Origin of the sequence: Streptomyces sp. SID5469 (assembly GCF_009862865.1) — a bacterium.
GTDB lineage: Bacteria > Actinomycetota > Actinomycetes > Streptomycetales > Streptomycetaceae > Streptomyces > Streptomyces avermitilis.
Map to the genome: position 1 here is coordinate 3,723,385 of NZ_WWIN01000001.1, position 56,665 is coordinate 3,780,049.

Annotated in this window: 53 protein-coding genes (1 of these 53 cut by a window edge); 32 read left to right on the forward strand and 21 right to left on the reverse strand. The window is 69.9% G+C overall.

Features of this window, described 5'->3' with window-relative positions:
- A protein-coding gene (locus tag GTY58_RS15615) for a HAMP domain-containing sensor histidine kinase (protein WP_010984403.1) crosses the window boundary here: on the forward strand, positions 1-345 show its final stretch. Its footprint begins 762 nt before the window's first position; 345 of the gene's 1,107 nt are visible here — the last part of the coding sequence; its start codon lies beyond the left edge, outside the window; its stop codon occupies positions 343-345.
- Between the two features lie 281 nt (positions 346-626).
- A complete protein-coding gene (locus GTY58_RS15620; RefSeq protein ID WP_010984404.1) occupies positions 627-4,457 on the forward strand; it encodes a multifunctional oxoglutarate decarboxylase/oxoglutarate dehydrogenase thiamine pyrophosphate-binding subunit/dihydrolipoyllysine-residue succinyltransferase subunit in 3,831 nt (1,276 codons plus the stop codon).
- A gap of 75 nt (positions 4,458-4,532) precedes the next feature.
- On the opposite strand, the gene fxsT is transcribed toward GTY58_RS15620, so the two are convergent.
- The gene (gene fxsT / locus GTY58_RS15625; RefSeq protein ID WP_159029024.1) at positions 4,533-7,484 is read right to left on the reverse strand and encodes an FxSxx-COOH system tetratricopeptide repeat protein; all 2,952 of its coding nucleotides are present in this window, start codon (positions 7,482-7,484) and stop codon (positions 4,533-4,535) included.
- A gap of 1,474 nt (positions 7,485-8,958) precedes the next feature.
- Here fxsT and GTY58_RS15630 point away from each other — a divergent pair.
- From GTY58_RS15630 to GTY58_RS15640, 3 genes are all read left to right on the forward strand, one after another.
- Complete coding sequence (locus GTY58_RS15630) at positions 8,959-9,141, forward strand: DUF6104 family protein (protein ID WP_005312030.1); 183 nt, start codon at positions 8,959-8,961, stop codon at positions 9,139-9,141.
- 444 nt (positions 9,142-9,585) lie between these two features.
- Entirely contained in the window at positions 9,586-10,608 is a 1,023-nt protein-coding gene (locus tag GTY58_RS15635; RefSeq protein ID WP_159029023.1) for a DUF4097 family beta strand repeat-containing protein, read from the forward strand.
- 1 nt (position 10,609) lies between these two features.
- Complete coding sequence (locus GTY58_RS15640; RefSeq protein ID WP_010984409.1) at positions 10,610-11,686, forward strand: PadR family transcriptional regulator; 1,077 nt, start codon at positions 10,610-10,612, stop codon at positions 11,684-11,686.
- 248 nt (positions 11,687-11,934) lie between these two features.
- Here GTY58_RS15640 and GTY58_RS15645 read toward each other — a convergent pair whose 3' ends face one another.
- From GTY58_RS15645 to GTY58_RS15660, 4 genes are all read right to left on the reverse strand, one after another.
- Positions 11,935-12,501 (reverse strand): Clp protease N-terminal domain-containing protein, encoded by a 567-nt coding sequence (locus GTY58_RS15645; protein ID WP_010984410.1) that lies wholly within the window; start codon positions 12,499-12,501, stop codon positions 11,935-11,937.
- On the reverse strand, positions 12,501-12,710 hold the full coding sequence (locus GTY58_RS15650; protein ID WP_010984411.1) for a helix-turn-helix domain-containing protein: 210 nt from the start codon (positions 12,708-12,710) through the stop codon (positions 12,501-12,503). Before GTY58_RS15650 ends, GTY58_RS15645 begins: the two co-directional genes overlap by 1 nt.
- 169 nt (positions 12,711-12,879) lie before the next feature.
- A complete protein-coding gene (locus tag GTY58_RS15655) occupies positions 12,880-13,845 on the reverse strand; it encodes a zinc-binding dehydrogenase (protein WP_010984412.1) in 966 nt (321 codons plus the stop codon).
- Positions 13,846-14,116: 271 nt separating this feature from the next.
- Positions 14,117-15,340 (reverse strand): NADP-dependent malic enzyme, encoded by a 1,224-nt coding sequence (locus GTY58_RS15660; RefSeq protein ID WP_010984413.1) that lies wholly within the window; start codon positions 15,338-15,340, stop codon positions 14,117-14,119.
- A 591-nt stretch (positions 15,341-15,931) separates the two neighbouring features.
- Between GTY58_RS15660 and GTY58_RS15665 the strand changes: the two genes are divergently transcribed.
- The 3 genes from GTY58_RS15665 to GTY58_RS15675 are packed head-to-tail and all read left to right on the forward strand — an operon-like array spanning position 15,932 to position 18,651.
- Positions 15,932-16,891: an ABC transporter substrate-binding protein gene (locus tag GTY58_RS15665; protein ID WP_010984414.1), complete on the forward strand. Its 960-nt coding sequence runs from the start codon at positions 15,932-15,934 to the stop codon at positions 16,889-16,891.
- Positions 16,892-16,924: 33 nt separating this feature from the next.
- Positions 16,925-17,863, forward strand: a complete 939-nt coding sequence (locus GTY58_RS15670; protein WP_010984415.1) for an amino acid ABC transporter permease — start codon at positions 16,925-16,927, stop codon at positions 17,861-17,863.
- Positions 17,860-18,651 (forward strand): amino acid ABC transporter ATP-binding protein, encoded by a 792-nt coding sequence (locus GTY58_RS15675; protein ID WP_010984416.1) that lies wholly within the window; start codon positions 17,860-17,862, stop codon positions 18,649-18,651. Before GTY58_RS15670 ends, GTY58_RS15675 begins: the two co-directional genes overlap by 4 nt.
- A gap of 128 nt (positions 18,652-18,779) precedes the next feature.
- Here the strand turns inward: GTY58_RS15675 and GTY58_RS15680 are convergent, their stop codons facing one another.
- Positions 18,780-19,538: a class I SAM-dependent methyltransferase gene (locus tag GTY58_RS15680; RefSeq protein WP_037648976.1), complete on the reverse strand. Its 759-nt coding sequence runs from the start codon at positions 19,536-19,538 to the stop codon at positions 18,780-18,782.
- A 110-nt stretch (positions 19,539-19,648) separates the two neighbouring features.
- Between GTY58_RS15680 and GTY58_RS15685 the strand changes: the two genes are divergently transcribed.
- Positions 19,649-20,278, forward strand: coding sequence for a CGNR zinc finger domain-containing protein (locus GTY58_RS15685; protein WP_010984418.1), 630 nt, complete (start codon positions 19,649-19,651; stop codon positions 20,276-20,278).
- Here the strand turns inward: GTY58_RS15685 and sodX are convergent.
- Positions 20,182-20,616 (reverse strand): nickel-type superoxide dismutase maturation protease, encoded by a 435-nt coding sequence (sodX, locus tag GTY58_RS15690; RefSeq protein WP_010984419.1) that lies wholly within the window; start codon positions 20,614-20,616, stop codon positions 20,182-20,184. The two genes, GTY58_RS15685 and sodX, sit on opposite strands and share 97 nt — an antisense overlap.
- 145 nt (positions 20,617-20,761) lie before the next feature.
- Here sodX and sodN point away from each other — a divergent pair, with 145 nt between their 5' ends.
- Entirely contained in the window at positions 20,762-21,157 is a 396-nt protein-coding gene (sodN, locus tag GTY58_RS15695) for a superoxide dismutase, Ni (RefSeq protein ID WP_004983535.1), read from the forward strand.
- 333 nt (positions 21,158-21,490) lie between these two features.
- On the opposite strand, the gene GTY58_RS15700 is transcribed toward sodN, so the two are convergent.
- Positions 21,491-22,000 (reverse strand): MarR family transcriptional regulator, encoded by a 510-nt coding sequence (locus GTY58_RS15700; RefSeq protein WP_010984420.1) that lies wholly within the window; start codon positions 21,998-22,000, stop codon positions 21,491-21,493.
- A gap of 112 nt (positions 22,001-22,112) precedes the next feature.
- On the opposite strand from GTY58_RS15700, the gene gap reads away from it, so the two are divergent.
- From gap to GTY58_RS15765, 13 genes are all read left to right on the forward strand, one after another.
- Entirely contained in the window at positions 22,113-23,117 is a 1,005-nt protein-coding gene (gap, locus tag GTY58_RS15705) for a type I glyceraldehyde-3-phosphate dehydrogenase (protein WP_010984421.1), read from the forward strand.
- A gap of 360 nt (positions 23,118-23,477) precedes the next feature.
- The gene (gene ptlH / locus GTY58_RS15710; RefSeq protein WP_037648981.1) at positions 23,478-24,335 is read left to right on the forward strand and encodes a 1-deoxypentalenic acid 11-beta-hydroxylase; all 858 of its coding nucleotides are present in this window, start codon (positions 23,478-23,480) and stop codon (positions 24,333-24,335) included.
- A gap of 165 nt (positions 24,336-24,500) precedes the next feature.
- A complete protein-coding gene (locus tag GTY58_RS15715) occupies positions 24,501-25,847 on the forward strand; it encodes an MFS transporter (RefSeq protein ID WP_244905198.1) in 1,347 nt (448 codons plus the stop codon).
- A gap of 75 nt (positions 25,848-25,922) precedes the next feature.
- Entirely contained in the window at positions 25,923-26,735 is an 813-nt protein-coding gene (gene ptlF / locus GTY58_RS15720) for a 1-deoxy-11-beta-hydroxypentalenate dehydrogenase (protein WP_010984424.1), read from the forward strand.
- A 57-nt stretch (positions 26,736-26,792) separates the two neighbouring features.
- Positions 26,793-28,577 carry a neopentalenolactone/pentalenolactone D synthase gene (gene ptlE, locus GTY58_RS15725; RefSeq protein ID WP_010984425.1) on the forward strand — a complete coding sequence of 595 codons (1,785 nt, stop codon included), beginning with the start codon at positions 26,793-26,795 and terminating at the stop codon, positions 28,575-28,577.
- Between the two features lie 12 nt (positions 28,578-28,589).
- Complete coding sequence (gene ptlD / locus GTY58_RS15730; protein ID WP_037648983.1) at positions 28,590-29,498, forward strand: neopentalenolactone/pentalenolactone F synthase; 909 nt, start codon at positions 28,590-28,592, stop codon at positions 29,496-29,498.
- 51 nt (positions 29,499-29,549) lie between these two features.
- On the forward strand, positions 29,550-29,726 hold the full coding sequence (locus GTY58_RS15735) for a hypothetical protein (protein ID WP_010984427.1): 177 nt from the start codon (positions 29,550-29,552) through the stop codon (positions 29,724-29,726).
- Positions 29,723-30,736, forward strand: a complete 1,014-nt coding sequence (locus GTY58_RS15740; RefSeq protein WP_010984428.1) for a polyprenyl synthetase family protein — start codon at positions 29,723-29,725, stop codon at positions 30,734-30,736. Before GTY58_RS15735 ends, GTY58_RS15740 begins: the two co-directional genes overlap by 4 nt.
- Positions 30,737-31,340: 604 nt before the next feature.
- Complete coding sequence (gene ptlA, locus GTY58_RS15745; protein WP_010984429.1) at positions 31,341-32,351, forward strand: pentalenene synthase; 1,011 nt, start codon at positions 31,341-31,343, stop codon at positions 32,349-32,351.
- A gap of 56 nt (positions 32,352-32,407) precedes the next feature.
- Positions 32,408-33,757: a pentalenene oxygenase gene (gene ptlI / locus GTY58_RS15750; RefSeq protein ID WP_010984430.1), complete on the forward strand. Its 1,350-nt coding sequence runs from the start codon at positions 32,408-32,410 to the stop codon at positions 33,755-33,757.
- 59 nt (positions 33,758-33,816) lie between these two features.
- Positions 33,817-34,278 carry a helix-turn-helix transcriptional regulator gene (locus tag GTY58_RS15755; protein ID WP_010984431.1) on the forward strand — a complete coding sequence of 154 codons (462 nt, stop codon included), beginning with the start codon at positions 33,817-33,819 and terminating at the stop codon, positions 34,276-34,278.
- 2 nt (positions 34,279-34,280) lie between these two features.
- Entirely contained in the window at positions 34,281-34,709 is a 429-nt protein-coding gene (locus GTY58_RS15760) for a VOC family protein (RefSeq protein ID WP_042493119.1), read from the forward strand.
- A 102-nt stretch (positions 34,710-34,811) separates the two neighbouring features.
- Positions 34,812-35,549, forward strand: a complete 738-nt coding sequence (locus GTY58_RS15765; RefSeq protein WP_037648985.1) for a VOC family protein — start codon at positions 34,812-34,814, stop codon at positions 35,547-35,549.
- 3 nt (positions 35,550-35,552) lie between these two features.
- Here the strand turns inward: GTY58_RS15765 and GTY58_RS39625 are convergent, their stop codons facing one another.
- From GTY58_RS39625 to GTY58_RS15790, 6 genes are all read right to left on the reverse strand, one after another.
- Positions 35,553-35,843, reverse strand: coding sequence for a hypothetical protein (locus GTY58_RS39625; RefSeq protein ID WP_037648987.1), 291 nt, complete (start codon positions 35,841-35,843; stop codon positions 35,553-35,555).
- Positions 35,840-36,187: a DUF952 domain-containing protein gene (locus GTY58_RS15770; protein ID WP_010984434.1), complete on the reverse strand. Its 348-nt coding sequence runs from the start codon at positions 36,185-36,187 to the stop codon at positions 35,840-35,842. The genes GTY58_RS39625 and GTY58_RS15770 overlap by 4 nt, the downstream gene beginning before the upstream one ends.
- 95 nt (positions 36,188-36,282) lie before the next feature.
- Positions 36,283-36,498 (reverse strand): hypothetical protein, encoded by a 216-nt coding sequence (locus GTY58_RS40690; protein WP_010984435.1) that lies wholly within the window; start codon positions 36,496-36,498, stop codon positions 36,283-36,285.
- Between the two features lie 47 nt (positions 36,499-36,545).
- Complete coding sequence (locus GTY58_RS15780; RefSeq protein WP_010984436.1) at positions 36,546-37,136, reverse strand: GNAT family N-acetyltransferase; 591 nt, start codon at positions 37,134-37,136, stop codon at positions 36,546-36,548.
- Positions 37,137-37,357: 221 nt separating this feature from the next.
- Complete coding sequence (locus GTY58_RS15785; protein ID WP_010984437.1) at positions 37,358-38,542, reverse strand: family 2 encapsulin nanocompartment cargo protein polyprenyl transferase; 1,185 nt, start codon at positions 38,540-38,542, stop codon at positions 37,358-37,360.
- Between the two features lie 136 nt (positions 38,543-38,678).
- Entirely contained in the window at positions 38,679-40,085 is a 1,407-nt protein-coding gene (locus GTY58_RS15790; protein WP_010984438.1) for a family 2B encapsulin nanocompartment shell protein, read from the reverse strand.
- A gap of 294 nt (positions 40,086-40,379) precedes the next feature.
- Between GTY58_RS15790 and GTY58_RS15795 the strand changes: the two genes are divergently transcribed.
- From GTY58_RS15795 to GTY58_RS15805, 3 genes are all read left to right on the forward strand, one after another.
- Positions 40,380-40,613: a hypothetical protein gene (locus GTY58_RS15795; RefSeq protein ID WP_037648990.1), complete on the forward strand. Its 234-nt coding sequence runs from the start codon at positions 40,380-40,382 to the stop codon at positions 40,611-40,613.
- Positions 40,614-40,782: 169 nt separating this feature from the next.
- Positions 40,783-41,373: an N-acetylmuramoyl-L-alanine amidase gene (locus tag GTY58_RS15800; protein WP_037648992.1), complete on the forward strand. Its 591-nt coding sequence runs from the start codon at positions 40,783-40,785 to the stop codon at positions 41,371-41,373.
- A 46-nt stretch (positions 41,374-41,419) separates the two neighbouring features.
- Positions 41,420-42,337: a pyridoxal-phosphate dependent enzyme gene (locus GTY58_RS15805; protein WP_037648994.1), complete on the forward strand. Its 918-nt coding sequence runs from the start codon at positions 41,420-41,422 to the stop codon at positions 42,335-42,337.
- A gap of 6 nt (positions 42,338-42,343) precedes the next feature.
- Here the strand turns inward: GTY58_RS15805 and GTY58_RS15810 are convergent, their stop codons facing one another.
- Entirely contained in the window at positions 42,344-43,945 is a 1,602-nt protein-coding gene (locus tag GTY58_RS15810; protein ID WP_010984441.1) for a Na+/H+ antiporter, read from the reverse strand.
- Positions 43,946-44,006: 61 nt separating this feature from the next.
- Here GTY58_RS15810 and GTY58_RS15815 point away from each other — a divergent pair, with 61 nt between their 5' ends.
- The 3 genes from GTY58_RS15815 to GTY58_RS15825 all read left to right on the forward strand — a co-directional run bounded on the left by GTY58_RS15815 (position 44,007) and on the right by GTY58_RS15825 (position 46,125).
- Entirely contained in the window at positions 44,007-44,267 is a 261-nt protein-coding gene (locus tag GTY58_RS15815; protein WP_010984442.1) for a UBP-type zinc finger domain-containing protein, read from the forward strand.
- Between the two features lie 272 nt (positions 44,268-44,539).
- The gene (locus tag GTY58_RS15820) at positions 44,540-44,953 is read left to right on the forward strand and encodes an anti-sigma regulatory factor (protein ID WP_010984443.1); all 414 of its coding nucleotides are present in this window, start codon (positions 44,540-44,542) and stop codon (positions 44,951-44,953) included.
- Between the two features lie 17 nt (positions 44,954-44,970).
- On the forward strand, positions 44,971-46,125 hold the full coding sequence (locus GTY58_RS15825; RefSeq protein ID WP_078234443.1) for an RNA polymerase sigma factor SigF: 1,155 nt from the start codon (positions 44,971-44,973) through the stop codon (positions 46,123-46,125).
- A 53-nt stretch (positions 46,126-46,178) separates the two neighbouring features.
- On the opposite strand, the gene GTY58_RS15830 is transcribed toward GTY58_RS15825, so the two are convergent.
- Positions 46,179-46,628 (reverse strand): hypothetical protein, encoded by a 450-nt coding sequence (locus tag GTY58_RS15830; RefSeq protein WP_037648996.1) that lies wholly within the window; start codon positions 46,626-46,628, stop codon positions 46,179-46,181.
- Positions 46,629-46,765: 137 nt separating this feature from the next.
- On the opposite strand from GTY58_RS15830, the gene GTY58_RS15835 reads away from it, so the two are divergent.
- Positions 46,766-47,734, forward strand: a complete 969-nt coding sequence (locus GTY58_RS15835) for a diacylglycerol kinase family protein (protein ID WP_010984446.1) — start codon at positions 46,766-46,768, stop codon at positions 47,732-47,734.
- A gap of 319 nt (positions 47,735-48,053) precedes the next feature.
- The gene (locus GTY58_RS15840; protein ID WP_006380970.1) at positions 48,054-48,311 is read left to right on the forward strand and encodes a WhiB family transcriptional regulator; all 258 of its coding nucleotides are present in this window, start codon (positions 48,054-48,056) and stop codon (positions 48,309-48,311) included.
- Between the two features lie 248 nt (positions 48,312-48,559).
- Here the strand turns inward: GTY58_RS15840 and GTY58_RS15845 are convergent, their stop codons facing one another.
- Positions 48,560-50,026 (reverse strand): PAS domain-containing sensor histidine kinase, encoded by a 1,467-nt coding sequence (locus GTY58_RS15845; RefSeq protein WP_037648999.1) that lies wholly within the window; start codon positions 50,024-50,026, stop codon positions 48,560-48,562.
- Between the two features lie 561 nt (positions 50,027-50,587).
- On the opposite strand from GTY58_RS15845, the gene nagB reads away from it, so the two are divergent.
- Entirely contained in the window at positions 50,588-51,373 is a 786-nt protein-coding gene (nagB, locus tag GTY58_RS15850; RefSeq protein ID WP_010984448.1) for a glucosamine-6-phosphate deaminase, read from the forward strand.
- Between the two features lie 92 nt (positions 51,374-51,465).
- Here nagB and GTY58_RS15855 read toward each other — a convergent pair whose 3' ends face one another.
- The 4 genes from GTY58_RS15855 to GTY58_RS15870 all read right to left on the reverse strand — a co-directional run bounded on the left by GTY58_RS15855 (position 51,466) and on the right by GTY58_RS15870 (position 56,303).
- Positions 51,466-53,070, reverse strand: coding sequence for a glycoside hydrolase family 3 protein (locus tag GTY58_RS15855; RefSeq protein ID WP_010984449.1), 1,605 nt, complete (start codon positions 53,068-53,070; stop codon positions 51,466-51,468).
- Positions 53,071-53,078: 8 nt separating this feature from the next.
- Positions 53,079-53,921: a carbohydrate ABC transporter permease gene (locus GTY58_RS15860; RefSeq protein ID WP_010984450.1), complete on the reverse strand. Its 843-nt coding sequence runs from the start codon at positions 53,919-53,921 to the stop codon at positions 53,079-53,081.
- Positions 53,918-54,907, reverse strand: coding sequence for a sugar ABC transporter permease (locus GTY58_RS15865; protein WP_010984451.1), 990 nt, complete (start codon positions 54,905-54,907; stop codon positions 53,918-53,920). Before GTY58_RS15865 ends, GTY58_RS15860 begins: the two co-directional genes overlap by 4 nt.
- 115 nt (positions 54,908-55,022) lie before the next feature.
- Complete coding sequence (locus tag GTY58_RS15870; RefSeq protein WP_037649001.1) at positions 55,023-56,303, reverse strand: extracellular solute-binding protein; 1,281 nt, start codon at positions 56,301-56,303, stop codon at positions 55,023-55,025.
- Positions 56,304-56,665: the final 362 nt, after the last annotated feature.

Sequence of the window (56,665 nt, forward strand, 5' to 3'; positions counted from 1 at the left end):
CAGGTCGTCGCCAACCTGATCGACAACGCGGTCAAGCACAGCCCGCCGCACGGGCGCGTGACGGTCAAGGCCCGGCGGGGCCCCGCACCCGAGTCGCTGGACCTGGAGGTCCTGGACGAGGGCCCGGGCATCCCCGAGTCGGAGTGGCACCGGGTCTTCGAGCGGTTCAACCGCGGCGCCGTCAGCGCGCCGCACGGCCCGGGCAGCGACGGCGGTACGGGCCTGGGGCTCGCCATCGCGCGCTGGGCGGTCGATCTGCACGGCGGCCGGATCGGTGTGGCCGAATCCCAGCGGGGCTGCCGGATCCAGGTCACCCTTCCGGGACTTCCCTCTCTGCCAAGTTGACGTAAAGTTCGAACCGGAACCACAAGATCCACGAGCGTCCGCCGTGGCGGACACGTGTGATCAGGCAGAGGGCCGCGTGAGTCGTACCGCGACCCTGTCCCGACGTACCCCCTCCGGCCCGGAACCCCGCTTGTTTCCCGCCATTTCCACAGCCGAAACACGGTTTCCGATGTGACTTGCGCGACGTTGGACGGACCCGACCTGACCTTCCCGGCCATGGGGGCGTAGCCTTTATTTCCGCTGTCCATCACCTTGTGAAGCGGAAGAGGGCGGTTGCCGCCGTGTCGCCACAGTCCCCCAGTAACTCGAGCATCTCGACCGACGACCAAGCCGGGAAGAACCCCGCTGCGGCCTTCGGACCCAACGAGTGGCTCGTCGACGAGATCTATCAGCAGTACCTCCAGGACCCGAATTCGGTAGACCGAGCCTGGTGGGACTTCTTCGCCGATTACAAGCCGGGCGCAGCTGCCGCCTCGGCTCCGGCGGGTACTGCGGCCGCGGGGGCCGCAGAGACCACCACGCCGGCTCCGGCCGCGCCGACCGCTGCGGCCCCCGCCGCTCCCGCGGCACCGGCTCCGGCCGCCCCGGCACCGGCTCCGGCCGCTCCGGCTCCCGCGGCCGCTCCGGCGGTCCCGAAGCCCGCTGCCGCGGCTCCGGCCCCGGCCGCCGCGAAGCCGGCCGCCGCCGCGCCCGCCCAGCCGAAGGCCGCCGCGGCGACCGAGGCCGCCGAGGGCCCCACGTTCGTCCCGCTGCGCGGTCCCGCCGCCGCGGTCGCGAAGAACATGAACGCCTCGATCGAGGTGCCCACGGCCACGTCCGTGCGCGCGGTCCCGGTGAAGCTGCTCTTCGACAACCGCATCGTCATCAACAACCACCTGAAGCGTGCCCGGGGCGGGAAGATCTCCTTCACCCACCTCATCGGGTACGCGATGGTGCAGGCCATCAAGGCCATGCCGTCGATGAACTGGCACTACGCGGAGAAGGACGGGAAGCCCACCCTCGTCAAGCCCGCGCACGTCAACTTCGGCCTCGCCATCGACCTGGTGAAGCCCAACGGCGACCGCCAGCTCGTCGTCGCCGGCATCAAGAAGGCCGAGACGCTGAACTTCTTCGAGTTCTGGCAGGCCTACGAGGACATCGTCCGCCGCGCCCGTGACGGCAAGCTGACGATGGACGACTTCACCGGTGTCACGGTCTCCCTGACCAACCCCGGCGGCCTCGGCACCGTCCACTCGGTCCCGCGTCTGATGCCCGGCCAGTCGGTCATCATGGGCGTCGGCTCCATGGACTACCCGGCGGAGTTCCAGGGCACCTCCCAGGACACCCTGAACAAGCTCGGCATCTCGAAGGTCATGACGCTCACGTCGACCTACGACCACCGGGTGATCCAGGGCGCCGCGTCCGGCGAGTTCCTGCGGATCGTCGCGAACTTCCTCCTCGGCGAGGGCGGCTTCTACGACGAGATCTTCGAGGCTCTGCGGATCCCCTACGAGCCGGTCCGCTGGCTCAAGGACATCGACGCCTCGCACGACGACGACGTCACGAAGGCCGCCCGCGTCTTCGAGCTGATCCACTCCTACCGGGTCCGCGGCCACGTCATGGCCGACACCGACCCGCTGGAGTACCGCCAGCGCAAGCACCCCGACCTGGACATCACCGAGCACGGCCTCACGCTCTGGGACCTGGAGCGCGAGTTCGCGGTCGGCGGCTTCGCGGGCAAGTCCCTGATGAAGCTGCGCGACATCCTCGGCGTGCTGCGCGACTCGTACTGCCGCACCACCGGCATCGAGTTCATGCACATCCAGGACCCCAAGCAGCGCAAGTGGATCCAGGACCGCATCGAGCGCTCGCACTCCAAGCCGGAGCGCGAGGAGCAGCTGCGCATCCTGCGCCGCCTGAACGCGGCGGAGGCCTTCGAGACCTTCCTCCAGACGAAGTACGTCGGCCAGAAGCGCTTCTCCCTGGAGGGCGGCGAGTCCGTCATCCCGCTGCTGGACGCGGTCATCGACTCCGCCGCCGAGTCCCGCCTGGACGAGGTCGTCATCGGCATGGCCCACCGCGGCCGCCTGAACGTGCTCGCCAACATCGTCGGCAAGTCGTACGCGCAGATCTTCCGCGAGTTCGAGGGCAACCTCGACCCGAAGTCGATGCACGGCTCCGGCGACGTGAAGTACCACCTGGGCGCCAGCGGCACCTTCACCGGCCTGGACGGCGAGCAGATCAAGGTCTCGCTGGCCGCCAACCCGTCCCACCTGGAGACGGTCGACCCGATCATCGAGGGCATCGCCCGCGCCAAGCAGGACATCATCAACAAGGGCGGCACGGACTTCACGGTCCTGCCGGTCGCCCTGCACGGTGACGCGGCCTTCGCGGGCCAGGGCGTGGTGGCCGAGACCCTGAACATGTCGCAGCTGCGCGGTTACCGCACGGGCGGCACGGTCCACATCGTCATCAACAACCAGGTCGGCTTCACGGCCGCCCCGGAGTCGTCGCGTTCGTCGATGTACGCGACCGATGTGGCCCGCATGATCGAGGCGCCGATCTTCCACGTGAACGGCGACGACCCCGAGGCCGTCGTCCGCGTCGCCCGCCTGGCCTTCGAGTTCCGCCAGGCGTTCAACAAGGACGTCGTCATCGACCTGATCTGCTACCGCCGTCGGGGCCACAACGAGTCCGACAACCCGGCGTTCACGCAGCCCCTGATGTACGACCTGATCGACAAGAAGCGCTCGGTGCGCAAGCTCTACACCGAGTCCCTGATCGGCCGGGGCGACATCACGCTGGAAGAGGCGGAGCAGGCGCTCCAGGACTTCCAGGGCCAGCTGGAGAAGGTCTTCACCGAGGTCCGCGAGGCCATCTCCACCCCGGGCGAGGCGCCGGCTCCCGAGCCGCAGCCCGAGTTCCCGGTGGCCGTGCCGACCGCGGTCTCCCAGGAGGTCGTGAAGCGGATCGCCGAGTCCCAGGTCAACATCCCCGACCACGTCACCGTGCACCCGCGGCTGCTGCCGCAGCTTCAGCGCCGTGCGGCGATGATCGAGGACGACACGATCGACTGGGGCATGGGCGAGACCCTGGCCATCGGCTCGCTGCTCCTCGAGGGCACCCCGGTCCGTCTTTCGGGCCAGGACTCCCGCCGGGGCACGTTCGGCCAGCGCCACGCCGTCCTGATCGACCGGGTCACGGGCGAGGACTTCACCCCGCTCCAGTACCTCGCGGACGACCAGGCGCGCCTGAACGTCTACGACTCCCTGCTCTCCGAGTACGCGGTCATGGGCTTCGAGTACGGCTACTCGCTGGCCCGCCCCGACGCCCTCGTGATGTGGGAGGCGCAGTTCGGTGACTTCGTCAACGGCGCGCAGACGGTCGTCGACGAGTACATCTCGGCCGCCGAGCAGAAGTGGGGCCAGACGTCCGGCGTCACCCTGCTCCTCCCGCACGGCTACGAGGGCCAGGGTCCGGACCACTCCTCGGCCCGTATCGAGCGCTTCCTCCAGCTGTGCGCGCAGAACAACATGACGGTCGCCCAGCCGACGCTCCCGTCGAACTACTTCCACCTCCTGCGGTGGCAGGTGCACAACCCGCACCACAAGCCGCTGGTGGTCTTCACCCCGAAGTCGATGCTGCGCCTCAAGGCCGCCGCCTCGAAGACGGAGGAGTTCACCACGGGCGCCTTCCGCCCCGTCATCGGCGACGACACCGTCGACGCCGCCGCGGTCCGCAAGGTCGTCTTCTGCGCCGGCAAGCTGTACTACGACCTCGAGGCCGAGCGGAAGAAGCGCGGCGCCACGGACGCAGCGGCTGCCGAGACCGCGATCATCCGCCTCGAGCGCCTGTACCCGCTGCCGGGTGCCGAGCTCCAGGCGGAGATCGCCAAGTACCCGAACGCCGAGAAGTACCTGTGGGCCCAGGAGGAGCCGGCGAACCAGGGCGCATGGCCCTTCATCGCCCTCAACCTGATCGACCACCTGGACCTGGCGGTCGGCGCGGACGTTCCGCACGGGGAGCGACTGCGGCGCATCTCCCGCCCGCACAGCTCTTCGCCGGCCGTGGGTTCCGCCAAGCGGCACCAGGCTGAGCAGGAGCAGTTGGTGCGAGAGGTGTTCGAGGCGTAGGTCTCGGACACACACCGACACCGAGGGCCCGGCTCCGAGTTCTAACGACTCGGGGCCGGGCCCTCGCTTTGTACCTCAGGTCGGCTGCGGTTCGAAGTCCCAGTACGGGCGGTTGCGGGAGCGGGCCGAGACGGTGTGGACGTGTCGCGAGCCCAGCGTCGCGGCGAGATCCGCAAGCACCTCCTGCTCGATCTCCTCGGCCCGCCGGTGCTCCCTCAGGCCACGCAGGTCCGCGGCCTGGGCCACCCGGGCGGACAGGGTGAGGGGGTGGGTGCGGCCCAGTGCGTCGGTGGCCCGTGCGACCGTGCTCCCGCTCAGCTCGGCCGCCGACTCGACGTCGCCGATGAATTGACGCACGGCGGCGGCGTTGATGGCGCAGCCCAGGGTCCAGGGGTGGCTCTCGCCCATCGCCGCCGCCATGGCCGTCAGCGCCTTCTCGGCCCCGAAGCGCGCCTCGTCGCGTGCGCCGACCTGGCGCAGGAGCAACACGTGGTTGGCGCGGGCGCCGATGGTGAACGGATGTCCGTCGGTGAGCATCGCTTCGTAGCGGGCGATGAGGGATTCGCTCGCCGCGCCCGCCTGGTCGATGTCGCCGTACTCGCGTGCGAAGCAGCTCTGGCTGACGGCCGCGGCCAGCGTCAGGGGGTCGGTCTCGCCCAGGGTCCGCTCGTAGCGCTCCAGTACGCGGGAGAAGAGCTTCCCCGCCTTTTCCCGGTCGCCGGCGCGGTACTGGCACAGCGCGAGGTTGTGCTCGGCGCGCAGGGTCTGCGGATTGTCGGAGCCCATCACGGCGCGCTGCGCCCGCGCGTTCGTCGCCTGGGCCGACTCCGCCTCGGCGTAGTGGCCCAGCAGACGCAGGTCTGTCGCGCAGGAGGTCTCCGAGAGGAGGATTCCGGGATGCCGCCCGCTCAGCAGCGCCCGACGTGCCTCCAGCGTCCGCCGGTCGACGTCCAGCGCCTCCTCGTAGCGGCCGAGCAGCCGCAACGAGAACCCCAGGTCGTGCTGAGCGTCGAGGGTCCGCGAGTCCTGTTCCCCGAGGAGGTCGAGGCAGCTCGTGAGCAGCCGCCGGGTCAGCTCCAGCGCCTCCCCGTAGCGGCCGAGACCCCGCAGGTCGGCGGCCAGGCCGGCAGCCGCGCGCAAGTGGTCCGGGTCCAGCTCCCCGCGCTCTTCCCGCAGGTGCTCGACGGCCGCCCGGTCGACGGCCTCCGTCCGCCGGTAGTCCCCGGTCGAGCGCAGCAGGTTGGTGTGGTGGGCGGTCAGCTCCCAGATCACGGGATGGGTGTCACCGAGCAGTTCCCGCCAGGCTTCCAGGGCGCGCTCGGCGAGCTCGACACCGGCCGCGTACCGGCCCGAAAGGTGAAGGTAGCCGAGGCAGTTGAGGACCAGCCGCTGTACGCCGGGGTCAGGACTGTCGAGTACGTCCGCGTACTTCAGGTGCGGGACGATCTCCGCGTACTCGCCCCAGTGGCGGGTGTCGGTGGGACGGCCGGGGTCCGCGCTCGCCAGTGCGCGCCGCACGACGGCGGCGAACTCATGCCGCTCGTCCTCCGGCATGTCGTTGCGGACGATCTGGTGCACCATCCGGTGCAGGTACAGCGACTCCCCCGAAGAGGTGCTCCCGTCGGTGGCCGCCTCATGGGACTCCAGACGGACGACGGAGTACTGACGCAGTTGGTGGATCGCCTTGTTCCACAGCAGCCGGTCGTTGAGCAGCCCGGTGATCGTCTCCGGCAACTCGTTGTGCGGCATCTCCCTGAGGAACCGTACGGGGATGAGGCCGGGAGCGAAGAAGGTGCACAGACGCAGCAGGTCGACGGCCTCCGGGACGGTCTCGCGGACCTTGTTCAGCAGGATCGACCAGGCCGTCCGGAACGCGATCGGGAAGTCCGCGGAGACCTTGACCACGTCCTGGTCGATGCCTCCGTCCAGCAACGCGATGTACTCCCCGACGGACAGGTCCGAGTCGTTGAGCCAGCCCGCGGTCTGGTCCAGCAGCAGCGGCAGATCCTCCAAGGCCTCCGCGAGCCGGTCGGCGTCCGCCTCCGCCAGCCGTGGTGCGCGGCGCCTGATGAAGGCCACCGATTCGGGCCGGTCGTAGACCGGGACTTCGAGCAGTTCGCTGTTGTGTTCGCCCCACTTGAGGTTGCGGGAGGTGATCAGTACGTGCCCCGGTCCCGTGGGCACCAGGTCCTCGATCTGGTCCGGGTCGTCGGCGCCGTCCAGGATCAGCAGCCAGCGCGCGTACGGGTCGCCCCGGCGCAGTGAATCCCGCACCGCACGCAGCCGCTCGCCGTACTCGGCACCCGTGGACAGGCCGAGTCGCGAGGCGAGTTCGGCGAGTGTCTGCCGGAACACCCCCCGGTTGTCGGCGCCGACCCACCACACCACGTCGTACTCGGAGCTGAACCGGTACACGTACTCGACCGCGAGCTGGGTCTTGCCCACGCCTGACATGCCGTGCAGCGTGAGGACGCCCGCACCCGGCTCGGCGCCCTTCAGCAGGCTGTAGGCGTCGCTCAGCAGCGACTCACGTCCCGTGAAGCGGGTGTTGCGGCGCGGCACTCCGCCCCACACCTCGGGTGTGGCGGCCGGAAAGCGCGGCCCGCGCCGCTCGCCGCCCGAGGCCGCGGGCAGCGAGTCACCGGGCAGACCGACGAGCCGGGCCAGCAGTCGTCGTTCGGCCTCGTCGGCGCCCGTGTCGGTCAGATCGACCGCGGCGAGCACCGCCGCGGCCGAGGGCACGGGCGCGTTGGTGACCGAGACGGCCACGAACCGGGACGGGTCGGGCGCCACGACCTCCCGGAGGGCCTCGTTCCACTCGTCGTGGGAGCGCAGGCCCAACTGGAAGTACCACTCGCTGACGACGATGAGGATCCGGCCCTCGGCGAGTTTCAGATCGCGCAGCAGATCAATCAGCGGGATGTCGGCCGGCACATCCCAGAGCATGAGTACGGCGCGCACACCCCACCGCTCCAGACGGTCTCCGATCCAGGCCGCCCAGGCCCGGTTGAACCCGGCGTAGACGATCGTGACACTCGATGCCGCACCAGGGACATCCGCAGGGGCGGCCGCGGACCGATCGCCTGAAACCGGGCCCGTCGCGTCGGCTTCGGCCCCGTGGACCGAGGTGCGAGGGGCTTGCGTTCCCCTGGCCGGGGAGGTCTCCGGGACCCGCTCGGCAGCCACCCTCAGCCGCGCCACCTCGTCGCGCAGACTGCCGAGTTCGGCCTGTTGCCGGGCCCGTTCCTGCTCGGCGGCCGCGGACTCCTCGGCGGCTGCCGCCGCGTCCGCGGTGAGCAGTTCGTGCTCCAGGTCCGCGCAGCGTTGCTCGGCCTCCGCAACACGGTGTTCGGCGGCCGCGAGCGCCGCTTCCAGGTCTGCCACCCGGCGGCGCAGCGTGTCGCGTTCGGCGCGCACCCGGTGTTGCTGTGCGCGCAACACGTCCAGCTCGGCTCCGCTGGTGGCCTGATGGGCCTCCAGTGTCCGTGCGAGTTCCTGACGCTCCTCCTCCACCCCGGCCACACGCTGCCGCTCCGCGTGCAGCAGCGTGGCCACCGCGTCGGCCTGGGTCCTGGCCACCTGGGCGTCCTGATGGGCCGCGGCCAACCGGTCCTCCAGCTCCTGCACCTTCCAGGCACGGCTGTTGCTCGACCGGAGGGCCGCCCGCTGGAGCCCCGTCACCCGGCCACGCGCCTGCGCCGACAGCGGGCGCCCCAGTTCCCTGCCGACGTCGTCCATCAGCGTGGCGACGAAGTGGTCCGGTGCCACGAGGTCGCCGCTGAGATAGCGGCTCACACTGCTCGGGCTGTAGGGCCGCAGGGCGGCGTACCGGCGCACGGAGAGCCTGAGCACCACGAAGAACTTGCGCAGCTCGACGGCCAGCTCACGGCGCTCACCCGCGAGGTCGTCCGCGAGCGCGTGCAGGCCGACGCTCGCGGCCGCGACGCCCGCGATGTCGTCGTAGGGGAGCAGTTCCCCCGACACCACCTCGTCCGGCTCACCGTCCCCGCGGGCATCGCGCCCCTCGCGTGCTCCCTGCGCGTCGCCGCCTTCGGGTCGTTCGTCCACTCGCGCCTACCCCCAGGGCTCCGCTCCGGCCGTGTCCCACAGCATCCGCAACGCGTAGCGCTTCACGCAACACCCCTTTGCCCTATCAGAGTTGACGCATCAAGTCGCTCATCTCCGGGCGCACACGCGAAAGGAAACGCTCATGAACCGCAAGCACGCTCTCAAGGCCTCGCTCGCTCTGCTCGGCGCGGCCGTCTCGGGTGGCGTACGCGCCGTCGTGTCGTGGCTGCTGCAGATCGGTACGGACGGGTCGTGACGGCGCGGCGGGCGGTGGTCCGGCGGTGGTACGCACGTGCGCGTGAGCGCCGGCCTACCTGTGCGGGGGCCCGGCCACCCGTGCGAGCGGGGGCCGCCGGGCCGCGCCTATCCTGGTGAGACCGCGGGGTACTGCGTTCCGGCAGGCCCCGCCTGTCCCCACCTGACGGAGAGCACGTTGTACTTCACCGACCGTGGCATCGAGGAGCTGGAGAAGCGGCGCGGCGAGGAAGAGGTCACCTTCGAGTGGCTCGCCGAGCAGCTGCGTACGTTCGTCGATCTCAATCCGGACTTCGAGGTGCCGGTGGAGCGGCTGGCGACGTGGCTGGCGCGACTGGACGACGAGGACGACGAGGAGTAGGCCCTCCTCGGCCCCTCATCGGCCCTCGGGGGTAGCGACGCGGGTGGGCCGGCAGGGGTACCCGCTCGGGTGGACCCTCAGGGGAAGCTACGCGGAGCGGTCGCCGGATGGACAGGTCGGCCGCGCGGGTGCGTGAGGTCGTACGCCCGTTCCAGCGCGCCATGCGTCAGCAGCGGCGCGCTCGCGGCCGGACGGCCCGCGCTGCGCTTCCGTACGCGGCCCGACTACTGACGGGCTGGACCCGACAGCGCGGTCGCGCGCCCGGGCTGGGGCCCCTTCCGCCGACATGCGTCCATATTGGGCACATTCACCCCTTTCACCCCCCAGGTGTTCACCAGAACGGGTGTCTTGACTTTCGACATCCGCGATATATCGTGTTTAGGGAGAGACCGGAAGACGCGATATGACGTGTCGCACCCTGCTCCGGCCGAGGAGGTCTGCACCATGTCCGAGTGGTCCGTCGCAGAGCCGAGGAAGCTCACCTTTGACGACCCCGTGACGGCACTCCATGTGCGCATCGTCAACGGAACGGTGAACGTCGTGGGCACCGAGGAGGGTTCCGCCCGGCTCGAGGTGTCCGCGATAGAGGGCCCGCCGCTGACGGTCACGCAGAAGGGCGGCACCCTCACGGTGGCGTACGACGACCTTCCCTGGAAGGGCTTCCTCAAGTGGCTGGACGGAAAGGGCTGGCGCCGTAGCGCGGTCGTCTCGCTCGCCGTCCCGATGAGCACGCGCGTGGAGGTGGGTGTGGTCGGCGCCGGCGCCGTGGTCTCCGGGATCGACGGACCCGCGGAGGTGAAGGGCGTCACCGGCGACACGACGCTGGTGCGGCTCTCGGGCCCGGTACACGCCTCCACGGTCTCGGGGAGCGTGGAGGCCCAGGGCGTCACCGGCGATCTGCGCTTCAGTTCCGTCTCCGGCGACCTGACCGTGGTCGAGGGCTCGGGCCCCTCCGTGCGGGCCGAGTCGGTCAGCGGCTCCATGATCGTCGACCTCGACCCGGCGGACCGTCCGACCGACATCCACCTGTCGAACGTCTCCGGGGAGATCGCCATCAGGCTGCCCCACCCCGCGGACATGGAGGTGGAGGCGAACACCACGAGCGGCACCGTGTCGAACGCCTTCGAGGACCTCCGGGTCAGTGGGCCGTGGGGCGCGCACAAGATCACCGGCCGGCTCGGCTCGGGCAGCGGCAAGCTCAAGGCGATGACCGTCTCCGGCTCCATCGCCCTGCTGCGCCGCCCTCAGGCGGAGGACGAGCCATGGGACGCGGAGCCGCCGACACCCGGCGACGCACCCCGGCCCAAGGACATGCCCCGACCCAAGGACACGCCCCGGCCCAAGGACACGCCCCGGCCCGAGGACGCGCATCAGCCCGAGGACACGCGTCGCACGGCGTCAGTGCCAAAGGACGCGGTGCCCGACGAGGACTCCACCGACGGCCCGACCGAGAAGAAGGGGCTCTGACATGCCTCCCGTCTTTGCCCATGGCCGCCTGCGCCTGTACCTGCTGAAGCTGTTGGACGAGGCGCCGCGCCACGGCTACGAGGTGATCCGGCTGCTGGAGGAGCGCTTCCAGGGGCTGTACGCGCCGTCCGCGGGCACCGTCTATCCCCGGCTCGCCAAGCTGGAGGCCGAGGGACTGGTCACGCACACCACCGAGGGCGGCCGCAAGGTCTACGCGATCACGGACGCGGGCCGCGCCGAACTGGCGGACCGGCAAGGTGAGTTGGCCGACCTCGAGCTGGAGATCCGCGAGTCGGTGGCTGAGCTGGCCGCCGAGATCCGGGCGGACGTGCGCGGCGCCGCGGGTGATCTGCGCCGCGAGATGCGGGCGGCGGCGACCGAGGCCCGGCGCGGCCCCGAGGCAGGTGCCAAGGACGACGGGCGCCACGGGGAGTACGGCGACAAGGAGTCCTGGCGCGTCGCGAAGGAGGAGATGCGCCGCGTCAAGCAGGAGTGGAAGGAGCAGGCCCGGCGCGCGAAGGACGAGAGCCGGCGGGCCCGCGAGGAGGCCCAGCGGGCGCGCCACCAGGCCAAGGAGGCGCAGGAGCACGCACGCGCCCAGGCTCAGGAAGAGTTGCAGCGCATCGCCAGGCGGGTCCAGGAGCAGGTCCAGGACCACTTCGCGCGAGGCGACTGGCCGACGGGCGTACGGGACGGTCTGAGCGAACTCGCCAAGGAGTTCGGCGAATTCGGGAAGGACTTCGGAAGGGAGTTCGGCAAGGACTTCGGCTTCGGCCGCACCGAGACGAAGGAGGGCCCGAGGACACCGGCCGACGCCGGCACCGGCCCGACCGCCGGCGCGGAGTACTCGGTCACGCCGGAGGACTTCCCCGCCGATTACGAACCGGCCTGGGCGCACGAGGACTCCACGGGCGACCCCGCCCGCGACCTGGACCGTCTCCTGGACCGTTTCCGTGACGACATCCGCGACGCCGCCCGCGACCACGGGGTGACGGAGGAGCAACTGCGCTACGCCCGGCGCCACTTGTCGACGGCAGCGGCACACCTGGGCGCAACTCTGCGCACCCCGAAGGCCTGACGATCACCCGGCTCGGCCACGGCCACGGCCACCGGGCGGCCGGTCGCGGCCGTGCGGGAAACCGGTCGCGGTCAGCGGGCGGCCGGTCGCGGCCGTCCGGGAAACCGGTCGCGGTCAGCGGGGCCGGGCCGAGCACTCCGGGAAACGCTTCAGCAGTCCAGGACAGCCGGGGCGCCCACCCCAAAGGCCCGCCTCCGACAGGGCACCGCCGCCGTCCCGAAATGCCCCCCGAACGCGCCGCCCGCAGTTCACCCGGCCTTCGCCGCTCCCCCGCCGTACAACACGCGCGTCACCGCCTCGTACGTCACCCCGTGATCCGCGAGAACCTCGGCCGGGACGCCCGGGCGGGCGGTCAGGGCGAGCAGCAGATGTTCGTCGCCGATATGCCGGTCGCGGTGGGCGACGGCGATACGGAGGGACTCCGTGAGGAGGTCCTTGGCGCCGCGAGTGAAGGGGCGTCGCCCCGCCCCCCGGCGCCCGCCGCCCGTCCCGCCGACCGCCAACGCGCCCGCCCCATGAGCCTCTTCGACCCTGGAGACGATCTCCGTGAGGTCGATGCCGAGGCCGGTCAGGGCTTCCGCGTCGGCGCGGGAGAGGCCACCCCGGCGGCGGGCCTCGGCCAGGTCCCGCTCCACCTCGCTGCGGCGGCCCGCCAGCCCGAGCGACGCCAGGGCGAAGGAGCCACGGCTGGCCTCGCGGTCAAGGAGTGCGAGCAGCAGATGCGCCTCGTCGACCTTCTCCTCCCTCGCCCGTTCGCAGTGCCCGACCGCGCCCGTGACCACGGCGCGGGCGTCCTTCGTGAACCGTTCGAACATCACTGCCTCCCGTACTTCTTGTGCACGGCCTGCCTGCTCACTCCGAGTTCCGCGGCGATCTCCTGCCACGACCAGCCCTGGTTGCGCGCACTGCGCACCTGCACCGCCTCCAGCTGCTCCAGCAGCCTCCGCAGCGCGGAGACCGCCCGCAGCCCGATCCGCGGATCGCGGTCGCCCGCGCGCTCGGCGAGATCCGTTGCTTCGGTCATACTGTCAACTTAAGTTGACAAGGAGGTTTTGTCAACCACGATTGACACATCCGGTGCGGACACAGGTCCGATACGGGGCACACGTCCGGATGCGGACACACGAACGGCGGGCCCGGTGAACCGGGCCCGCCGCAGACGGGAGACGGGAGACGGGAGGAGCGAACAGCCGTCAGGTCGTGGTCAGTACGATCTTGCCGAACAGGTCGCCCGACTCCAGACGTTCGAAGCCCTCACGTGCGCGGTCGAGCGGGAGCACCTCGTCGATAACGGGACGTACGCCGGTGGCGGCGCAGAAGGAGAGCAGGTCCTCCAGCTCGTCCTTGGTGCCCATCGTGGAGCCGACGATCTTCAGCTCCAGGAAGAAGATGCGGGTGAGCTCGGCGTGGGAGGGACGGTCTCCACTGGTCGCGCCGGAGATGACGATCGTGCCGCCGGGCCGCAGCGACTTCACGGAATGTGACCAGGTGGCGGCGCCGACGGTCTCGATGACGGCGTCCACCCGCTGCGGCAGCCGCGCCCCCGGCTCCAGCGCCTCCACCGCGCCCAGCTCCACGGCCCGCTTGCGCTTGGCCTCGTCACGGCTGGTGGCGAAGACACGCAGCCCGGCCGCCTTGCCGAGCACGATCGCGGCCGTCGCGACGCCACCGCCGGCGCCCTGGACGAGCACGGAGTCGCCGGGGCGTACGCCCGCGTTGGTGAAGAGCATGCGGTACGCCGTCAGCCAGGCGGTCGGCAGACAGGCGGCCTCTTCGAAGGACAGGTCCTTGGGCTTGGGGAGGAGGTTCCAGGTGGGCACGGAGACCTGCTCGGCGAAGGTGCCCTGGTAGCGCTCGGTGAGGATGGAGCGGGGTTCGTTCGGGCCGACTCCGTGGCCGGTCTGGCCGATGACGGAGTGCAGGACGACCTCGTTGCCGTCCTCGTCCACGCCGGCCGCGTCACAGCCGAGGATCATCGGGAGCTTGTCCTCGGAGAGACCGACGCCGCGGAGGGACCACAGGTCGTGGTGGTTCAGGGAGGCGGCCCTGACCTTCACGGTGGTCCAGCCGGGCCTCTGCTCGGGGGCCGGGCGCTCCCCCAACTCCAGGCCGCTGAGCGGCTGGTCACGGTCGATTCGGGCGGCGTAGGCAGCGAACATGACCTTGACGATAGGCTCCGCACCCCACCGACGGAACCGGCACCGCCTGTGACACGCGTCCCGTCACACCCCGGGCACCGGCACCACGGCCGGCACCCGACACACGGGTCGGGACGGGCGCCTCACCGACGAAGCAGGGCGCGACCCGCGCGCGCCTCCAGATGTCACCGCGCACCCGCCCCCGGCCCCCCGCCCGAAAATCACCCGCACGGACGCCCGCGCGAAGAAAAAAATGGCCCCGCCCAAACGGGCGGGGCCACCAGAAACCCGCTCAGCGGCGAGCCACACCTTCCGCCCGGGCAGCCGCGGCCACCGCCGCGGTCACCGCAGGCGCCACCCGCTCGTCGAACGGCGACGGAATCACATAGTCCGCGGCGAGATCGTCACCGACCACATCGGCCAGCGCGTCCGCCGCCGCGATCTTCATCCCCTCCGTGATCCGCGACGCGCGCACCTGAAGCGCCCCCGCGAAGATCCCCGGAAACGCCAGCACGTTGTTGATCTGGTTCGGGAAGTCGGACCGGCCCGTAGCCACCACGGACGCGTACTTGTGCGCGATCTCGGGATGCACCTCGGGGTTCGGGTTGGCCATGGCGAAGACGAACGCGCCCTCCGCCATCGAAGCCACCGCCGGCTCCGGCACCGTACCGCCGGAGACCCCGATGAAGACGTCCGCGCCCGCGAGAGCCGACTCCAGCGAGCCCGACAGGCCCGCCTTGTTCGTGATCTCCGCGAGCTCGCGCTTGACCGGCGTGAGGTCGTCCCGGTCCTTCGACACGACGCCCTTGCGGTCCGCGACCGCGACATCCCCGAGCCCCGCCGCCAGCAGGAACTTGGCGATGGCGACGCCGGCCGCACCCGCGCCGGAGATCACCGCACGCAGCTCGCCCAGCGTCCGCCCGGTCAGCTTCGCGGCGTTCCGCAGGGCCGCCAGTGTCACCACGGCCGTACCGTGCTGGTCGTCGTGGAAGACCGGGATGTCCAGCCGCTCCTGGAGCTTGCGCTCGATCTCGAAGCACCGCGGCGCCGAGATGTCCTCCAGATTGACCCCGCCGAAGGACGGCGCGAGCCGGACGACGGTCTCGACGATCTCGTCGGCGTCCGTCGTGCCCAGCGCGATCGGCACGGCATCCACCCCGCCGAACTGCTTGAACAGAATCGCCTTCCCCTCCATCACCGGAAGGGAGGCTTCGGGACCGATGTCCCCGAGCCCGAGCACGGCCGTCCCGTCGGTCACCACCGCGACCACGGACGACTTCCACGTGTAATCGTGGACCAGCTCGGGCTGCTCGGCGATGGCGGTGCACACCTTCGCGACGCCGGGCGTGTACGCCAGGGACAGGTCGTCCCTGTCGCGGATGGGCACGGTGGCCTGCACGGCCATCTTGCCACCACGATGCAGCGCGAACGCGGGATCGAAGGAATCGAGGGGCTCCGCCCCGCCTTCCTGATCCGTACTGCTGTCGCTGCGAGGATTGACGATCTCCGCTGCCACTTTGTTTTACCCCTTAAGTCTTCATGGGTTGAGGGTGTCCACTCCTGGTGAGGGGTGGGCGGGCACCGCGTAGGCCCAGCCGCCGTGGTTGCGTACGGGCCGCTACGCGACGGGCGCGCCGCACACGCGCCCTGAGCCCCGGATGAGGGGTGTAAAGAACCTTCTTACCCGACGGACCGCATCGAGGACGAGTCCATAACGCGAAGGTCACACGCCGACGAGATGTCTCCTGGCCGATCACGGCTGGTGATGACCGAATATGCACACAAGCCCCCGGACATGTCCGCCACGTCCATAAGGCCGTACATGCGGAGTTACGACCGACCGCATCGTGAGACGCACCGAAGATCTTCCGGCCGGAAGGAAAGATTCCCGCATATGGTCCGGCCTTGATGTACCGGCCTGAAGCAGTTCGAGGATCACCCGTTATCCGATTTTGACATAGTCGGCCCCCTGAATGGCGCAGTCCGAATGGCAGGATGCCCGTAATCACACGAGGTCGCGACACCCGATGGTGTGTGTTCTCGTCGACCCAACGGCAGCAACGCCGGCCATCGGCAACTCCATACCTTCCCGCCGGAGGAACTCACCATGACCGCAAGCACCATCCGCCGTTCGACCGCCATACGCTCCCGGATAGCTGCGGTCGGCGCGATCGCGGTCGCGGGCACGCTGCTGCTCACCGGCTGCGGTGACCAGACCAAGAGCAAGAGCAACGAATCGGGCAGCAGCTCGTCGGGCTCGGCACCGCTGGCCGACAAGCTCCCCGAGTCGGTCCGGAACGCGGGTGTCGTCAAGGTCGGTTCGGACATCGCTTACGCGCCGGTCGAGTTCAAGGACAACTCCGGCAAGACGGTCGGCATCGACCCGGACCTGGCCGAGGCGATGGGCAAGCAGCTCGGGGTGAAATTCGAGTTCCAGAACGGCACCTTCGACACCCTGATCACGGGTCTGCGCTCCAAGCGGTACGACATCGCCATGTCCGCGATGACCGACACCAAGGACCGCCAGGAGGGCGTCGACTCCACCACCGGCAAGAAGGTGGGCGAGGGCGTCGACTTCATCGACTACTTCACCGCGGGCGTGTCGATCTACACCCCCAAGGGCAAGACCCAGAACATCAAGACCTGGTCCGACCTGTGCGGCAAGAAGCTCGTGCTGCAGCGCGGCACGGTCTCCGAGGACCTCGCCAAGTCCGAGGCCAAGAAGTGTCCCAGTGGCAAGACCATCTCCATCCAGGCCTTCGACAACGACCAGCAGGCCCAGACCCGCCTGCGCGCGGGCGGTGCGGACGCCGGCTCCTCCGACTTCCCGGTCGCCGCGTACGCGGTGAAGACCTCCGGCGGCGGCAAGGACTTCCAGATCGTCGGCGAGCAGGTCGAGGCCGCGCCGTACGGCATCGCGGTCGCCAAGTCCAACACCCAGCTGCGGGACGCCCTTCAGGCCGCCCTCGACGCGATCATCAAGAACGGCGAGTACGACAAGATCATCGCGAAGTGGGGCGTCGAGGACGGCTCCGTCAAGGCAGCCCAGATCAACGGCGGCAAGTGACCCGGAATCCACGGGCACTGAAAGGCAACATCCGTGACTGTTGACATCGACAAGACGACGGGCCCGGAGGGCACTCCCCCGGGCGGGCCGGAAGCCATCAAGGCCATTCCGGTCAGGCACTACGGGCGCTATGTCTCCGCCGTCATCGCCATCGCGATCCTGATCGCGATCATCTACGCGTTCGGCCAGGGCAAGATCAACTGGCACGCCGTACCGGACTACTTCTTCGACGACCGCATCCTCACGGGCGTCGGCAAGACGCTCCTGCTGACGGTGCTGTCGATGCTGATCGGCATCGTCGGCGGCATCCTGCTGGCCGTCATGCGCCTGTCGAAGAACCCGGTGACGTCGTCCATCGCCTGGTTCTACATCTGGTTCTTCCGCGGCACCCCGGTCCTGGTCCAGCTCATCATCTGGTTCAACCTGGGCCTGGTCTTCGAGTACATCAACCTCGGTCCGATCTACAAGGACTACTGGTCGAGCTTCATGACGCCGTTGCTGACGGCGCTCCTGGGACTCGGTCTGAACGAGGCCGCGTACATGGCGGAGATCTGCCGCGCGGGCCTGCTCTCGGTCGACGAGGGCCAGACCGAGGCCTCGCACGCGCTCGGCATGAGTCACAACAAAACCCTGCGCCGGATCGTGATCCCGCAGGCGATGCGTGTGATCGTGCCGCCCACGGGCAACGAGGTCATCAACATGCTGAAGACGACCTCGCTGGTGTCGGTCGTCCAGTATCCGGAACTCTTCCGCTACGCCCAGGACATCGGCCAGACGTCCGGCGCGCCCGTGGAGATGCTCTTCCTCGCCGCCGCCTGGTACCTGATCATGACCTCGGTCCTCAGCATCGGGCAGTACTACGTCGAGCGGTACTACGCACGCGGTTCCAGCCGTAGTCTGCCGGCCACACCGTTCCAGAAGATCAAGGCCAACATGCTCTCGCTGGGCCGCCCGAGGGGAGGCACGGCATGACCGCCAACGTGACCAAGACGGACGCCACCACGCCGATGGTGAAGTCCGAGGGCGTCCACAAGTCCTTCGGCGCCGTGGAAGTCCTCAAGGGCATCGACCTGGAGGTGAAGACCGGCGAGGTGTTCTGCCTCATCGGCCCCTCCGGCTCCGGCAAGTCGACGTTCCTCCGGTGCATCAACCACCTGGAGAAGATCAACGCCGGTCGTCTGTCCGTCGACGGCGAGCTGGTCGGCTACCGCCAGAAGGGCGACAAGCTGTACGAGCTGAAGGACAGCGAGGTCGCGGTCAAGCGCCGCGACATCGGCATGGTCTTCCAGCGCTTCAACCTGTTCCCGCACATGACGGCGCTGGAGAACGTCATGGAGGCGCCGGTCCAGGTCAAGGGCGTCAGCAGGGCCAAGGCGCGGGAACGCGCGGGCCAGCTCCTGGAGCGCGTGGGCCTGGCCGACAAGGCGAAGAACTACCCCTCGCAGCTCTCCGGCGGCCAGCAGCAGCGCGTGGCCATCGCCCGGGCCCTGGCGATGGACCCGAAGCTGATGCTCTTCGACGAGCCGACCTCGGCGCTCGACCCGGAACTGGTCGGTGACGTCCTCGACGTCATGCGCGACCTCGCCGAGTCCGGCATGACGATGATCGTCGTCACGCACGAGATGGGCTTCGCGCGCGAGGTGGGTGACTCGCTGGTCTTCATGGACGGCGGTGTCGTGGTCGAATCCGGCCACCCCCGCGACGTACTGACCAATCCGCAGCACGAGCGGACGCAGTCGTTCCTGTCGAAGGTGCTCTAGCGTCGAAGGTGCTGTAGCGGTACGTGCGTGAAGGGGCGGTACGGGATTCCCGTACCGCCCTTCGGCATGCGCCGTCACGGGAGCGGCGCAGGGTCAGATCTTGACCACCGTGCCGGGCCCTCCAGGGCTCACTTGACCGCGAGGATCAGCGTGTCCGAGGGCGAGCGCCACACCGGCCGGGCCTCGCCGAAGCCCTTCTCGCGCAGTACGCGCGCGTGCCACGCGGCGGACGGCATGTCACCGTCGGCGTGCTCCCCGTAGATCTCGAAGCGGCGGGCCGTCGGGGCCGCGAGCACCGGGTCCTGGGCGGCCAGCGCCCACCATTCGGCCCAGTCGAGGGCACCGTCCGCTTTGGCCTGATCCATACGGACGTGCCGCTGCGCCCGCTCCGCCGCGTTGATCCGGGGCGTCGACTCGTCGATCATGTGGTCCGCGTTCATGAAGACACCGCCGTCGCGGACCAGCTCCGCGACCTGACCGTAGAGGGCCGCGAGGGGTTCGCTGTGCAGCCAGTGGAGGGCGGTGGCGGTGAGTACGGCGTCGTACGCGTCGTACGGCAGCCGGGCGGGCCACTCGGGGTCCTTCAGGTCCGCGGTGACGAAGGAGACCCGCTCGTCGCCCGCGAACGTGCCCTCGGCGATGGTGAGCAGCGCGGGGTCGAGGTCGACGCCGGTGCTGGTCGCGTTCGGGAGACGGGCGAGCAGGCGGGCCGTGATGGTGCCCGTGCCGCAGGCGAGGTCGAGAACGCGCGGCTCGGGGCCGACGAGCGCCTCGACCATGTCGAGCATGATCCGGAAGCGCTCCTCGCGGTCCGGCATGTACCACTCCTGCTGCCGGTCCCAGCTTTCCTGCCAGGCGTGCCAGTCGGTTCCGGTCGTCGTGGTCATGGAAGCCCCTTCTTCGCTCGGCCGCACCCTTACCCGTAATACCCTGGAAGCACGATCAGCTGTTACCTGACCGCACGCACGACGATAGAGCGCCCTCGTAAGGACTACAAGTGGAACTGGCCTATTACTCGGATTACGCCGTACGTCTCGTCAACAGCGAGGAGCCGGCCCGGGGCAAGGACGCGCTCACCTCGGTGGAGGCCGTCCGCGACCTCTTCGGGGGCAACGCGTCGGCGGCCCGGCGCGCTACGGACGCGGACGTGACGCGGTTCCGTTCGGTCCGCGCGCGCCTGCGCGCGGTCTTCGAGGCGGCCGACGGCGGCGACGAGACGCTCGCCGTCGACCTGCTGAACTCGCTGCTGCTGGAATTCCCGGTGAGCCCGCAGATCTCGGGCCATGACCACCGGGACGACGACGGGCGCCCGTTGTGGCACATGCACCTGGCCGACCACCCGTCCAACGCGACCGCGGGCTACGCGGCGATCGCCACGATGGGCCTCGCGTTCCACCTCACCGAGTACGGCGTGGACCGCCTCGGCCTGTGCGAGGCGGCGCCGTGCCGCAACGCCTATCTGGACACCTCGACGAACCGCTCCCGGCGCTACTGCTCGGACCGCTGCGCCACCCGCGCGAACGTGGCCGCCTACCGGGCCCGCAAGCGCCTGGAGGCGGACCGGACGGAGAGCACGGGCCGGGCGGCCGAGAGCGCCCAGAGCGCGAGCGCGAACGGCGAGCGCTGACCCTCCTTGCGCGGCCGGTACCGGAACCGCACCTTCCCGAGGACGAATTCCTCGGGAACGGTGCCGTAGTCGGTGCTGTCCCCGCCCGCGTAGGGGTTGTCCCCGAGCACCCACCAGCCGCCCTCGCGCCGCTCCACGGCCCGCTTCACGACGAGCAGATCCTGCTGGAAGGGATGCCGCAGCACGACGATGTCGCCGGGCCTGACGCGCGCCCCGTACTGAAGTAGCAGCCGATCCCCGTGCTGAAGCGTGGGGACCATCGACGGTCCCGTCACCTCGGCCGCCCCGAACGGCAGCACGGCCCTCCCACGCTCGGTCTCCTGCGACAGCTCCGGCATCACCGGCACCTCCCCGGTCCGATCCTCCACCAGTCCCAGTTTCACCCTGGACTTTTGTCGTAAGCCCATGGGGGCACTCGCGAAAAGACGTCTCCTACGGAGTAATGTCCCACCTGAGAAGACGATCACGAGGAAGGACAGCTCAATGCTCTCCCGCCTGTTTGCCCCCAAGGTCAAGGTCAGCGCGCACTGCGACCTGCCCTGCGGTGTGTACGACCCGGCCCAGGCCCGCATCGAGGCGGAGTCGGTGAAGGCCGTCCAGGAAAAGATGGCCGGCAACGACGACCCGCACTTCCAGGCTCGCGCCACGGTCATCAAGGAGCAGCGCGCCGAGCTCGCCAAGCACCACGTGTCGGTGCTCTGGAGCGACTACTTCAAGCCCCCGCACTTCGAGAAGTACCCGGAGCTGCACCAGCTGGTCAACGACACCCTGAAGGCCCTCTCGGCCGCCAAGGCGTCCACGGACCCGGCCACGGGCCAGAAGGCGCTGGACTACATCGCCCAGATCGACAAGATCTTCTGGGAGACCAAGAAGGCCTGATCCTGGATCAAGCCGTTTGACCCGCGACCCTGTCGGTCGCTCGGTCTTCCTGCCCGCACCCGGCCCGTGGGCCGCCGAACACGGCGGCCGTGACGGTCCGGGTGCGGTCTTTTTTGTCTCGACTTCGACGTCACGGATCCGGCGTCACGGATCCGGCGTCACGGATCCGACGTCACACACCCGGCGCCTCGGACCCGACGTCACACACCCGGCATCACGCACCCGACGCCACACACCCGGCATCACGGATCCGGCGCCTCGGACCCGGCGTCACGGACCCGACGCCTCGACACCGAGGTCCCTGTCCGAGTGCGACGTCTCCCCCGGGCGCCCCTAGGGTCGGCCCCGTCCGATTTCCGCCAGGCGGGCCAGGGCCGGCAGGGCGTCGGCGATCGCCTGGCGCTGTTCGGGGGCCAGTTGGGCCACCAGCGGGGTGAGGTGCCGCGTCCGGTCCTCGTGGCGCGAGCGGCCGATCTTGCGGCCCGCCTCGGTGATGTGGACGAGGACGGCGCGGCCGTCGCTCGGGTCGGACCGGCGCTCCACCAGCCCGTCGCGCTCCAGCCGGGTGACCAGCTGCGTGATGCCGGGCTGGCTGACCTGCTCGGTCCTGGCCAGATCGGTCAGCCGCATCGGGCTGCCGCCGAACGCGAGGGTGTCCAGCACCGACAGCGTCGTGAAGGACAGCTTCTCCAGCATCGGGAGCCGGATGTAGAAGCGGTTGAAGTTCTCGATCGCCGTGGTGAACGCGTCCACGTCCAGCTCGGCGTGCGCCTCTTCGCCCGGCTTTTCGGCGAGCTCGTCGTTGAGCTCTTCGTTCACATCTTGGTTCTTGGTGTCGTGCACCCCAGAAATATATCGTGAACTTATGTAAGCTGCTTATGCTGTTGCGGCGGATGCCCCGTGTGCCGCCACCCGCGGGGCGCGTCATACCTGGTCAGCGCTAGGAGAGGGATCCATGACTGTTCGTGTCGGCATCAATGGCTTCGGGCGGATCGGACGCAACGTCTTCCGCGCGGCAGCCACCCGGGGCGCGGATCTGGAGATCGTCGCCGTCAACGATCTCGGCGACGTGGCGACCATGGCCCATCTGCTGGCCTACGACTCGATCCTGGGCCGCTTCCCGGAGGAGGTCACCGCGGAACCCGGTGCGATCCGCGCCGGCGACACCACCGTCAAGGTTCTCGCCGAGCGCGACCCCGCCGCCCTGCCCTGGGGCGACCTGGGCGTGGACGTGGTCATCGAGTCCACCGGCATCTTCACGGACGCGGCCAAGGCCCGCGCGCACGTGGACGGCGGCGCCAAGAAGGTCATCATCGCGGCCCCGGCCAGCAACGAGGACGTCACGGTCGTGCTCGGCGTGAACCAGGACGCCTACGACCCGGAGCGCCACACGATCATCTCCAACGCCTCGTGCACCACCAACTGCCTCGGCGTACTGGCCAAGGTGCTGCACGACGCCGTGGGCATCGAGTCCGGCATGATGACCACGGTCCACGCCTACACCCAGGACCAGAACCTCCAGGACGCCCCGCACAAGGACCTGCGCCGTGCCCGGGCCGCGGGCCTCAACATCGTGCCCACCTCCAGCGGAGCCGCCAAGGCCATCGGCCTGGTGCTGCCCGAACTCCAGGGCCGCCTCGACGCCTTCGCCCTGCGGGTCCCCGTCCCCACCGGCTCGGTCACCGACCTGACGGTCACCGCCAGCCGCAGCACCACGGTGGAAGAGGTCAAGGAGGCGTACGCCAAGGCCGCCGCCGGCGCGTACAAGGGTCTGTTGTCCTACACCGAGGCCCCCATCGTCAGCACCGACATCGCGGGGGACCCCGCCTCCTGCGTCTTCGACGCCGAGCTGACCCGCGTACTGGGCTCCCAGGTCAAGGTCGTCGGCTGGTACGACAACGAGTGGGGCTACTCCAACCGCCTCATCGACCTGGCCCTGCTGGTCGGCGACACCCTCTGACGGCAGCGGCAACGACGGAGTCCGGCGGGCAACGACGCCCCGCCGGACTCCGCATGTGTGCGGCCGCTTCCCGGGTGAATTCAACCATGCATTTCAGGCCTTTTATGCAGAGCGTGTATTCACTACTGCCGATATCAGCCGCCGGCCGTGCACACAAAGGAGAGCCGGTCATCACACATGGGCGCGGCAACGGTTCTGGTTAAATCCTGGTGAACGAAAGTCTCCACATGCACGAATTCAAGCCAGTCGGCCGGAACCGGCACACTATATCCGCAAATCGTTATGGCATTGCGCCCCCAATGCGCGGTAGTGTTTGATTGCAGTACCACGGCCACTGAGGTCTCACAAGGAGATGAATCTGTGACGAACGTGACTGGGGACTACACGGACTGCACTCCTCTGCTCGGCGACCGAGCGGCACTCGACAGCTTCTACGAGGAACACGGCTACTTATTCCTGCGGAACGTACTCGACCGTGACCTCGTCAAAACGGTGGCGGAGCAGATGCGGGAAGGACTCGTCGCGCTCGGTGCCGCGGATCCGCACGCCACGCTCGAGGAACTCACGATCGACTCCTTCGAGTCGGTCGACGAAGTGGCCATGCACGACTACGTCAAATACGACGCATTCTGGAACAACCCGTCGACCATCAAGGTTTTCGAGCAGGTGTTCGGCGAGCCGGTATTCGTGTTCCTCTCCACGACCATCCGGTACTACCCGTCGCAGGCGGGCTCCGAGGAGCCGTCCTTCCACTACCTGACGCCGTTTCACCAGGACGGCTTCTACATAGGGCCCAACCAGGACTTTCGCACCTTCTGGATCCCCCTGATACGGACGACCAGGGAGTCCGGAGGTGTCGCGCTGGCGGACGGCAGCCACCGGCGCGGAAAGCGCGACCACGTGCTCAACGAGTCCTTCCGCAGGTTCGGCCACCCGGTGCGCGGAATTCCGCCGACGGAGGTGAGTGAGGACGAACACCTGCTGCACTCCCCCATGGAGCCGGGAGACATCCTCCTCTTTCATGCGCACATGTGCCACAAATCAATTCCGAACCTGTCGAAGGACCCGCGCCTCATGCGGATGTCGATGGACACCCGGGTACAGCCCGCGAAATCCCACCGCGGCTTCAACGCAATGACGCCCTGGACGGAATCGGCAAAGGACGCGTCAAAGGGAATCATGGCGAAGATCACCGGTACCCCCACCGACGTGGAATGACGACCAACCCCCACCCGGAGATTTTCCCCGGCGGGCGTCGATTCGAAAAACAGAGGTATGGATTTGACTTCAGAGACGTCGCCCGCAGGTGGCCCGGTGGAAAAGGAAGATCTGGTCCGCCAGGGCAGTGACAAACCAGCGGGATTATCGGGCGCCGGCCTGGCAGTGATCCTGACGGGCTTCGCGCTGTCCATCGCCGACTTCTTCATCGTCAACGTGGCGCTGGCCACGGTGAAACACGACCTCCACGCATCCGATGCCGAGCTGGAGCTGGTCGTGTCCGGCTACGGAATCACCTATGCGCTCGGCCTGGTCATGGGCGGGCGTCTGGGAGACGCGTTCGGCAGACGACGTCTCTTCCGTGACGGCCTGATCGCGTTCACGATCACGTCGGCACTGTGCGGCTTCGCGCCGAACGTCACCTTCCTCATCGCCGCCCGTCTGTTGCAGGGCGCGGCCGCCGCGATGCTCGTACCGCAGGTGCTGGGCACCATCCAGGCGGCGACCGACGGCGCGTCCCGCGCCCGGGCGATCAGCCTCTACGGCGCCACCGCCGGGATCGCGGCGGTGGCCGGACAGATCATCGGCGGATTCCTGCTGATGCTCGACATCGGCGACTCCGGCTGGCGATCCGTGTTCATGATCAATGTGCCGATCGGTCTGGTGGCGCTGCTGCTGGTCCGGCGCATGCCCGCCACCAAGGCGGACCGGAAACCGGGCCTCGACCTGCTCGGCACGGCCCTGTTCGGGGTGACCATGGTCTGCGTGCTGATGGTGATCGTCGAGGGCAGGTCGCTCGGCTGGCCGGTCTGGCTGTGGTCACTGCTGGTGGTCGCCGCCGTCGCGGCCGTGACTCTGGTCAGGGTCGAGCGCGGGCTGGAGGCCCGGGGCGGTTCACCGTTGCTTCCCCCCTCGATCCTGGCCCGCCACAGCATGCGCACGGGGCTGATGGCGGTCGTGCCCTTCTCCATCGGGTTCGGCAGCTTCCTGTTCGTCTACACCCTGGTCGCGCAGGACAAGCTGGGCCTCGGGGCGCTGGCCTCGGCCGGCGTGCTGTCCCCGTTCGCCTCGTCCTTCTTCGTGGTCTCGCTGTTCACCCCGAAGATCACGGCCCGTATCGGCCGGCGCATCGTGTCGGTGGGCGCGGTCGTCCAGGGCACGGGCCTGCTGCTGCTCGCCCTCCTGATCGGAGTGGAGTGGCCGCATCTGCCGCTCCTGCTGGTCCTGGCGGTGCTCGCCTTCACCGGCATCGGCCAGGCTCTGATCGGACCGACACTGCTGAGGATGGTGCTCGCCGACGTACCCCCCGCGTCGGCGGGCACCGGCAGTGGAGTGCTGGTCACCAGCCAGCAGACGGCAACGGCCCTGGGCGTCACGGTCGGCGGGACCCTCTACCTCACCCTCGCGAGCTCGCTCGGCGACGCGTCCGGGGCGGTGCTCGTCCTCGTTCTGCTGGCCCTGTTCTCCGCGGTCATCTTCGCCCTGAGCCTGCGGCTGCCCGAGCCGCGCTAGCCGACAGCCGCTGCCCGAGCCGCGCCGGCCGACAGACGCGGAAGAACCGCTCGCCGACACACGTGGAGAAGCTGCATGCACCTTCAACCGAGTACGGCCGTCGTGACCGGCGCGGCGAGTGGCATCGGTTTCGCGCTCAGCGCCCGACTGGCACAAGCGGGCGCCAGGGTCGTGATGACGGACATCGCGGGTGACGGCCTGGCCGGGGCCGTCGAGGAGCTGGCCGCGCACGGCGCGGACGTCACCGCCGTGGTCGCCGACCTCACCGACCCGGCCGCGGTTCAGGAGCTGGCCGACACGGCCTTCGGGCGGCTCGGCGACATCGACGTGGTCTGCAACAACGCAGGCGTCGTCGGACCGGTCGGAATGCCGCTGTGGAGCGTTCCCCTGGACGAGATGCACGCTGTCTTCGACGTCAACTACTGGGCGCACGTCCATGTCGCGCGGGCCTTCGTGCCGCGCCTCCTCGACAGCGGGCGCCCCTCGCACCTCGTGCAGACCGCCTCGATGTCCGCGTTCGTCGTCGGCGCGGGTACCGCGTCGTACGCCGCGTCCAAGCATGCGGACCTGGCCGCGGCCCGAAGCCTTCGGGCGGACCTCGACGGCACTCCCGTGCGGGTCTCGGTTCTCTGCCCGGGGCGGGTCGACACACCGATGACCCGGGGTCTTGTCGCTCCCCGGAACGCGACCGGGAACACGACGATCAGCGCGGACGAAGCGGCCGACGCGGTGTGGAACGCGCTGGGCTCGGACCGCTTCTACATATTCACCAACGCCGATGCCCAAACCAGGCTCGGCGATCAATTCAACGACGTATGGCGCCATCTGGCACGGGAAAAGTACTGGACCGAATCCTCTTCACCGAGCGTTAACAGTTCTCGCCCATGACCACCGGGTTTCGCGGGCAGAAACCCACCGCACCGATATCTTTATGAGGGAGATACCGTGGTGGATATCGAGGCAGTGAGAGCGAAGTACCGGGAGGAACGCGACAAGCGCGTGCAGGCCGATGGTGGCCGACAGTACCTGAGTGCGCAGGGGGAATTCGCCCATTACGCCGACGATCCTCACGCGAAGCCGATCGAGCGGGCTCCCGTTTCCGACGAAGTGGATGTCACCATCATCGGCGCGGGAATCGGCGGACTGCTTCTGGGAGCCCGGCTGCGCGAGGCGTGCGCATTCGACACCATCCGACTCGTCGACAAGGCCGGGGACGTCGGCGGGACCTGGTACTGGAACCGTTTTCCCGGGCTGCGCTGCGATGTCGAGAGCTATGTCTACATGCCGCTTCTCGAAGAGCTGGGACGCCTCCCCTCGGAGAAGTACGCGACCGGCGCCGAGATATTCGAGCACTGCCAGGCCATCGCGCGGACATACGATCTCTATGACGAGGCGTTGCTTCAGACCTCCGTCACCGAGCTGAGCTGGGACGAGGATTCCTCGCGATGGCTGGTGCGCACGGACCGCGGGGACCTCGTCCGATCACGCTTCGTGGCCATGGCGATCGGGTCCCTGCACAGGCCCAAGCTTCCCTCGATACCCGGAACAGAGGCCTTCCAAGGACACTCGTTCCACACCAGCCGCTGGGATTTCGCATACACCGGCGGTGACATCTCGGGCGGGCTGGAGAAACTCGGGGACAAGCGGGTCGGAATCGTCGGAACCGGTGCGACGGCAGTCCAGTGCATCCCGCATCTGGCCGAGTCGGCAGCGCATCTCTACGTCTTCCAGCGGACGCCGTCGACCGTCAGCGTACGAAACAACAGGCCGACCGACCCGGGCTGGGCGGCGGGGCTCGAACCCGGCTGGCAGCAACGGCGGATGGACAACTTCCATGCGCTGACCTCGGGCGTCGACCAGGACGTGGACCTCGTCCAGGACGGCTGGACGGAGATCACCTCCAAGCTCGCCGCGATCCTCCCGAAGTCGGCGGCCGACGCGGACCCGAAGGACATCGGCACCGCCGTCGAACTCGCGGACTTCCACAAGATGGAGGAGCTGAGGAAACGGGTCGACGCGATCGTCCACGACAAGGACACCGCCGACGCCCTGAAGCCGTACTACCGGCTCTTCTGCAAACGACCGTGCTTCCACGACGGATATCTGGACACTTACAACCGGCCCAACGTCACCCTGGTGGACACCCAGGGACGCGGAGTGGAGCGCCTCACCCCGACCTCCGTGGTGGCCGGCGGCCGGGAATACCCGGTCGACTGCCTCATCTTCGCCTCGGGCTACGAATCCGAATTCGGCGTCCCCTACACGAACCGCACCGGATTCAGCATAGTCGGCCGGGACGGAATTCGACTGTCCGAGAAGTGGGCCGAGGGCGCCCGCACCTTCCACGGTCTCCAGGTGAACGGCTTCCCCAACTGCTTCATCCTGTCCAAGGCGCAGTCGGGTCTCCACGTCAATGTGCCGTACATGCTCAATGAGCAGAGCAAACACGTCGCCTACATCCTCAAGGCCGTGCAGCAGCGCGGTCGGCAGGTGGTGGAAGCATCCGCCACCGGCGAGAAGGAATGGGTGGAGACGATCCTCAGGCTGGCGAACCGGAACCTCGACTTCACCGAGTCCTGCACCCCGGGCCTTTTCAACAACGAGGGAAACCCTCGAAATGTGGCCATCCTCAACTCCAGCTACGGAGGCGGATCGGTCGGATTCGTCAATATTTTGAAACGGTGGCGAGAGGCGGACGACCTCGCCGACCTCGAATTACGTGAAGGGTAGGTGTCAAGAGCAATGGACATTACGCGGATACCTGGTTCGGCGATCGGCGCGGTCGTGGCCGGCGCCGACTTTTCAGGCACCATCGACGACACGCAGGTCGAAGAGATCTGGCAGGCCCTCGACCAGCACCTCGTGCTGGTTTTCCGCGGGCACAAGGATCCCTCGAACGACGACCTCCTCATGTTCGCCCGGCGCTTCGGGCACGTACCGAAGACCGGCCTGACGACCGGTGCCAGCCCGGATCACAACGAGATCCTCCTCATCTCCAACATCCTCGACGAGAACGGGCAGAAGATAGGCGTCGGCAACGCGGAGTGGATGGACTGGCACACGGACTACTCCTTCCGCCCGAGGGTGTCCCGCATCGGCTTCCTGGCGGCGGTCGAGCTACCGCCGTCGGGCGGCGGCCAGACGCTGTTCACCGACATGTACACGGCCTACGAATCCCTCCCGGACGACCTCCGGCAGCGCCTGCACTCCTACCGGGCCAGGCATTCGCTCCGGTCCGGCTACGAGGACGTCATCGAGGAGGAGTACCAGGGCGAGGTCTCCATCGAAGGGCCGACCGCGAAACCGTTCGTGGCCCCCGAGGACGGTACGGCGACGGTCCATCAGCTGATCGCCAGGAACCCGCGGACCGGCCGCCGCGCGGTGTACGCCAACCCGCTCAACACCAAACGCATCCTCGAACTGGACGTCACCTCCAGCAAGGAGGTGCTCCAGCAGCTGTTCGCCAAGCCCGGTGAGCCGGAACTGACCTACGCCCACGAGTGGCTCCCCGGTGACATCGTCATGTGGGACCAGTTGGGGACCGTCCACGCCAAACGGGCTTTCGATCCGACCGAGCGCCGGCTCCTGCGCAAGGTCGTCACGATCTTCGACGACCCGGCGGAGCCGTGGCACCCGGAGGACGCGGCGTGATGCCGCGCGGGCCGAGGCGGTGTCACTCGCGCGTCAGCCAGGTCGGCAAGCATGGAACAGACCGTCCGCAGCGGCAACGGGGCCGCAGGCGGCATCCTCGGCCACTCCTCGGCCGGACTCCGGAATGACAGGCACGACGGCGCCCTCACACCAGGAGCGGCGCCGCAGCGTTCGTCCACCGTGGACCCCGTGCACCTGGTGGACCCCGTGAAGGGTGTGGCGTCATGACCGTGACCCCGGAAAGTCTGCACCGCAGCCGCGACGCGATCACACCGGCGTTGCGCACCGCGCTCCACCTGCTCGACGAGGAGACCCGCCATCAGGCGGCGTACCACCTCGGCTGGATCGAGGCCGACGGCACCCCGGCGGACGGCGGCGGAGGCAAGGCCGTACGGCCCGCGCTCGCGCTGCTGTCGGCGCAGGCGGCCGGCGCACCGGCGGAAACCGGCCTGCCCGGTGCGGTGGCCGTCGAACTGGTGCACAACTTCTCGTTGCTGCACGACGACCTGATGGACGGCGACGAGGAGCGTCGGCATCGACGTACGGTCTGGACGCTGTGGGGCGCCTCGGGCGCGATCCTCACCGGTGACGCGCTGCTGGCGCTCGCGCAGGAGGTGCTGCTCGACTGCGGGCTGCCCACGGGGGCGGCCGCGGCGCGGCTGCTCGCCCGCACCACCCGCGACCTCATCCGCGGGCAGGTGCAGGACGTGGCGTTCGAGCGGCGGGCCCATGTGCCGATCGAGGAGTGCGTCGACATGGCGGCCGGCAAGACCGGCGCGCTGCTGTCGGCCAGCGCCGCGATCGGTGCCGTACTGGCCGGCGCGCCGGTGACCACCGTCGACGCCCTGGCGCTCTACGGGCAGCAGGTGGGCCTCGCCTTCCAGCTGACCGACGACGTCCTCGGCATCTGGGGCGACCCGGCTGTCACCGGCAAGTCGGTCCACTCCGACCTGCGGGCCCGCAAGAAGTCGCTGCCGGTCACGTACGCGCTCAACCAGGGCGGGACCGTGAGTGTCGAGCTGGCCACCTGGCTCTCCGCACCAGGCGAGCCCGACGAGGCAGAGCTGCGCCGGGCGGCCGACCTGGTGGCGGCGGCCGGCGGCCGCGACTGGGCCACCGCCGAGGCGGCCCGGCGCATGGCGCTCGGGGAGGCCGCGCTGCGCGGCGTCGACCTGGACGCCGCGGCGCGCGACGAGCTCATCGCCCTCGGACACTTCGTCGTCGACCGGGAGGTGTGAGGTGGCGAGCGCCGCCGGCCGGACACCCGCCCGGCCCGCGGCCGACGCTCCGCGGGCCAGGCCGGCCGACGCTCCGCGGCCCGAGTCGGCCGGCGCTGCGCGGCCCGAGTCGGGCCACGGCCCCGAACCCTGCCGAGCCGTCGCCGAAGCCCTGCCCGCAGCGTCCGGAACCGCCCCACGCACACGCACACGCACACGCACGGGGGCAGGCAACGCCGCCCGCCCTCGTACGACCACCCCCACCGCAGGCAGCGCCGCCCGCACCCGTACGACAGCCACCACCGCCCTCCCCACCGCAGGCAGCGCCGCCTGCTCCCGGCGGATGTCCGCGACCGGCAGGCCGTGACCAGCCGGCTCGGCGCCCGCGGGTGTCCCCGCTGGTGCCCCGGAAGGCCCGCCCGGTCGTGACCGTCGTTCAGCCCTCCACCGCTCAGGCCGCCTTGCGCCGATCCCACCCCCGGAGGCGCCCGCTCCCTCCTCACGGGTTCCCGCCGCGCCCGGCCCGGCCGGCCCGTCGAACCCCCCGTGCCGAAACGCTTCCTCACCCGTCGCGGACCGGCATGGCACGCCTGTGACCCACAACAGCCCCCCCAGGAGACCCGCAATGCCCCAGGACGTCGACTTCCACATACCGTTCCCCAGCCGTCGCAGCCCCGACTTCGAGCGGGCCAGGGCCGACCACCTCAGCTGGCCCCGCGCGCTCGGCCTCATCGGCACCGACGCCGCCGCCGAGCGCCACAGCCGGGGCGGCTACGCCGATCTGGCCGCCCGCTTCTACCCCTCGGCCACCGGAGCCGACCTCGACCTGGGCGTCGACCTGATGTCGTGGTTCTTCCTCTTCGACGACCTCTTCGACGGGCCGCGCGGCGAGGACCCCCAGGAGACCAGGAAGCTCACCGACGCCGTCGCCGCCGCGCTCGACGGCCCCCTGCCCACGTCGGCGCCGCCCATCGCCCATGGTTTCGCCGACGTGTGGCGGCGCACCTGCCAGGGCATGTCCCCCGCCTGGCGCGCGCGCTCCGCCCGGCACTGGCGCAACTACTTCTCCGGATACGTCGACGAGGCGGTGAGCCGCCACCTCAACACCCCCTACGACTCGGCCGGTCACTACCTCGCCATGCGCAGGCAGACCATCGGCGTGCAGCCCACCGTGGACCTGGCCGAGCGCAGCTGCCACTGCGAGGTGCCCCAGCGGGTGTTCGACAGCGCCGTGCTGTTCGCGATGCTCCAGATCGCCACCGACACCAATCTGATCCTCAACGACATCGCCTCCCTGGAGAAGGAAGAGGCCCGCGGCGAGCTGAACAACATGGTCTTCATCCTGATGCGCGAGCACGGCTGGACGCGCGGCCGCAGCATCGCGCACATGCAGGACGGAGTCCGCACCCGCCTCGAACAGTTCCTGCTCCTCGAGGCCTGCCTGCCGAAGGTCTACGACACCTTCGAGCTCACTGCGCAGGAGCGCGAGAGCGCGGAGAAGTACCGGATGGACGGGGTGCGTTCGGTGATCCGGGGGTCGTACGACTGGCACCGCAGCTCGGGCCGGTACGCCGCCGACTACGCGATCGCCGCCAGCTACCAGGGCTACCTCGAGGAGCTGGGCAGCACGCTGTAGCCGCCCAGGAGTTGACCAGCGCACGGAGCCAGCAATCGAGGAAGTCGAGGATTCCGATGTCCCAGCACACCTTCGTCGCCGGAACGGCCCCCGGGGCCGTGCCCGTAGTGGGGCACGCCTGGCAGATGATGCGCCGCCCCCTGCACTTCATGTCCTCGCTGTCCGCGCACGGCGACCTGGTGAAGATACGCATTGGCCCGACGTCCGCCTATGTGCCCTGCCACCCCGAGCTGCTGCGGCAGGTACTGACCAACGACCGCGTCTTCGACAAGGGAGGAGTGTTCTACGACCGCGCCCGGGACATCGCCGGCAACGGTCTTGTCACCTGCCCCTACCGCGACCACCGCAGGCAGCGGCGCCTGATGCAGTCGGCCTTCCAGCGCACGCAGCTGGAGCGGTACTCCACGGCGATGCGCGCGGAGATCGACGCCACGGCGGCGCGGTGGCACGACGGCACGGTCATCGACGCCTTCCCCGAGCTGTACGGGATGGCGCTGCGCACCGTGGCCCGCACGCTGTACTCCACCCCGGTCACCGAGGAACTGGCACAGCGCGTCGAACAGGCCTTTGACACCGTACTCAACGGGCTCTTCCGCCAGATGTTCCTGCCCCACTCCCTGCGGCGGCTGCCGACCCCGGCCAACCTCCGCTACCGCAACAACCTGCGCTTCCTGCACGACACCGTGCAGGACCTGATCACCGAGTACCGGCGGGACGACACCCAGCGCGACGACCTGCTGTCCGCGCTGCTGGCGTCCCGTGACGAGGACGGCGGACGGCTGGGCGACACGGAGATCCACGACCAGGTCATCACCGTGATGGCGGCCGGAACCGAGACGGTCGCCGGCACCCTCACCTGGATCTTCCATCTGCTCTCCCGGCATCCCGAGATCGAGGCGAGGCTGTACGAGGAGATCGACACCGTCCTAGACGGAAAGCCCCCGCACTGGGACGACCTGCCGAGCCTGTCCCTGACGGACCGGATCATCACCGAAGCGCTCCGGATGTATCCGCCGGCCTGGATCTTCACCCGGCTCACCGCGTCGGACGTCGACCTCGCGGGGGTGCGCCTGCCCGAGGGCACCACCATCGTCTTCAGCCCCTCCTCCGTGCAGCGTCACTCGGAGGCCTACGACGACGCGTCCCGGTTCGACCCCGACCGCTGGCTGCCCGACCGCACCTCGGCCGTCGCCCGGCAGGCGTTCACGGCGTTCGGCACCGGCGCGCGCAAGTGCATCGGCGACCTGTTCGCGCGGACCGAGGCCACCCTCGCGCTCGCCACGATGCTGAGCCAGTGGCGGGTCACCGTGGAGCCCGACGCGGACGTCCGGCCCGTCGCCCTGGCCACCGTGTACCACCCGCGCCGCCTGCGCCTGCGGCTGACGGCCCGTACGCCGGGTCAGTAGCCGGGAGACGACGCGGCTCGTGCCGGGGCGTTGTCGGTGCCCCGTGCCATCCTGATGGCATGGCGAATCTGGAGGACCTGGTCAGGTTGCGGAAGGCGCGCGACCGGATGGACCGCGAGTACGCCGAGCAGCTGGACATAGCGGCGCTCGCGCGGACGGCGCTGATGTCGCCGGGCCACTTCCAGCGCAGCTTCCGGGCGGCCTTCGGCGAGACGCCGTACAGCTATCTGATGACGCGGCGGATCGAGCGGGCGAAGGCGCTGCTGCGGCGGGGCGACCTGACGGTGACGGAGGTCTGTCTGGCCGTGGGGTGCACCTCGCTGGGCTCGTTCAGTTCGCGCTTCACGGAGCTGGTGGGCGAGACGCCGAGCGCGTACCGGGCGCGGTCGCACGAACACGGGGCACCCATCCCGCCGTGCGTGGCGAAGGGCCTCACCCGCCCGAGACGGGGCCGCCCCGTGTACGGGCGGGCAGATACGGCAGGCGGGACATGGACGACAGGGCCTAGCGTGACCTCATGAACATGGACACCGATCCGGGCGTGATGCTCTCGCAGTGCTTCATCGCCGTCGACGACCACGACAAGGCACTCGCGTTCTACCGTGACGTCCTCGGCCTGGAGGTCCGCAACGACGTGGGCTTCGAGGGCATGCGCTGGGTGACGGTCGGCTCGCCGCTCCAGCCGGACGTGGAGATCGTCCTGGAGCCGCCGGGGGCGAACCCGGACGCGTCCGAAGCGGACCGGCAGGCGATGGCCGAGCTGCTGGCCAAGGGCATGCTGCGGGGGGTCATCTTCTCGACGCCGGACTGCGACGCCCTGTTCGCCCGCGTCGAGGCGTCCGGCGCCGAGGTCCTGCAAGAGCCCATGGACCAGCCGTACGGCGTGCGCGACTGCGCCTTCCGCGATCCGGCGGGCAACCTCCTGCGCTTCAAGCAGCGCTCCGCCGCCTGACGCGGAAACCTCGTTGCGCGGGCGGGCCGGGCGGGAGACGGTACGAGGCCATGTACACGGTGGGGGGCCATGGCCCCCGTCCGGCCCGGCAGGGAGCGATCCATGAGTGAACCGATCCGTTGGGCGTACGCCTTCGTCGACCGGCCCGCGGCGGAGTTCGTCCGGGCCGTTGACTTCTGGACCGCCGTCACGGCGACCGAGCGGTCCGAATCCCGCGGCGACCAGGGCGAGTTCGTGTCGCTGCTGCCGGGGGCGGGCGACGCGTGCGTGAAGGCGCAGGGGGTGCGGGACGGTACCGGGGGCGCCCACCTCGACCTCGCCGTCGCAAACGTGCCGGCGCTCGTCGGGGCGGCGCGGCGGCTCGGCGCCGAGGTCGTCGCCGAGCATCCGGGGTGGGCCGTACTGCGCTCCCCCGGCGGCCAGTTGTTCTGCGCGGTCCCCTGGCACGGCGAGTCGGCGCGGCCGCCCGTCGTCGAGGGCAGCCGCCTCGACCAGCTGTGCATCGACCTCGCCCCGGCGGTGTACGACCTCGACGTCGCGTTCTGGAGCGACCTCACCGGCTGGACCTCCCACCCCGGCGCCCTCCCGGAGTTCCACCTGGTCAGGCCGCCCGAGGGGCTGCCGATCCGTATTCTCCTCCAGCGCCTGGGCACCGATCGCCCCACCTCCGCCCACCTCGACCTCGCCTGCGCGGACATCGAGGCGACACGGGTCCGGCACGAGGAGCTGGGCGCCACGCTCGTCGCCCGCGGCGCCCGGTGGACGGTGCTGCGCGACCCCGCGGGCGGAACGTACTGCCTGACGGCCCGCGACCCGGAAACGGGCAGCCTGCCGGCCTAGTCCCTACCGGTCCGGGTCAGCCGTCGCGTACACACACAGCACCGCCTGCCCGTCGGACGCACCCGGGCACGGCGGGTGGTCGCGGACGTCCGCGGACAGCAGCGGTGCCGGGGCGGGCTCCCAGCCTGTCGGAGGCGGCGGCTCCGTCGAGTCCTGGAGCCAGAGCGTGAGCCCGCCGCCCACGAGCACGGCCGCCGCCCACACGCCGATGGCCCAGCGCCAGACGCGTCGCCGTCCCCGCTGCGGGGCCGCGCGCCCGTCGTCCTCCCCCGGTCCTCCCTCCACCCCGCTCACGCCGAAGCCGCTTCGCCGCCCGTCCAGACCTCCACGTCCACGACGGCCGACACCGGAATCGGCCCGTAGACGTGCGGGAACTCCTCGCCGCCGGGCCCCACGGCCTCGTACCGCACGGGCGCCGCGAGCCGCTCCGCGTCCACGACCAGCACCACCAGCTCGTCGGACCCGGCGCGGGATCCGTACAGGAGCGCTGCCACGCCGGGGAGCTGATGCCGCAGCGAGCAGTGAATGAAGCCCTCCTCCTGGAGGGTGCGGCCGCGCGTCGCCATCTCGTACGTGCCACGGTCGCGGGCGGCGTCCCACAGGGAGCGCTCGGTAAGGTGCAGAAGGGGTTCGGACATGGCGTAACGCTAAGGCCTGCGCCGGGCCGCCCGCGCCTGCGTCAACCGCCCCGCACCGTGACCAGGTACCTCATGATGACCAGGTACCTCATGCGTCATGGCGCCTTCGCGGCCGGCGCTTCTGGTGGCGCTTCGGGCGGCCCAGGGCGTTCCGCCGCCGCCCCGCCTCCGGGTACGTACGCCGTGCACCGGGGATTCCGGCACGGGGCGGGTCCCCACACGGGGACGAAGGCGCCGAGCGTCTTGTGGCGCCGCACGACCGTGCCGACAGGCTGTCCGCACGAGGGACACGCATACTCATCGCTGCCCATGTCCTCAGGGTATTGCGGTACGGGGTCCGGCGCCTTCCCGCCGCGGACTAGCTCCGGGGCTCCCGCCACATCGGCCACATCCGCGGGCCGTCCGGCAGGTCGAGCGCGGGGGTCGTGGAGACGAAGCCGAGGCGTTCGTAGAGCTTGCGGCTGCGGGCGCTGCTGGCCTCCAGATAGGCGGGCAGGCCCGCGCGGTCGCAGCGGTCGAGGACGGGCTGCATGAGCGCCGTGCCGAGGCCCTCGCCCTGGCGGCCGGGGGCCACGGCGATCATCCACAGGTACGCGTGGGCCCGGCCCGACGGATGGATCCCGCTCGTCAGCCGGCCGATCAGCTCGACACGGTCGTTGTCCGGGTCGACGGCCTCCCGCAGCCGGGCCGGGCCGTCCTCCTCGTCGTGCGCGTCGGCGGGCAGGGACAGCCACAGCGCGCACGCGGTGCCGTCCTCGGTGAGGTCGACGCGCCCCTCGCCGAGCACGATGTCGGTGAAGGCCGCCATCAGCCGGTGGTGCGTGGCCCGGCGGTACGCCTCGCCGGGGAAGACCCAGCTGCTCACCGGGTCGTGCTGGAAGGCCTCGTCCAGAAGCCGGACGACCGCCTCGCGATCGCCCTCGCCCGCCGTCCGGATCGCCACGCCCATGTCCCGCCCCTTCACCTCAACCAGCCCTGTCCGTACGGCTGTTGCAGCCGACACGGCCGTTGCAGCGTAGTCGGTGTGCGCGCGGGGCGGTATGAGGGGACGGGCCCCGCGCACCGTGGGGATGCGCGGGACCCGCCCCGGCCGGAGCCTCCGGGTGCCGTGCGGGGTCAGGAGCCGCATGGCCCGAAGGCTCCGGGGTCTTGCGGGGGCCGTCGGCCGCTTCAGTTGCTGCGCCGGGTCACGAACTCGGCGAGGGCGAGCAGGCCGCCCGCCGCCTCCGGGTCCGGAATCGCCCGGGACAGCTCGTGCATCGCCCGGGCCATCCGGTCGGCGGCCTGCTGCTGGGCCCAGTCGCGGCCGCCGGCCCGCTCGACGGCCAGGACCGTGCGCTCCAGCTCCCCTTCCTGGTGCGGAACCGCGTACAGCTCGGCGAGTTCCGCCGCCGCCGGAGTGCCCGCGGCGAGCGCGGCCACCACGGGCAGGGACTTCTTGCGGGCCATCAGGTCCGCCCCGGCCGGCTTGCCGGTTCGGCTCGGGTCCCCCCAGATCCCGATCACGTCGTCGATGAGCTGGAAGGCGAGCCCGGCCTCCCGGCCGAACGCGTCCAGCGCCTCGACGTCCTCCTCCTCCGCCCCCGCGTACAACGCCCCCAGCGCACAGGCGCAGCCGAGCAGCGCGCCCGTCTTGGCCTCGGCCATGGCGAGGCACTCGTCGAGGGTGACCTCACCCGGGCCGCGCCGCTCCATCGCCGTGTCCGCGTGCTGCCCCGCGCACAGTTCGATGACACAGGCCGCGAGCCGGGCGGCGGCCGCCGCGGACGCCGGGTGCGGGTCCTCGGCGAGCAGCCGGTGGGCCAGGGCCTGAAGTGCGTCCCCGGCGAGGATCGCGTCGGCGTCGCCGAACACGGTCCACGCGGTGGGGCGGTGCCTGCGGGTGGTGTCCCGGTCCATGACGTCGTCGTGCAGCAGGGTGAAGTTGTGGATCAGCTCCACCGCCGCGGCGGCCCGAACGGCGGAGGACTGCGGTCCGCCGAGCGCCCGGACCGCGGCCAGCACGAGCGCGGGGCGGATCGCCTTGCCCGCGTTGCCTGCCGCCGGGGTGCCGTCCGCGTGCTCCCAGCCGAAGTGGTGGAGCGCGATCCGGCGCATGGACCCCGGCAGCGAGTCGACGGCCCGGCGCAGCTCGGGGTCGACCGAGGCCCGGGCACGCTCCAGGATCCCCGCGGCTTCCTGCCCGTCGAGCTGGGCCGCCGGGCCCTGCGGATCGGTGGGCGGACTCGCGGCCGGCGCCTGCCGCCCGGTGGACGGAGCCGGGAGCGGGCCTCGCCGGCCGGCGGGGCCCGCGGGGCTCCGCCTTTCGAGCACCTCGGCCGGGCTCTGCTTCGCCTCCGTCAGGAACTCACCCATGCGACCACCTCAACTCACCCATGTGACCACCTCGGAGAGTCCCCGGACGATGACGCTTCCGCTGCCGCCGCGCGCATACCCCTGGGGTGTACCCGCCCTGCCGGGCGGGTACACGACACGCCGCTCGTGCGGAAGGTCACCGCCAGCGGCCGATCTCGACGTTCTCCAGGATGCCGAGGGCGTCGGGCACGAGCACCGCGGCCGAGTAGTAGGCCGTGACCAGGTAGGAGATGATCGCCTGCTCGTTGATGCCCATGAAGCGCACCGACAGGCTCGGCTCGATCTCGTCCGGGATGCCCGCCTGCTGGAGTCCGACGACGCCCTGCTCGTCCTCGCCCGTACGCATGCAGATGATCGAGGTGGTACGGGTGTCGCTGACCGGGATCTTGTTGCACGGGAAGATCGGCACCCCGCGCCAGGTGGGGATGCGGTTGCCCGCGATCTCGACGCTCTCGGGGACGAGCCCGCGCCGGTTGCACTCGCGGCCGAACGCGGAGATCGCGCGCGGGTGGGCGAGGAACAGCTTGGATCCGCGCCTGCGGCTGAGGAGTTCGTCCAGGTCGTCGGGGCCTGGCACACCGTCGTGCGGCTGGAGCCGCTGGTCGTACTCGCAGTTGTTGAGCAGCCCGAACTCCCTGTTGTTGATGAGTTCGTGCTCCTGGCGCTCCTTCAACGCCTCGACGGTGAGCCTGAGTTGCTGCTCGGTCTGGTTCATGGGCTGGTTGTAGAGGTCGGCCACGCGCGTGTGCAGGCGCAGCACGGTCTGGGCGATGCTCAGTTCGTACTCGCGCGGCGTGGCCTCGTAGTCCACGAAGGTTCCGGGGATGTCCGGCTCTCCGGTGTGGCCTGCCGCAAGGTCGATCTCCTTCTCGCCGTACTTGTTGGTGCGCTGCTCGGGGATCGCGCGGGCCTGCTGGAGGTGGTCGCGCAGGGACTCGGCGCGCTCGGCGACCTGGTCGACGTCCCGGCGGGGCAGGGTGAGCACGGTGCAGGCGGTGACCGCGCGTGCCGTGTACTCCCAGATGGCCTCCGGGTCGATCAGCGCCTGCTCGCCGAAGTACGCGCCGTCGGCGAGGACTCCGAGTACCGCGTCGTCGCCGTACGGGCCCGTGCCCACCTTCTCGACCTTGCCGTGCGCGAGCAAAAAGACCTCGTCGGCCCGGCTGCCGAACGAGGCGAGCACCTCCCCCGGTGCGAACTCCCGCTGCTCGCAGCGCTGGGCGAGCTCGCCGAGCACCTCCTGGTCCTCGTACGTCCGCAGCAGCGTCAGTTCGCCGAGCTCCGCGGGAATGACCTGCACACGGTCACCGGTCTTCACGAAGGTGACACGGCCGTCGCCCACGGAGTAACTGAGCCGGCGGTTTACTCGGTACGTGCCACCCTGCACGTTCACCCACGGCAGCATGCGCAGCAGCCAACGTGAGCTGATCTCCTGCATCTGGGGTGCGGACTTGGTGGTCGTGGCCAGGTTCCGCGCGGCCGATGTGCCGAGACTCTGCTGGGGCCTGCCCTGCTCCGCGCGGACCTCTTCGCCTACCGACATGAAAATTGCCCTCCCGATCATGCGCTGATGCACGGACAAGCCTCCAGCACGGAGCGTGTCGGTGCTATTACACGAATGAGCGGGAATGGATCACTGGCGCACTGGGCACACTGGTGGACCCGGTCGGGCCGTCGGGCCGTCGGGCCGTCGAGCCGTCGAGCCGTCGAGCCGTCGAGCCGTCGAGCCGTCGAACTGGTGCGCTGGGGAACTTCAAGATCCGGCCGTCCGTTTCATCCCTCGACGACACAAGTGCGCGTACGAGGACAGGTACAAGGACGAGGACGGGAGACAGCGATGGCAGGCTTCCTGGACCGCGCGAAGGAACAGGCGCAACGGGGCCTCACCCAGGGCCGGCAGAAGCTGGACGAGGTGCAGGCACAGCGCGCCGGCGGTGATTTGCTCAAGAAACTGGGCGCCGCGTATTACGCGGAGCGACGCGGCAGCGGCTCCCCCGGGGCGACCCAGCAGGCTCTCCAGGCCCTGGAGAGCCACATCGCGGTGAACGGAGACGCTTTCCTCCACTCCTGACGGCACGACAGAACCTGCCCGTCCCGCCCGGACCGCCGAGTCGGCAGGGTCGGCCGAATCGGCTCGCACGCTGTGCGAACGAGTGGGCCGCCCAGTCGCGTTCCGGGTACAAGCCTCGGTACGAGGCGGTCGCGACGGGCGGCCGTCGCGCAGCGCTAAGGAGGCGGTCATGGCCCCACCCATGTCCGCGGGCAGTTTCCTGGACCGGCTCAGAGAGGAAGGCGTCACCGTCGTCGAGGTCGGCGACTGGGAGCATCACAACCGCAATCACAAGGGCCCCTGGGGGCCGGTCCACGGTGTGATGATCCATCACACCGTCACCTCGGGCAGCGAACACACCGTCGAGCTCTGCCGCGACGGCTACGAGGGGCTGCCGGGGCCGCTGTGCCACGGGGTCATCACCAAGGACGGCGTCGTCCACCTGGTCGGCTACGGCCGCGCCAACCACGCGGGTCTGGGCGACGACGACGTGCTGCGCGCCGTGATCGCCGAGAAGGCCCTCCCGCCGGACAACGAGGCGAACACCGACGGCAACCGCCACTTCTACGGCTTCGAGTGCGAGAACCTGGGCGACGGCACGGACCCCTGGCCGGACGCCCAGCTGGAGGCGATCGAGAAGGTCTCGGCCGCCATCTGCCGCCATCACGGCTGGTCGGAGCGCTCGGTCATCGGCCATCTGGAGTGGCAGCCGGGCAAGGTGGACCCGAGAGGCTTCACGATGACCTGGCTGCGGGAGCGGATCCGCGACCGTCTGAAGTGACGGCGGCCGGGCGGCCCCCTCCGCACAGGTGTCCGACAATGGTGGGGTGACCGGCCCCGACGTCCCCGAAGCGCTCGACCTCGCCGCCCTGCGACCGCGCCTGCCGTCGCCGGTGCAGGCGGTCGACGACGAGCGCTTCGCACGGCACGGGGTCCGGCTCCTGCTCAAGCGGGACGACCTGATCCACCCGGACCTCATCGGCAACAAGTGGCGCAAGCTCGCGCCGAACCTCCGGGCCGCGGCGGGCCGCCCGCTCGTCACCTTCGGCGGTGCGTACTCGAACCACCTGCGAGCGACGGCCGCCGCGGGCCGCCTCCTGGGGCTGGCCACGATCGGCGTGGTCCGCGGCCAGGAGCTGGCCGACCGTCCGCTGAACCCCTCCCTCACCCGGTGCGCGGCCGACGGCATGCGGCTGCACTTCGTGGACCGGTCGACGTACCGCCGCAAGACCGAACCGGGGACGCTGGCCGCGATCCTGCGCGCGGTGGCCGCCGAGGACGCGTACGTCGTGCCCGAAGGCGGCAGCAACTCCCCTGCCGTACGCGGCTGCCGCGCCCTCGGCGAGGAGCTGCGCGGGCACGCCGACGTCGTCGCCCTCGCCTGCGGCACCGGCGGCACGCTCGCGGGCCTGGCCGCCGGCCTCGGCCCCGGCCAGCGGGCGCTGGGCGTCCCGGTCCTCAAGGGCGACTTCCTGACCGCCGAGGTCACCGCGCTCCAGGAGCGGGCGTTCGGCGGCCGCCAGGGCGCCTGGTCCCTGGACGACCGCTTCCACTTCGGCGGCTACGCCCGTACCTCTCCCGGCCTCCACGCGTTCGCGGCGGACTTCGAGCGGCGACACGGACTGCCGGTGGAACGTCTCTATGTCGCCAAGATGCTGTACGGACTTGTCGCCCTGGCCGAAGAGGGCGGGTTCGCCCGCGGCACGACCGTCGCGGCCGTCATCACCGGACGGCCGCTCGGCTGAGGCGGCTCAGGTCGCCTCCCGAAAGGCCGCCGCCTCCTCCAGGTCCAGGCGTCTGAGCAGCGTGCGCAGCATCTCGTCGTCGATGTAACGGCCGTTGCGCAGCCTCACGAAGACCGAGCGTTCGGCGGCGATCATCTCGCGCGACAGGCGCCGGTAGGTGTCGTCGACGGACTCCCCGGTCACCGGGTTCACCGCGCCGAGCCGCTCCCAGACCGCGTTGCGCCGCCGTTCCAGGACGTCACGGAGCCGGTCGGCCAGGGGCGGCGGCAGAGCGTTGCGCTCGTCGTCGAGGAGGTCGTTCAGCCGCAGCTCGGCGACCCGGGAGGCCTGGGCCTGGGCATTGGCCTCCGCGAGCGTCTCGGCCTGCGCGTCGCGCCCCGGGAGTCTCAGCAGACGGATCAGCGGGGGCAGGGTCAGGCCCTGCACGACCAGCGTGCCGATCACGGTCGTGAAGGTCAGGAAGAGGATGAGGTTGCGGCCGGGAAAGGGACCTTTCCCTTGCCCGTGGACGGTCAGCGGGATCGAGAAGGCGATGGCGAGCGAGACCACGCCCCGCATGCCCGCCCAGCCGATGATGAACGGCGCCTTCCAGGTGGGGTTCTCCTCGCGTTCCCGGATGCGCGCGGAGAGCAGGCGTGGCAGGAAGGTCGCCGGATACACCCACACGAACCGCGCGAGGACCACCACCAGGAAGACGGCCACCGCGTACCAGGCGGCGTCGACGCCCCGGTACTCCCCGAGCCCCTTCAGCACGACCTGCAGTTGCAGGCCGATCAGCGCGAACACCGCCGACTCCAGGACGAACGCGACCATCTTCCACACCGCCTCCTCCTGGAGCCGGGTGGCGAAGTCGACCTCGTAGTTGCGATGCCCGAGGTAGAGGGCGACGACGACAACGGCGAGCACTCCGGAGGCGTGCGCCCACTCGGCGAGCCCGTACGCGACGAACGGGATCAGCAGGGAGAGCGTGTTCTGCAGCAGCGCCTCCTTCAGGTGCGTGCGCAGCCAGTGCAGCGGCACCATCAGCAGCAGCCCGACCGCCACGCCGCCGACCGCCGCCAGCAGGAACTCGCCCACCCCGTGCGCCCAGGTCGCACCCTCGCCGACCGCGGCGGCGAGGGCCACCTTGTAGGCGGTGATCGCGGTCGCGTCGTTCACCAGGGACTCGCCCTGGAGGATCGTGGTGATCCGCGAGGGCAGCCCCACCCGCCGCGCCACCGCCGTCGCCGCGACCGCGTCCGGCGGCGCGACCACCGCGCCGAGCACCAGCGCCGCGGGCAGCGGCAGGCCCGGCACGAGCAGATACGCGGCCCAGCCCACGACCAGGGTCGCGAAGAGGACGTAGCCGATGGACAGCAGCGCCACCGGTCGCAGTTGCGCGCGCAGATCGAGGTACGAGCTGTCGCTGGCGGCCGTGTACAGCAGCGGAGGCAGCACCAGCGGAAGCACCACCTCCGGGTCGAGGGTGTACTCGGGCACCCCGGGGATGTACGAGGCGATCAGGCCCGCAGCGACGAGCAGCAGCGGTGCGGGTACGGGCGTACGGCGTGCGGCTCCGGCGACCGCGGCGCTGCCCGCGACCAGCAACAGCAGTGGCAATACGTCCATCGTCTTCCGCCCGCCCTCTTTTTCGCGCGGCTTCCCGCACACCCGTCGTAACCTGGCAATCATGAAACAGTGCACGCACGCCGACGCGCTGCCGCACCCGGAGCCCGAACCTCTGAGCGAAACCTGCCCGGAGTGCCTGGCCACCGGCACGCACCCGGTGCAACTACGGCTGTGTCTGGTGTGCGGACACGTGGGCTGCTGCGATTCGTCGCCGCGGCGCCACGCGACGGAGCACCACAAGGAAACCGGGCACCCCGTGATGCGAACCTTCGAGCCCGGCGAAAGCTGGCGCTGGTGCTTCGTCGATCATGTCCTCGTGTGACTACGGGCCGTACTCGTGTGACCCTGGGTCCGGACGGTTCGACCGTCTGACGCCTGGGTACGTCAACCCGGCGCGCGCTCTTCCCAATTGGGCCCGCAGACCCCTAGCCACTGTGCGTATACATAGGTTTACTATGAGTGACAGCAAGGGGTTGGGGTCCCGGGGACAGAAAACCTGAGAGCGCGGTAGCGTCACCGCTGAACCACCTAGCGCGTTACCCCGGGGGGCGACCCTCGGCCCCCGAAAAAGCTTGTACCACCTTGGAGGTGAGGGTGTCCCAGATCGACGGCGAGCCCGCGACCCAGGACTTCGTGGAAGTCCGGCTGCCGGCCGCGGGTGCCTACCTGTCGGTGCTGCGTACGGCCACAGCCGGTCTCGCGGCCCGTTTGGACTTCACCCTCGACGAGATCGAGGACCTGCGCATCGCGGTCGACGAGGCCTGCGCGATCCTGCTCCAGCAGGCCGTGCCGGGCTCGGTGCTCAGCTGCGTCTTCCGGCTTGTCGACGACTCGCTCGAGGTCACGGTCTCCGCTCCGACCACGGACGGTCACGCCCCGTCGCGCGACACCTTCGCCTGGACCGTTCTGTCGGCCCTCGCGGGCAAGGTCTCCTCCGCGGTCGCCGACGACAAGACTGTGTCCATCAGCCTCTACAAACAGCGCGGCGCGGGACCCGGGCCGGCGTGAGGAACGGGGACGGGCCGGTGCAGGACGAAGAGCGCGGCACACGGGAACTTCCCACCGAGGACGGGGGTGCCCCCTGCTCGATCGGAGCCGACAGCCTGGGGGGCGGCGGCCCCAGCGGGCCGCGGCGCACGGCGGACGGCATCGACGGCATCCCCGAGCAGGCCCGGCCGCACCCCGAGGACCACTCCTCGGCGGCGGCCGAGGGTTCTCAGCAGCAAGAGCCGTTCGGCGAGGGCGGGCGCGCGGCGCGCTCCGTCCCGGTCGACGGGCGACGGGATCCAGCGGGTGCCCGCGGGGAGGCTCTGCGGACGGAGTCCGGTGGAGCGTCCTCGAAAGGGCGGCGCGTGACGGGCGGGACGATGAGCGAGCACGAGCGAAACGCTGAGCCGAGTGTGCCGAGCGGCACACAGCACGACCCCCAGGACCGCAGCGGGGCGCGCGCCCTGTTCATCGAGCTGCGCATGCTGCCCGACGGCAGCCCGGAGTACGCGGAGCTGCGCAACCGGCTGGTCCGTATGCATCTGCCGCTCGTGGAGCACCTCGCGCGCCGCTTCCGCAACCGCGGCGAGCCGCTGGACGACCTCACCCAGGTCGCCACCATCGGTCTCATCAAGTCGGTCGACCGCTTCGACCCGGAGCGCGGCGTCGAGTTCTCGACGTACGCGACCCCGACCGTAGTCGGCGAGATCAAGCGGCACTTCCGCGACAAGGGCTGGGCGGTCCGTGTGCCGCGCCGACTCCAGGAGCTGCGCCTCGCCCTGACGACGGCCACGGCGGAGCTGTCCCAGCAGCACGGCCGCTCGCCGACGGTGCACGAGCTGGCCGAGAAGCTGGCCATCTCGGAGGAGGAGGTCCTGGAGGGCCTGGAGTCCGCGAACGCGTACTCCACGCTGTCCCTGGACGTCCCCGACACGGACGACGAGTCCCCGGCGGTCGCGGACACGCTGGGCGCGGAGGACGAGGCGCTGGAGGGCGTCGAGTACCGGGAGTCGCTCAAGCCGCTGCTCGAGGACCTCCCGCCGCGGGAGAAGCGGATCCTGCTGCTGCGTTTCTTCGGCAACATGACGCAGTCGCAGATCGCGCAGGAGGTCGGCATCTCACAGATGCACGTCTCGCGTCTGCTGGCCCGCACCCTGGCCCAGCTGCGGGAGAAGCTGCTCGTCGAGGAGTGAGCCGGGAAGCGCCCAGCGTCTCCGCCCGCTCCGGCCCCACCCCGCACGCGTCGCTACTTCTCGTCCTGCACGTTCCCGGGCCTCCGGATACCGAGCGCCCGGGTCGTGGCCGGGTTCACGAGCAGCACCAGAGCCGTGACCGCGACGGCCGCGAGCGCGATTCCCGCGGGGATGGCGATGCTGTCGGCCTGGAGCAGGCTGTAGGCCACGGGCAGCGCCATGATCTGGGTGATGATCGCCGGGCCCCGGCTCCAGCCGCGCCGCAGCAGCAGCCCGCGCGCCGCCAGCAGGGGCAGCAGCGCGAGCACGAGCAGCGTGATGCCGCCGGTGACGGCCTGCTGCCGGTCGTCCGGGTCACCCGTGACGCCTCGTACGAGCATCCAGACACCGCCCGCGGCCAGCGCGAGCCCCTCCAGCGCGGCCAGCGCCGCCGCGGCGGTCAGCCGCCCGGGACGGGGCTCGGCGTCGGAGGTGTCCGGGACGCGGTTCTGCTCAGCACTCACCCCTGCAGGGTAGCCGTCGGCCACTGGCCTCCCTCCCTCCCGGGCACCTCCACTGTGCCCAAGGCCACGCCTCGAACTCTTACCCGATCTCTACCTCGGCCTGGGCCGAGTACCGCCCAGTAGGTACCCTGCATCGCATGCGTGCACTTCTCGTGGTCAATCCGGCGGCAACCACCACAAGCGCACGTACCCGTGACGTCTTGATCCACGCTCTGGCGAGCGAGATGAAACTCGAGGCGGTCACCACCGAGTACCGCGGACACGCCCGGGACCTCGGCCGGCAGGCGGCGGACAGCGAGGACATCGAGCTGGTCGTGGCGCTCGGCGGCGACGGCACGGTCAACGAGGTCGTGAACGGCCTGCTGCACCGCGGCCCCGATCCGGAGCACCTCCCCCGCCTCGCCGTGGTCCCCGGCGGCTCCACCAACGTCTTCGCACGCGCCCTCGGCCTGCCCAACGACGCCGTGGAGGCCACCGGCGCCCTGCTCGACGCGCTGCGCGAGAAGCGTGAGCGCACCGTCGGCCTCGGCCTGGCCGCCGGCACCCCGGGCACGGAGGACGAGGCGGTCCCGTCCCGCTGGTTCACCTTCAACGCGGGTCTCGGCTTCGACGCGGGTGTGGTCGGCCGGGTCGAACAACACCGCGAGCGCGGCAGGCGCTCCACGCACAGCCTGTATTTGCGCCAGGCCATACGCCAGTTTTTGGACGAACCTCACCGCAGGCACGGAACGATCACGCTGGAGCGACCCGGCGCGGCCCCGGTCACGGATCTGGTCCTGTCCCTCATCTGCAACACCTCACCCTGGACGTTTCTCGGCAATCGTCCGGTGTACGCGTCACCTAAGGCCTCGTTCGATACCGGGCTCGACATACTCGGCCTCAGCCGCATGTCGACGGCCTCGGTTGCCCGGTATGCGACCCAGTTGCTCACTTCGTCCCCCGAGCGCGGACCCCATGGCAAACACGCCGTATCGCTGCACGACCTGACCGACTTCACCTTGCATTCGAAGGCGCCCCTACCCCTCCAGATGGACGGCGACCACCTCGGGCTCCGTACGAGCGTGACGTTCACAGGCGTACGCCGTGCACTGCGTGTGATTGTGTGAGCGGAACGAGCCAAACTCCTTTCACTCGAACGTTTAGACCACGGTCCACCCCATGGAAGTACGGCTGTGACCTAGTCGACACCGAGGAATCAAAAAAAACTTTCCGGAAGGGGTTGTATCCGCCGCTGAGGTTTGCGAGTCTCTACGTGGCGATCGAGACGGCCCGCAACACCGGCCTCCACAGAGAGCCAGAACCCCTCCTCAATCCAAAGGACCACGTCAGTCCGTCTGACGATCGGCCCTTCACTTGTTGAGGGATTCGTGAAAGCGTTCACATTCACAAGCAACCTGAATGTAATACCAAGGAGAGGTAGCAGCCATGGACTGGCGTCACAACGCCGTTTGCCGCGAGGAAGACCCCGAGCTCTTCTTCCCCATCGGCAACACCGGTCCTGCGCTGCTGCAGATCGAGGAAGCCAAGGCCGTCTGCCGCCGCTGCCCCGTCATGGAGCAGTGCCTGCAGTGGGCGCTCGAGTCCGGCCAGGACTCGGGTGTCTGGGGTGGCCTCAGCGAGGACGAGCGTCGCGCCATGAAGCGCCGCGCCGCCCGCAACCGGGCCCGTCAGGCCACCGCCTGACGCCCCACCCCGCAACGAGCCTGAGCTTGGCGGCGCGTACAGCGCGTACGCATCTCCCGCCCCCGAGCCGCAGCGCGCAGTACCCCCGATGCGCATAGCACGAGCACGGTGAACCCCGGACCATCAACTGGTCCGGGGTTCATTGCTGTTCTTCGCCGTTCTTCGCCGTTCTCGCCGTTCTTCGCTGGTCTTCCCTGTTCTTCGCTGGTCTTCGCGGGTGCGATCGATCCGCTTTTCCCCGTACGGCCCTACTTGTGCGCCCGTACGGGGATGTCGAGGATCACCTGCGTACCGCGCTCCGGGGCCGGGACCATGTCGAAGGTGCCGCCCAACTCGCCCTCCACCAGGGTCCGTACGATCTGCAGGCCCAGGTTGCCCGAGCGGTGCGGGTCGAAGCCCTCGGGCAGGCCGACGCCGTCGTCCTGGACGGTGACCAGGAGGCGCGCCTCCTTCGTGGTGCCGCCGCGGACCGCCGAGACCTCGACCGTGCCGCGGTCGCCCTCGCGGAAGCCGTGCTCCAGCGCGTTCTGGAGGACTTCGGTGAGGACCATCGACAGCGGGGTGGCGACCTCGGCGTCCAGGATTCCGAAGCGGCCGCTGCGCCGCCCCGTCACCTTGCCCGGCGAGATCTCGGCGACCATGGCGAGCACGCGGTCGGCGATCTCGTCGAACTCCACCCGCTCGTCCAGGTTCTGCGAGAGCGTCTCGTGCACGATCGCGATCGAACCGACCCGGCGCACGGCCTCCTCCAGGGCTTCGCGGCCGCTGTCGGAGTCGATGCGCCGGGCCTGGAGCCGCAGAAGGGCCGCGACCGTCTGGAGGTTGTTCTTCACCCGGTGGTGGATCTCCCGGATGGTCGCGTCCTTCGTTATCAACTCCCGCTCGCGGCGCCGCAGTTCCGTGACGTCCCGGAGCAGCACGAGCGAACCGATGCGGGTGCCCTTGGGCTTGAGCGGGATCGCGCGCAGCTGGATGACCCCGTCCTCGCCCTCGATCTCGAACTCGCGGGGCGCCCAGCCGCTCGCGACCTTGGCCAGCGCCTCGTCCACCGGTCCCCGGGACGGGGCGAGCTCGGCGCTGGTCTTGCCCAGGTGGTGGCCGACGAGGTCGGCGGCGAGGCCGAGGCGGTGGTACGCCGACAGCGCGTTCGGTGAGGCGTACTGGACGATGCCGTCCCCGTCGAGCCGGATCAGTCCGTCGCCGACCCGCGGCGAGGCGTCCATGTCGACCTGCTGGTCGGGGAACGGGAAGGAGCCCGCCGCGATCATCTGGGCGAGGTCGGAGGCGCTCTGGAGGTACGTCAGCTCCAGCCGGCTCGGGGTGCGCACCGTCAGGAGGTTGGTGTTGCGGGCGATCACACCGAGGACGCGCCCTTCCCTGCGGACGGGAATGGACTCGACCCGTACGGGGACCTCTTCGCGCCACTCGGGGTCGCCCTCGCGCACGATCCGGCCCTCGTCCAGAGCCGCGTCCAGCAGGGGTCGGCGGCCGCGCGGGACGAGGTGGCCGACCATGTCGTCCTGGTACGAGGTGGGGCCGGTGTTGGGGCGCATCTGGGCGACGGACACATAGCGGGTGCCGTCGCGTGTGGGGACCCAGAGGACGAGGTCGGCGAAGGAGAGGTCGGAGAGCAGCTGCCACTCCGAGACCAGCATGTGCAACCACTCGAGGTCGGAGTCGTCGAGGGCCGTGTGCTGGCGTACGAGTTCGTTCATGGAGGGCACATCTGCGAGCGTACCCGGGGGTTCGGACATGGCCCGAAATCGGCGGGCGGCGCGGGCCCGGAAACACCCGCGGGCCGCGGCGCCTGAGAGGGACCCTCAACCCTCCCGGCACCGCAGCCCGGAGCAGCAACGGCCGTGGGGTGTGCGGTCCCGGTCGGCCGATGGATGAGGACCCGGAGCAGTCAGGGCAGAGAGCGCCGGTTCCTCGATCCGCCTTCCTGTGCGGGGAAGACGGAGGTATGTGGCTTTACTTATTTTACTTGCACATTGTGGACTAGACCACGGTCCTGAGTCCATGGTCCTTCGTCCACGCGCCCATGTCCATGCGTTGGTGGATGTTTGTTGTTGTCTCTTTATCCAACATCCGCCTGTCCCACATCGGCTTGCCCCACAACCGCCGAAGGCTCGGACGCAGCGTAGCCCCCTCGGGGCATGGCCGGGGCCGGTTTTGTTCACCGCACCCGGCGGAAACAGCTCTGCTAGATTGGTCTAAACCACATATGCTCCTACGGGTCCCAGTTGAGTCCCCCTCTTCAGATCGGCAGGCCCAGCGTGGAAGTTGTCATCGTCCCGGACGCCAGGGCGGGCGGCGAGCTCATCGCCGAGGCCATGGCTCAGCTGCTCGGACGCAAGCCCGAGGCCCTGCTCGGCGTGGCCACCGGCTCGACCCCGCTGCCCATCTACGAGGCGCTGGCCGCCCAGGTGAAGTCCGGTGCGGTGGACGCCTCGCGGGCGCGGATCGCCCAGCTCGACGAATACGTGGGGCTGCCGGCCGAGCATCCCGAGTCGTACCGGTCGGTGCTGCGGCGGGAGGTGCTCGAACCACTCGGGCTCGGTATGGACGCGTTCATGGGGCCGGACGGCACGGCCGAGGACGTACAGGGTGCGTGCGAGGCGTACGACAAGGCGCTCGCCGCGGCCGGCGGGGTCGATCTCCAGCTGCTCGGGATCGGGACCGACGGGCACATCGGGTTCAACGAGCCGTGCTCCTCGCTCGCCTCGCGCACGCGGATCAAGACGCTGACCGAGCAGACCCGGGTCGACAACGCGAGGTTCTTCGACGGCGACATCGAGCAGGTGCCGCACCACGTGATCACGCAGGGCATCGGCACGATCCTGGAGGCGCGCCACCTGGTGCTGCTGGCGACGGGCGAGGGCAAGGCGGACGCGGTGGCGGCGACCGTGGAGGGACCCGTGGCCGCCGTGTGCCCCGCGTCGGCGCTTCAGCTCCACCCGCACGCGACCGTCGTCGTGGACGACGCGGCCGCCTCCAAGCTGAAGCTGGCGGACTACTTCCGGCACACCTACGCCGGTAAGCCCGACTGGCAGGGGATCTAGCCCGGCCGGTGGTCGTGCGAAGGCGCCGGGCCCTGGCAGGGGGACCGGCGCCTTCGCACGACCGGGGAGAGACCGGGGCGAGAAGCGTGGGCTCAGTGGCCCGCGATGATCTCCGCCGCCGCCCGGCCGCAGACCCGTGCCGCGCCGTGCGTCGCGATGTGGAGGGCGCCGCGGGGCGTGGCCTGGGGGACGCCCATCTCGACCACGATCGTGTCGGGCCGGGCGGCGAGCAGGGCGTCGAGGGCCGAGGCCATCCAGGCATGGCGGTGTTCGTCGCGGACGACGGCCACGATGCGCCGGTCGCCCGCGGCGGTCAGCGCGGCGGGTGCTGTGTCCTCGCCGTTCCCGCCCTCCCCGCCGGCGAAGCTGCCCGTCTCCGTACCGGGCAGCAGACGCGCCAGCTCCGCGGCCACGCCCCACGGGGTCTCGTCACCGACCGCGATGTTCGCCACCGGGGTGAGGACGGCGACGAAGGGAGGTTCACCCACCGGCTCGTACGCCTCGGAGCACGTCACCGTGAGCGCGCGCCGGGCGGCGACCAGCCCGATGTCATGTCCGGCGCCGGAACCGGGACCGGCGCCGGCCCCCATGCCGGTGGACACTCCCCCCGGAGCCGAAGCCGCATCCGAAGCCGCTTCCGGAGCCGAACCCGAAGCTGCCGCCGACGCCTGAGCTGAAACCGACGCCGAAGCCGTCCACCGGGCCAGTGCCCGTACCCGTTCCGCCGCGTCCGCCAGGCGTTCCTCGGCCAGTTCGCCCGAGCGCACCGCCGAGACCAGGGCGTCGCGCAGTCGGCGTACCGTCTCGTCGTCCGCGAGGCCGCCACCCACGCAGATCGCGTCCGCACCGGCCGCGATGGCGAGGACGCTGCCCCGTTCGATGCCGTACGTTCCCGCGATGGCCTGCATCTCCATGCCGTCCGTGACGATGAGGCCCTGGTAGCCCAGCTCCTCGCGGAGCAGGCCGGTGAGGACGCGGCGGGACAGGGTGGCGGGGCGGTCCGGGTCGAGGGCGGGGACCAGGATGTGCGCGCTCATCACCGCGCGTGAACCGGCGGCGATGGCGGCCCGGAAGGGCGCCAGCTCCCGCGCGTGCAGGACCGATGCGTCCACGTCGATGCGCGGCAGCGCGTGGTGGGAGTCGACCGCCGTGTCTCCGTGGCCGGGGAAGTGTTTGGTGCAGGCGGCGACGCCCGCCGCCTGGAGGCCGGTGACGTAGGCGGCCGTGTGCCGGGCCACCAGGTCCGTGTCGGCGCCGAAGGAGCGGACGCCGATGACGGGGTTGCCGGGGTTGGAGTTCACGTCCGCGGAGGGCGCCCAGTTGAGATTGACGCCGCATTCCGCGAGCCGGCGGCCGAGTTCGAAGGCCACCTCCCGGGTCAGCGCGACGTCGTCCACGGCGCCCAGCGCGTGATTGCCCGGGAAGGAGGATCCCGTCCGCACCTCCAGGCGCGTGACGTCGCCGCCCTCCTCGTCGATCGCCACCAGGACGTCGTCGCGTTCCGCGCGCAACTGGGCGGTCAGCCGGCCCAGTTGCGCGGGCGAGGCGATGTTCCGGCCGAACAGTCCGACCGAGGCGAGGCCTTCGCCCAGGCGGCGCAGCAGCCAGTCCGGAGCGCTGGTCCCGGTGAAGCCGGGCTGGAGGACGGTGAGGGCGTCGCGCGTCAGGGTGTCGGTACCACTGGCGAGTGTCGTCATCGGGGGCGTTATCCCTTCACGGCGCCCGCGGTGAGGCCCGCGGCCATCTTGCGCTGAACGAGGAGGAAGAGCACGACGATCGGCACGGCCATCAGCGTGGAACCGGCCATCATCGGGGCGTACTCGGTGCCGTGCTTGGTGGTGAAGTTGCCGAGCCAGACGGTGGCGGTCTGGTTCTCCTGGCTCATCAGCATCAGGGCGTAGAGGTACTCGTTCCAGGCCTGGATGAAGCCGTAGACCGAGGTGGCGACCATGCCGGGGGCGAGGAGGGGGAAGACCACGCGGATGAAGGCGCCCGTGCGGGAGCACCCGTCGACCATGGCCGCCTCCTCCAGCTCCTTCGGGATGTTGACGATGAAGCCGCGCAGCGTCCACACCGTGAAGGGGAGGATGAAGGTCAGGTACGTGAGGATCAGGCCCGTGAGCTTGTCGTACTGGCCCAGGTCGTTCAGGAGGAGGAAGACCGGGATGATCATGGCGACCAGGGGGACCATCTGGACCGCCAGGATGCCCACGATCACGATCTTCCGGCCGCGGAAGGCGAAGCGGGAGATCGCCAGTGCCGCGAGCATGCCGACCACGACGCCGATCACGACGACGGACAGGGACACGATCAGACTGCGGCCGACCGGGCCCCAGAAGTCGGCGATGTCGAGGGCCCGGTGGAAGTTGTCCAGGGTCGGGCTCGTGGGCAGCAGGCTGGGGTCCGGGTCGATGGCGTCCTTCGCGGGCTTGAACGCCGTGTTGAGCATCCAGTAGACGGGGAAGCCCGCGGTGACGAAGACGAGCAGGCCGAGCAGGTTCCAGCCGAGCCTTGACCTGCGACGCCCCGAAACGGCGATGGCGCTCATTCGACCTCTCCGATCTTCAGCATCTGGCGCATGTAGACGGCGACGACGCCGAGCAGCAACAGCACGGTGAGCAGCGCGATCGCCGAGCCCTGCCCGTAGTCGTTGACCACGAACGCCTTGTCGTACGAGTAGGTGGTGAGCAGCTGGAACTCGGCCTCGGGGTGGCCGCCGCGCATCACGAAGACCTGCGGGAAGACGCCCATGTCCCAGATGACCGAGAGGGTCGTGAGCATCACGATGATCGGCTTGAGGATGGGGAGCGTGACATAGCGGAAGACGCCCCACGCGCCCGCTCCGTCGAGGCGGGCCGCTTCCTCCAGCTCAGCAGGCACCTGGGTGAGGCCCGCGCTGAGGGTGATGACGACGAACGGCACGGCGCCCCAGACCACCAGCAGCATGATCACGGCGAGGCCCTGCGGACCGCTGGCGAACCAGTTGTGGCCGATGAGGTCGACGCCCGGGAGCTTGCTGAGCAGCGCGTTGAAGACGCCGTAGTCGGAGTCGAAGAGCCACTTGAAGACCGTGGTGGCCACGATGATCGGCATGCCCCAGCTGGCCACGAGCACGATGTTGACGAGCGTCTTCACCCAGCCGGAGACCCGCTGGAGCAGCAGTGCGATCAGCATGCCGACGACCATGGTGAAGACGACCGAGCCGCCCGCGAAGACGATCGTGCGGACGACGACCGCCCAGAACTCGCCGTCACCGAGCACCAGGGAGAAGTTGTCGAAGCCGACGGACTCGGGCGGCTGGAAGCCCCAGAGCTGGGATTGGCCGAACTTCTGGAAGGAGAGGGTGACCAGGCGCACGAGCGGATAGCCGAGGACCAGCGCGAGGATCAGCAGGCAGGGCGCCAGCAGGGCCCAGGGGACGGCGGTGTCCTTCGAGGTCCGCGTTCTGCCCGGCTTCCGTGGGACGGCGGGTGGCGGGGGTGCCTGCCGAGGTGGCGGCACCTTGGCGGGGGTGGTCGTGTCTGCGGCACTCATCGCGCGCTCCTCAGCGGTCCCTCAGGTCGTACGGGGAGCAGGGCCCCTCGGCCGGCCGCGCCCCGTGGTCGTACGAGGAGCGGGGCCCCGTCCCCGACAGGGCCCCGCTCTCAGGTCACTTGGTGTTGATGACCTTGTCGATCGCGGCGTCCGCTTCCTTCGCGGCGGCCTCGACCGACTTCTTGCCGGTGCCGATGTTCTGCAGCATCTTCTGCAGGACCTGGGCCTTCTCGACCTGGCCCCAGCCCGGCGCCATCGGGACGAACCAGTTGGACTCGGCCGCGGTGGCCGGGACCTCGGTCGCCGGGTCGTTCTTCAGCGTCGCGAGGTCGGTCTTGTTGTTGGGCAGGTTGCCCTTGGCCATCAGGCCCTTCTGGCCCTTGGCGCCGGTGAGCGCGTTGATCCACTCGGCGGCGACGCCCTGCGCCTTCGACTTCACCGGGATCGCGAGGTCGGAGCCGCCGAGGAAGACGGGGATGTTCTTGCCGGACGGGCCGGGCATCACGAAGTTCTCGAGGTTGCCCTTGAGCTTGCCGGTCTTGTCGTTCTTCGGGTCCTCGGAGGTCGCGCCCTCCCAGGCGGCGCCGAAGATCATGGCGGACTTGCCCTGGCCGTACACGATGTAACGGTCGGACTCGTCCTTGGTCTTGTCGCCGTGCATGTACGTGTCGACGACCTTCTTGAACTCCGTGAGGCCCTTGACCGACTCGGGCGAGGAGAGGTTGCCCTTCCACTGGCCGCCCGACTCGACCGCGATGGAGCCGCCGGCGTCGTACACGAAGGACATCGCGGCGTACCAGTCGCGGGTGGGCTGGTACCAGGCGCTGAACTTGCTGCCCTGCTTCTTCTGGATCTTGCCCAGGGCGGCGGTGAGCTCCTTGTAGGTCTTCGGGGGTGTCTTCACACCGACCGAAGCGGCGACGTCCTTGCGCCAGTTGGCGACCCGGCCGCCGGCGTAGTACGGGACGCCGTAGGTCTTGCCGTCGTAGGTGACCGAGGCCTTGAGGCCGTCCAGCCAGGCGGCGGAGTTGTCGAACTTCGACGCGTCGACGGGGGCGAAGGCACCCTTGACCATGTAACCGAGCATCTCGGTGTTGCCCATCTCGACCACGTCGGGGGCCTTGTCGGTGGCGAGGACCGCGTCGAGCTTGGTGTTCTTGTCCGGCCAGCCGTAGTACTCGTGCTTGATCTTGATGCCGGGGTGCTTCTTCTGCACCGCGGCGTCGGCGGCCTTGACCAGCGCCGGCCAGTTGTTCTGCGCGTCCACCGTCAGCCAGACGGTGAGCTCCTTGGCGTCCGCGCCCTTGTCCGACCCCCCGGACTTGTTGTCCCCGCACGCCGCGATGGAGACCATCATGCCCGCGATACCGATCGCGGCTATCAGCTTGCGCTTCACGCCACCCTCCTCAGGGATGCCACAAACCCCCCTGCCCACCGCGGTGACCTAGGGCCAGTACTCGAGCGGGGCCGGGACCTGGACCAATGGTGTAGACCAGTACGGGGAGCTTGGCCCAGACCAATAGGCCTGTCAAGGGAGTTCGGGGCGCATCCGGCGTCCGTTACGGGACCTACATATGCAAGGACCTTTAAGTAGGTAAGCCGCAGAGCGGGCAGGTCCGACCAGGCGCACCAGGGTGGACCACTTCAGCGCGGTGGACTAGACCAACAGGGACCCCGACGGTATATAGAGGGGATCACGGAGCGTGCGGAGGATCCTCGCGGGACACCCGTACACAAGGCCGTGCCACGATGTGAGCC

Excerpts from the sequence above, each read along its gene's own strand:
- GTY58_RS15665 (WP_010984414.1), top strand. The coding sequence starts at position 15,932 with ATGACCGCAAGCACCATCCGCCGTTCGACCGCCATACGCTCCCGGATA.
- GTY58_RS15865 (WP_010984451.1), bottom strand. The coding sequence starts at position 54,907 with ATGAGTGCCGCAGACACGACCACCCCCGCCAAGGTGCCGCCACCTCGG.
- ptlF (WP_010984424.1), top strand. The coding sequence starts at position 25,923 with ATGCACCTTCAACCGAGTACGGCCGTCGTGACCGGCGCGGCGAGTGGC.
- GTY58_RS15760 (WP_042493119.1), top strand. The coding sequence starts at position 34,281 with ATGGACACCGATCCGGGCGTGATGCTCTCGCAGTGCTTCATCGCCGTC.
- GTY58_RS15855 (WP_010984449.1), bottom strand. The coding sequence starts at position 53,070 with ATGACGACACTCGCCAGTGGTACCGACACCCTGACGCGCGACGCCCTC.
- gap (WP_010984421.1), top strand. The coding sequence starts at position 22,113 with ATGACTGTTCGTGTCGGCATCAATGGCTTCGGGCGGATCGGACGCAAC.
- sodX (WP_010984419.1), bottom strand. The coding sequence starts at position 20,616 with ATGCCGGAGCTGTCGCAGGAGACCGAGCGTGGGAGGGCCGTGCTGCCG.
- GTY58_RS15635 (WP_159029023.1), top strand. The coding sequence starts at position 9,586 with ATGTCCGAGTGGTCCGTCGCAGAGCCGAGGAAGCTCACCTTTGACGAC.
- GTY58_RS15645 (WP_010984410.1), bottom strand. The coding sequence starts at position 12,501 with ATGTTCGAACGGTTCACGAAGGACGCCCGCGCCGTGGTCACGGGCGCG.
- GTY58_RS15755 (WP_010984431.1), top strand. The coding sequence starts at position 33,817 with ATGGCGAATCTGGAGGACCTGGTCAGGTTGCGGAAGGCGCGCGACCGG.
- GTY58_RS15835 (WP_010984446.1), top strand. The coding sequence starts at position 46,766 with ATGCGTGCACTTCTCGTGGTCAATCCGGCGGCAACCACCACAAGCGCA.
- ptlA (WP_010984429.1), top strand. The coding sequence starts at position 31,341 with ATGCCCCAGGACGTCGACTTCCACATACCGTTCCCCAGCCGTCGCAGC.
- GTY58_RS15790 (WP_010984438.1), bottom strand. The coding sequence starts at position 40,085 with ATGTCGGTAGGCGAAGAGGTCCGCGCGGAGCAGGGCAGGCCCCAGCAG.
- GTY58_RS15815 (WP_010984442.1), top strand. The coding sequence starts at position 44,007 with ATGAAACAGTGCACGCACGCCGACGCGCTGCCGCACCCGGAGCCCGAA.
- GTY58_RS15845 (WP_037648999.1), bottom strand. The coding sequence starts at position 50,026 with ATGAACGAACTCGTACGCCAGCACACGGCCCTCGACGACTCCGACCTC.
- GTY58_RS15740 (WP_010984428.1), top strand. The coding sequence starts at position 29,723 with ATGACCGTGACCCCGGAAAGTCTGCACCGCAGCCGCGACGCGATCACA.
- GTY58_RS15780 (WP_010984436.1), bottom strand. The coding sequence starts at position 37,136 with ATGGGCGTGGCGATCCGGACGGCGGGCGAGGGCGATCGCGAGGCGGTC.
- GTY58_RS40690 (WP_010984435.1), bottom strand. The coding sequence starts at position 36,498 with ATGGGCAGCGATGAGTATGCGTGTCCCTCGTGCGGACAGCCTGTCGGC.
- GTY58_RS15655 (WP_010984412.1), bottom strand. The coding sequence starts at position 13,845 with ATGTTCGCTGCCTACGCCGCCCGAATCGACCGTGACCAGCCGCTCAGC.
- GTY58_RS15800 (WP_037648992.1), top strand. The coding sequence starts at position 40,783 with ATGGCCCCACCCATGTCCGCGGGCAGTTTCCTGGACCGGCTCAGAGAG.
- ptlI (WP_010984430.1), top strand. The coding sequence starts at position 32,408 with ATGTCCCAGCACACCTTCGTCGCCGGAACGGCCCCCGGGGCCGTGCCC.
- ptlD (WP_037648983.1), top strand. The coding sequence starts at position 28,590 with ATGGACATTACGCGGATACCTGGTTCGGCGATCGGCGCGGTCGTGGCC.
- GTY58_RS15840 (WP_006380970.1), top strand. The coding sequence starts at position 48,054 with ATGGACTGGCGTCACAACGCCGTTTGCCGCGAGGAAGACCCCGAGCTC.
- GTY58_RS15795 (WP_037648990.1), top strand. The coding sequence starts at position 40,380 with ATGGCAGGCTTCCTGGACCGCGCGAAGGAACAGGCGCAACGGGGCCTC.
- GTY58_RS15860 (WP_010984450.1), bottom strand. The coding sequence starts at position 53,921 with ATGAGCGCCATCGCCGTTTCGGGGCGTCGCAGGTCAAGGCTCGGCTGG.
- GTY58_RS15765 (WP_037648985.1), top strand. The coding sequence starts at position 34,812 with ATGAGTGAACCGATCCGTTGGGCGTACGCCTTCGTCGACCGGCCCGCG.
- GTY58_RS15735 (WP_010984427.1), top strand. The coding sequence starts at position 29,550 with ATGGAACAGACCGTCCGCAGCGGCAACGGGGCCGCAGGCGGCATCCTC.
- sodN (WP_004983535.1), top strand. The coding sequence starts at position 20,762 with ATGCTCTCCCGCCTGTTTGCCCCCAAGGTCAAGGTCAGCGCGCACTGC.
- GTY58_RS15810 (WP_010984441.1), bottom strand. The coding sequence starts at position 43,945 with ATGGACGTATTGCCACTGCTGTTGCTGGTCGCGGGCAGCGCCGCGGTC.
- GTY58_RS15785 (WP_010984437.1), bottom strand. The coding sequence starts at position 38,542 with ATGGGTGAGTTCCTGACGGAGGCGAAGCAGAGCCCGGCCGAGGTGCTC.
- GTY58_RS15770 (WP_010984434.1), bottom strand. The coding sequence starts at position 36,187 with ATGTCCGAACCCCTTCTGCACCTTACCGAGCGCTCCCTGTGGGACGCC.
- GTY58_RS15650 (WP_010984411.1), bottom strand. The coding sequence starts at position 12,710 with ATGACCGAAGCAACGGATCTCGCCGAGCGCGCGGGCGACCGCGATCCG.
- GTY58_RS15675 (WP_010984416.1), top strand. The coding sequence starts at position 17,860 with ATGACCGCCAACGTGACCAAGACGGACGCCACCACGCCGATGGTGAAG.
- GTY58_RS15680 (WP_037648976.1), bottom strand. The coding sequence starts at position 19,538 with ATGACCACGACGACCGGAACCGACTGGCACGCCTGGCAGGAAAGCTGG.
- GTY58_RS15640 (WP_010984409.1), top strand. The coding sequence starts at position 10,610 with ATGCCTCCCGTCTTTGCCCATGGCCGCCTGCGCCTGTACCTGCTGAAG.